This window comes from Indibacter alkaliphilus LW1 (genome assembly GCF_000295935.2).
GTDB lineage: Bacteria > Bacteroidota > Bacteroidia > Cytophagales > Cyclobacteriaceae > Indibacter > Indibacter alkaliphilus.
On the sequence record NZ_ALWO02000036.1, the window covers coordinates 115344 to 173014 of the forward strand.

At 41.1% G+C, this 57671-nt stretch carries 43 protein-coding genes (2 of these 43 cut by a window edge); 25 read left to right on the forward strand and 18 right to left on the reverse strand.

The window, feature by feature from the left end:
- A protein-coding gene (locus A33Q_RS11835; protein ID WP_009034851.1) for an APC family permease crosses the window boundary here: on the reverse strand, positions 1–1341 show its 5' portion. Its footprint begins 132 nt before the window's first position; the window shows 1341 of its 1473 coding nt (coding positions 1–1341); it begins with the start codon at positions 1339–1341; its stop codon lies off the left edge, out of view.
- Positions 1342–1658: 317 nt separating this feature from the next.
- Between A33Q_RS11835 and A33Q_RS11840 the strand changes: the two genes are divergently transcribed.
- Positions 1659–4589, forward strand: coding sequence for a DEAD/DEAH box helicase (locus A33Q_RS11840; RefSeq protein WP_009034850.1), 2931 nt, complete (start codon positions 1659–1661; stop codon positions 4587–4589).
- Between the two features lie 74 nt (positions 4590–4663).
- Positions 4664–5518: a formyltetrahydrofolate deformylase gene (purU, locus tag A33Q_RS11845; protein ID WP_009034849.1), complete on the forward strand. Its 855-nt coding sequence runs from the start codon at positions 4664–4666 to the stop codon at positions 5516–5518.
- Here the strand turns inward: purU and A33Q_RS11850 are convergent.
- Positions 5457–5879, reverse strand: a complete 423-nt coding sequence (locus A33Q_RS11850; RefSeq protein ID WP_040490416.1) for a hypothetical protein — start codon at positions 5877–5879, stop codon at positions 5457–5459. The two genes, purU and A33Q_RS11850, sit on opposite strands and share 62 nt — an antisense overlap.
- Positions 5880–5988: 109 nt before the next feature.
- Here A33Q_RS11850 and A33Q_RS11855 point away from each other — a divergent pair, with 109 nt between their 5' ends.
- On the forward strand, positions 5989–8169 hold the full coding sequence (locus A33Q_RS11855; RefSeq protein ID WP_009034847.1) for a TonB-dependent receptor: 2181 nt from the start codon (positions 5989–5991) through the stop codon (positions 8167–8169).
- 132 nt (positions 8170–8301) lie between these two features.
- Here A33Q_RS11855 and A33Q_RS11860 read toward each other — a convergent pair whose 3' ends face one another.
- On the reverse strand, positions 8302–9432 hold the full coding sequence (locus A33Q_RS11860; RefSeq protein WP_009034846.1) for an ATP-binding protein: 1131 nt from the start codon (positions 9430–9432) through the stop codon (positions 8302–8304).
- A 245-nt stretch (positions 9433–9677) separates the two neighbouring features.
- On the opposite strand from A33Q_RS11860, the gene A33Q_RS11865 reads away from it, so the two are divergent.
- Positions 9678–9905 (forward strand): type II toxin-antitoxin system ParD family antitoxin, encoded by a 228-nt coding sequence (locus tag A33Q_RS11865; RefSeq protein WP_009035030.1) that lies wholly within the window; start codon positions 9678–9680, stop codon positions 9903–9905.
- Positions 9906–10023: 118 nt separating this feature from the next.
- Here A33Q_RS11865 and arsB read toward each other — a convergent pair whose 3' ends face one another.
- The 4 genes from arsB to A33Q_RS11885 form a co-directional block, all read right to left on the reverse strand.
- Positions 10024–11052 carry an ACR3 family arsenite efflux transporter gene (gene arsB, locus A33Q_RS11870; protein WP_009035029.1) on the reverse strand — a complete coding sequence of 343 codons (1029 nt, stop codon included), beginning with the start codon at positions 11050–11052 and terminating at the stop codon, positions 10024–10026.
- A 323-nt stretch (positions 11053–11375) separates the two neighbouring features.
- On the reverse strand, positions 11376–11990 hold the full coding sequence (locus tag A33Q_RS11875) for a low molecular weight phosphatase family protein (RefSeq protein WP_009035028.1): 615 nt from the start codon (positions 11988–11990) through the stop codon (positions 11376–11378).
- 88 nt (positions 11991–12078) lie between these two features.
- Complete coding sequence (locus A33Q_RS11880; RefSeq protein ID WP_009035027.1) at positions 12079–12621, reverse strand: DUF6428 family protein; 543 nt, start codon at positions 12619–12621, stop codon at positions 12079–12081.
- A gap of 88 nt (positions 12622–12709) precedes the next feature.
- Complete coding sequence (locus A33Q_RS11885; protein ID WP_009035026.1) at positions 12710–13039, reverse strand: ArsR/SmtB family transcription factor; 330 nt, start codon at positions 13037–13039, stop codon at positions 12710–12712.
- A gap of 309 nt (positions 13040–13348) precedes the next feature.
- Here A33Q_RS11885 and A33Q_RS11890 point away from each other — a divergent pair, with 309 nt between their 5' ends.
- On the forward strand, positions 13349–14038 hold the full coding sequence (locus A33Q_RS11890; RefSeq protein WP_009035025.1) for a carbonic anhydrase: 690 nt from the start codon (positions 13349–13351) through the stop codon (positions 14036–14038).
- Here A33Q_RS11890 and A33Q_RS11895 read toward each other — a convergent pair.
- From A33Q_RS11895 to wecB, 8 genes are all read right to left on the reverse strand, one after another.
- Complete coding sequence (locus A33Q_RS11895; protein WP_009035024.1) at positions 14031–14969, reverse strand: hypothetical protein; 939 nt, start codon at positions 14967–14969, stop codon at positions 14031–14033. The genes A33Q_RS11890 and A33Q_RS11895 overlap by 8 nt on opposite strands.
- Positions 14970–15024: 55 nt before the next feature.
- Positions 15025–16533 carry an Omp85 family outer membrane protein gene (gene omp85 / locus A33Q_RS11900; RefSeq protein WP_009035023.1) on the reverse strand — a complete coding sequence of 503 codons (1509 nt, stop codon included), beginning with the start codon at positions 16531–16533 and terminating at the stop codon, positions 15025–15027.
- 25 nt (positions 16534–16558) lie between these two features.
- Positions 16559–17935, reverse strand: a complete 1377-nt coding sequence (gene mgtE, locus A33Q_RS11905) for a magnesium transporter (RefSeq protein WP_009035022.1) — start codon at positions 17933–17935, stop codon at positions 16559–16561.
- A 1-nt stretch (position 17936) separates the two neighbouring features.
- The gene (locus tag A33Q_RS11910; protein ID WP_016255177.1) at positions 17937–18653 is read right to left on the reverse strand and encodes an MgtC/SapB family protein; all 717 of its coding nucleotides are present in this window, start codon (positions 18651–18653) and stop codon (positions 17937–17939) included.
- Between the two features lie 190 nt (positions 18654–18843).
- Positions 18844–20208 (reverse strand): HAMP domain-containing sensor histidine kinase, encoded by a 1365-nt coding sequence (locus A33Q_RS11915; RefSeq protein ID WP_009035020.1) that lies wholly within the window; start codon positions 20206–20208, stop codon positions 18844–18846.
- On the reverse strand, positions 20205–20897 hold the full coding sequence (locus A33Q_RS11920) for a response regulator transcription factor (protein ID WP_009035019.1): 693 nt from the start codon (positions 20895–20897) through the stop codon (positions 20205–20207). Before A33Q_RS11920 ends, A33Q_RS11915 begins: the two co-directional genes overlap by 4 nt.
- 4 nt (positions 20898–20901) lie before the next feature.
- Complete coding sequence (locus A33Q_RS11925; RefSeq protein WP_009035018.1) at positions 20902–21378, reverse strand: cupin domain-containing protein; 477 nt, start codon at positions 21376–21378, stop codon at positions 20902–20904.
- Positions 21379–22473 carry a non-hydrolyzing UDP-N-acetylglucosamine 2-epimerase gene (wecB, locus tag A33Q_RS11930; protein ID WP_009035017.1) on the reverse strand — a complete coding sequence of 365 codons (1095 nt, stop codon included), beginning with the start codon at positions 22471–22473 and terminating at the stop codon, positions 21379–21381. It abuts the gene before it with no gap.
- A gap of 176 nt (positions 22474–22649) precedes the next feature.
- On the opposite strand from wecB, the gene A33Q_RS11935 reads away from it, so the two are divergent.
- The 3 genes from A33Q_RS11935 (at position 22650) to A33Q_RS11945 (ending at position 28861) form a co-directional block, all read left to right on the forward strand.
- On the forward strand, positions 22650–23315 hold the full coding sequence (locus A33Q_RS11935; protein WP_009035016.1) for a hypothetical protein: 666 nt from the start codon (positions 22650–22652) through the stop codon (positions 23313–23315).
- Positions 23312–25015, forward strand: a complete 1704-nt coding sequence (locus tag A33Q_RS11940) for a capsule assembly Wzi family protein (protein ID WP_009035015.1) — start codon at positions 23312–23314, stop codon at positions 25013–25015. Before A33Q_RS11935 ends, A33Q_RS11940 begins: the two co-directional genes overlap by 4 nt.
- Before the next feature lie 540 nt (positions 25016–25555).
- Positions 25556–28861 (forward strand): sensor histidine kinase, encoded by a 3306-nt coding sequence (locus A33Q_RS11945; protein ID WP_009035014.1) that lies wholly within the window; start codon positions 25556–25558, stop codon positions 28859–28861.
- Between the two features lie 85 nt (positions 28862–28946).
- On the opposite strand, the gene A33Q_RS11950 is transcribed toward A33Q_RS11945, so the two are convergent.
- Entirely contained in the window at positions 28947–30998 is a 2052-nt protein-coding gene (locus tag A33Q_RS11950; RefSeq protein WP_040490437.1) for an alpha-L-fucosidase, read from the reverse strand.
- A gap of 178 nt (positions 30999–31176) precedes the next feature.
- Between A33Q_RS11950 and A33Q_RS11955 the strand changes: the two genes are divergently transcribed.
- From A33Q_RS11955 to alr, 14 genes are all read left to right on the forward strand, one after another.
- On the forward strand, positions 31177–32388 hold the full coding sequence (locus tag A33Q_RS11955; RefSeq protein ID WP_009035012.1) for a hypothetical protein: 1212 nt from the start codon (positions 31177–31179) through the stop codon (positions 32386–32388).
- Between the two features lie 20 nt (positions 32389–32408).
- Positions 32409–33602: a serine hydrolase domain-containing protein gene (locus A33Q_RS11960; RefSeq protein ID WP_009035011.1), complete on the forward strand. Its 1194-nt coding sequence runs from the start codon at positions 32409–32411 to the stop codon at positions 33600–33602.
- A gap of 10 nt (positions 33603–33612) precedes the next feature.
- Positions 33613–38193: a T9SS type A sorting domain-containing protein gene (locus A33Q_RS11965; RefSeq protein WP_009035010.1), complete on the forward strand. Its 4581-nt coding sequence runs from the start codon at positions 33613–33615 to the stop codon at positions 38191–38193.
- Positions 38194–38274: 81 nt separating this feature from the next.
- On the forward strand, positions 38275–38733 hold the full coding sequence (locus A33Q_RS11970; RefSeq protein ID WP_009035009.1) for a hypothetical protein: 459 nt from the start codon (positions 38275–38277) through the stop codon (positions 38731–38733).
- A gap of 27 nt (positions 38734–38760) precedes the next feature.
- Complete coding sequence (locus A33Q_RS11975) at positions 38761–39933, forward strand: serine hydrolase domain-containing protein (protein WP_009035008.1); 1173 nt, start codon at positions 38761–38763, stop codon at positions 39931–39933.
- Between the two features lie 252 nt (positions 39934–40185).
- Complete coding sequence (locus A33Q_RS11980; protein WP_009035007.1) at positions 40186–40863, forward strand: porin family protein; 678 nt, start codon at positions 40186–40188, stop codon at positions 40861–40863.
- Between the two features lie 49 nt (positions 40864–40912).
- Entirely contained in the window at positions 40913–41503 is a 591-nt protein-coding gene (locus A33Q_RS11985) for an RNA polymerase sigma factor (RefSeq protein WP_009035006.1), read from the forward strand.
- A 4-nt stretch (positions 41504–41507) separates the two neighbouring features.
- Positions 41508–42248: a tetratricopeptide repeat protein gene (locus A33Q_RS11990; protein ID WP_009035005.1), complete on the forward strand. Its 741-nt coding sequence runs from the start codon at positions 41508–41510 to the stop codon at positions 42246–42248.
- Positions 42245–45436, forward strand: a complete 3192-nt coding sequence (locus A33Q_RS11995; protein ID WP_009035004.1) for a CHAT domain-containing protein — start codon at positions 42245–42247, stop codon at positions 45434–45436. The genes A33Q_RS11990 and A33Q_RS11995 overlap by 4 nt, the downstream gene beginning before the upstream one ends.
- Positions 45437–45626: 190 nt before the next feature.
- Positions 45627–47252, forward strand: a complete 1626-nt coding sequence (locus tag A33Q_RS12000) for a hypothetical protein (RefSeq protein WP_009035003.1) — start codon at positions 45627–45629, stop codon at positions 47250–47252.
- A gap of 138 nt (positions 47253–47390) precedes the next feature.
- Positions 47391–48020, forward strand: coding sequence for a fibrobacter succinogenes major paralogous domain-containing protein (locus A33Q_RS12005; protein WP_009035002.1), 630 nt, complete (start codon positions 47391–47393; stop codon positions 48018–48020).
- 131 nt (positions 48021–48151) lie between these two features.
- Complete coding sequence (locus A33Q_RS12010) at positions 48152–49336, forward strand: PorV/PorQ family protein (protein ID WP_009035001.1); 1185 nt, start codon at positions 48152–48154, stop codon at positions 49334–49336.
- A gap of 103 nt (positions 49337–49439) precedes the next feature.
- Positions 49440–52043 carry a hypothetical protein gene (locus A33Q_RS12015; RefSeq protein WP_009035000.1) on the forward strand — a complete coding sequence of 868 codons (2604 nt, stop codon included), beginning with the start codon at positions 49440–49442 and terminating at the stop codon, positions 52041–52043.
- A gap of 95 nt (positions 52044–52138) precedes the next feature.
- Positions 52139–53293 carry an alanine racemase gene (gene alr, locus A33Q_RS12020; RefSeq protein ID WP_009034999.1) on the forward strand — a complete coding sequence of 385 codons (1155 nt, stop codon included), beginning with the start codon at positions 52139–52141 and terminating at the stop codon, positions 53291–53293.
- Positions 53294–53576: 283 nt separating this feature from the next.
- Here alr and A33Q_RS12025 read toward each other — a convergent pair whose 3' ends face one another.
- A complete protein-coding gene (locus A33Q_RS12025; RefSeq protein ID WP_009034998.1) occupies positions 53577–54359 on the reverse strand; it encodes a hypothetical protein in 783 nt (260 codons plus the stop codon).
- Positions 54360–54581: 222 nt separating this feature from the next.
- Positions 54582–55721 (reverse strand): amidohydrolase, encoded by a 1140-nt coding sequence (locus A33Q_RS12030; protein WP_009034997.1) that lies wholly within the window; start codon positions 55719–55721, stop codon positions 54582–54584.
- 322 nt (positions 55722–56043) lie between these two features.
- Between A33Q_RS12030 and A33Q_RS22310 the strand changes: the two genes are divergently transcribed.
- From A33Q_RS22310 to A33Q_RS12040, 3 genes are all read left to right on the forward strand, one after another.
- Entirely contained in the window at positions 56044–56220 is a 177-nt protein-coding gene (locus A33Q_RS22310; protein WP_009034996.1) for a hypothetical protein, read from the forward strand.
- An 87-nt stretch (positions 56221–56307) separates the two neighbouring features.
- On the forward strand, positions 56308–56967 hold the full coding sequence (locus A33Q_RS12035) for a pseudouridine synthase (protein WP_009034995.1): 660 nt from the start codon (positions 56308–56310) through the stop codon (positions 56965–56967).
- 256 nt (positions 56968–57223) lie between these two features.
- Positions 57224–57671: the 5' portion of an AAA family ATPase gene (locus A33Q_RS12040; RefSeq protein WP_009034994.1), read on the forward strand. The gene runs 524 nt beyond the window's last position; only the first 448 of its 972 coding nucleotides appear in the window; the start codon lies at positions 57224–57226; its stop codon lies off the right edge, out of view.

Below are 57671 nucleotides of genomic sequence, written 5' to 3' on the forward strand. Positions count from 1 at the left end.
CTCAGCTTGGGTTTGGAGATCCTTCCAAGTGTGGATAACCAAGAAAAAGGAGAGAACCAAGGTCCCCGCCCACCCAATAGCGGTTCTCAATCTTTTGCTTTTGGCAAACTTGATTTCTTGAGTCAATTCCGGATTAACCTTCTTGATTGTCAAAAGAGTCACACACATCAAAAGAAAATTAACCATCATAGAAGTCACCATGATATCTATTCCCAGAAAAAAATCTCCTGCAAAGTGGCTTCCCAATATCCCCACACTTGCCATACAGCCACTAAGAATAATGGCCAAAAAAGGAGTCTTATATTTGCTATGGATTGTAGTAATAGATTTTGGAAAAATGCCATCTTCCGCCCATGCAAACATCAGCCTGGATACCGAGAGCAGCATTGCCGGTAGATCGTTGATCAAAGCTATAGCAGCCCCGGCTACAATCATCATCGTAAGTCCCGAAGGCAATAAATAACTCATCATTCCTGGAGCTGTAATATCTCTTTCCAAGGCTTGAGAGGCAATAAATGACCATGGAACAGCATGATATACTGCTCCTGTAAAGAGCATATAATAACCTCCAACAATGAGAATAGTCAGGTCAATAGCCAATGGAAGCTTCTTGGTAGGGTCTTTGGCCTCTCCCCCTGCCTGGGCGATGCTGTCAAAGCCTATAAAACTTGCAAACAATAGACTCCCCGCTGACAGAAATGAAAAAAGATCAAAATCCAACTCAACTCCTTCCACTGGAAGCTTTCCCTCTTTCAATAAAAATGATTGTGTAAAATCTTCTTGTGTATAATAAAAACCTGCGGCTATTACGATTCCACCCAAAATAAACATAAGCACCATCAGAGGAATAATAGTCCTTTCGTAAAGTTGAGCTCCTCGGATATTGACAAAGACAAAAAGCCAAACCAAAACCAGAGCTACACCTACCCTTACAATTCCGGTGTTAAGCATATCAGCAATCGATAACCATTCAAGTGCTATCGCTATATCTCTCAGGAATGGAATAGTGACATAAGCAACCACTCCGATAACTATGGACAGCCCAAACCATTGAGAGAAGCTGGCAACAAACCCTAGATAGGGGTTTAAACCTCTGCTGGCATATATATAGCTTCCTCCGGCCTTTGGCATGGCAGTGGCCAGAGTGCTATAAGCAAGTGCAGCCAAAACCGCTGGAATAGCCGCAAAAACAAAAGCATATAGAACATATGGACCAATTCCTGGCACATGTCTTTGAATCATAAAAGGAACCACATTGATCGATGCTCCCAACATGGAACAAACACCCGTTGCTATCAAAGCTCCAAGTCCTAGTTGCCTACTCAAAGCAGCATTACCCATTCTTATTAAATTTGGCTTGAATTTGGGAAAATCCGACAATAATTATTCAAATCAAAGCAATGAATTGGAGATCAGCATTTGAAAAATGACCGGTGGTGTCCAAATCTTGCACATTTTTACATATGGAACAAATGCTCCTTAGAAACTGTGGGCCAGAAAACAAATTGCTCTAAATAGCTTCTATTCGTGTACAGATAGGATACATACATGATGAATGCTCTTTTTTTATCTAAATTTATTCTGTATTTTTCGAACTAGTTTAATTCACAAAATTCTAATTTATCACCGGATTTGCTCCGTTGGTTGCACTTCAAAGCATGAAAGTTTCTCCAGAAAAACCATTTGAAATTATCTATGCCATATTCATTCATGAATACTTGGGATTATTATTTGAATCGTTTGTGGTTCAATTGGATGAGAAGGGGAGACTGTCATTTGCCAACCAAAATATTTCTTCCATCAATGCTCCGGAATTTGCTTCCAGATTGGATGAAAAGGATTATCAACTGATCAAGTGGATGGATGACATGCAACAGGAAGCTGTCGTCAAAAAATTCAATACCAAAAAACTCAAACCCAAGGAATTTCTGAGAAAAATTTACGATCCGAAAACAGAGAATAAATCTTTTCAGGAACTAATTGAAAAAAAACTTGAAAATCTAAGGGCAAAAATTCTTGAAAATCTACATGACAAAAGACTTTTTGAAATGGGAAATGATGGCAATCCGATCTGGAGAGAAATCAGCATTATGCCCAAAAAAGCTTCTGTCCTATTTCATTTCAGAAGAAATGAAGATAATACACACTATTTCCCCACATTAAAGTATGCCGGGGAAAGGTTGGAGTGGCAATATAAAAATGCGTACCTGATATGCCATGAACCCGCTTGGCTGGTGGTGGAAAACAAGCTTTATAGTTTCAAAAAAGATGTGGATGGTAAAAAACTACAACCATTCCTCAATAAAAAGTTTATTGTCATACCACGAAAAGTAGAAAAGCAGTACTATGAGAAATTTGTTACTCAGCTTGTTTCAGCTTTTGATGTTTACGCCAAAGGTTTCGATATCAAAGTTGTCCGGAACCAACCCAATGCTGTTCTGAGCCTGAGCGACCTTCCCTCTTCACCAAAAACAGACCTTTTTGGAAATCAGCTCTCTGAGCCTGAAGAAGACAAAATTGTATTTGACTTACAATTCCAATATGGCCAGTATGTATTTCGTGCAGAGGAAAAAAGAGAAAATAATGTTGAGCTAGAGCAAATAGAGGACAATTATATTTTTCACAAAGTAATTCGGGATCTTGAAAAGGAAAAGTCTTATGGCGATTACCTGAAAGACCTGGGCTTACCCGTTAAAACTTCCCGGTTTTCAATTGCAAAATCAAAAGCCTTCGGGTGGATCAACAATAATAGGCAAGATCTACAGGAGAAAGGTATTGTTATTCAACAGGCTGGAACACTGAAAGGAAAGAAATACTTTATTGGACATGCGCACATTTCTGTGGAAGTCAAAGAAAATATTGACTGGTTTGATGTACATGCAGTAATTAAGTTCGGTTCTTATGAAGTCCCTTTTCAAAAATTACGGAAATTGTTGCTTCAAGGAAAGTCAGAATTTGAACTTCCAAATGGAGAAATTGCCGTTATCCCAAATTCATGGTTTGTAAACTATTCAGAAATGTTTGCTTTTCTGGAAGAAAAAGAACAAGAAGAGGCTTTTTCCTTAGTACTCAAAAAGCATCATATTGCACTGGCCCAGGAACTCCAAGAGAGTAATTTATTGCAACTTACTTTAAGTAGAAAGCTGGAAAAATTACGGGATTTCAGCAAAATAGAGGATTATGATCTTCCTATAGGCTTTAAAGGAAAGCTAAGACCTTACCAGAAGGCTGGCTACAACTGGCTAAGATTTTTGGCGGAATATAAATTTGGCGGATGCCTGGCAGACGACATGGGCTTGGGTAAAACTGTGCAAACCTTAGCCATGTTAGCCCACCAGAAAGAAGTTAATCCGGGAACAACTTCTTTGCTCGTCATGCCTACTTCTTTGATTTACAACTGGGAATTGGAATCCAAAAAATTCACCCCCAGCCTGAAAATTCTGACTTATACCGGCACGCAAAGGGTCAAAAAAACAGATCGGTTTGCCAAATATGATCTGGTTTTGACTTCCTATGGTATTACAAGAATGGATATTGATATATTGAAAGGCTTTTATTTCAACTATATCATATTAGATGAATCGCAAGCCATTAAAAATCCGAGCAGTATCATTTCAAAAGCAGTAGGAGAACTGAACTGCAAACAAAAACTTATCTTGACAGGTACTCCGGTAGAAAACGGAACCATGGATCTCTGGTCACAGATGAATTTCATCAATAAAGGTCTTTTGGGCGGACAAAGCATGTTCAAAAAACAGTTCCTACAGCCTATTGAAAAACAAAATGATATGGATAAGGCTGCCAAACTCCATGCATTGATCAAGCCTTTTATCCTGAGGAGACTGAAAACCCAAGTTGCTACTGATTTGCCTGAAAAAGTCATCAATGTGAAATATTCAACGATGACAGCAGACCAAGAAAAAGCCTACGAAGAGGTGAAAGGGTACTACAGGGAAAAAATCGTTAAGGAAATGTCGATACCAGGACTGAAAAACCAACAGTTTACTTTATTGAGGGGCTTGACCCAGTTGAGACAAATTGCCAACCATCCTAAACTTGCTGATAAAAAATATGAATCCGATTCGGGTAAGTTGGAAGATGTAATCCACATGCTGCAGGCTACAGCAAGTGAAGGCCACAAAGTGTTGATTTTTAGTCAATTTGTAAGACACTTAGGCATCGTGAAAGCCCATTTGGATGAACAAAACATAAAATACGCTTATCTGGATGGTACGACAAAAGACAGACAAGCTCAAGTAAGATCCTTCCAAGAGGATGAAAGTGTGAAAATTTTTCTGATATCCTTGAAAGCAGGTGGCGTAGGCCTCAATCTGACTGCTGCTGAATATGTGTTTTTACTCGACCCATGGTGGAATCCGGCTGTAGAAGCACAAGCAATTGACAGAGCGCACAGGATAGGTCAGGAAAATAAAGTCATCATTTACAAATTCATCACCAGAAATACCGTTGAGGAAAAGATCATGGCGCTTCAAGAAAGGAAAATGGCATTGGCTGGAGAACTTATTTCTACTGAAGAAAGCTTTATGAAGAGTCTGAGTAAGGAGGATATTGAGGCTTTGTTGGATTAATTTTAACGTATTGTAAACTGAATTATCAAAGCCTGATTTTTTTGGTAGTTTTACGGGGATCAACCTATTAAATTATGAATAAGGCAATTGTAATCATTCAATGCCCGGATCAGAAAGGCATTGTTACTATGGTATCCAATTTTTTATTTACCTATCAAGGGAATATTCTTGAAGTGGACCAACATGTGGATGAAGAAATCGGTATGTTTTTCATGCGTGTATCTTGGGATCTGGATAGCTTTGGCCTGGAAAAAGACCTGATCGCAGCAGCTTTTCAAAAAGAGGTTGCAGATAGCCTTGAAATGAAGTTCGAACTACATTTCAATACACAAAAGCCCAGAATGGCTCTTTTTGTGTCAAAACTCTCCCACTGTCTTTTTGATATTCTCAGCAGGTATTATTCCGGACAATTTGATGTCGAAATTCCTCTGGTCATATCCAATCACCTGGATTTGAAAAAAGTGGTGACCGCATTTCGGATTCCATTTTACCATTTACCGATAGACAAGACCAACAAAGCTGAAGTTGAAAAACAACAGCTTGAATTATTGCAAAAACACAAGGTGGACTTTTTAGTATTGGCCCGTTACATGCAGATTTTGAGTGGGGATTTTATTAAGGAATATCCAAACAAAATCATCAATATCCACCATTCTTTCTTGCCTGCATTTGTTGGGGCCAAGCCTTATCATGCCGCTTATGAAAGAGGTGTGAAGATCATTGGAGCTACCGCACATTATGTGACAGAAGAACTGGATGCAGGCCCTATTATCGAACAGGAAGTGGCCCGGGTTAGACATCATAACTCTCCCTCTGACCTCGTTCAGATCGGTCAGGATGTGGAAAAAGTAGTGCTTTCCAAAGCCATCAAATACCACCTGGAAAGGAAAGTGTTGGCGTACAGAAATAAGACCGTGATTTTTTATTAAAAGAAAATCCTAACTTAGGAAAATGAAAAGTTTGGTTTCCTTCTTTTTGATAGGCTATGTTTTCTTTTTGGTCTGTATACCTGTCCATGCTGAACATGATTGCGACCATGTAGAGCATACAGAGCAGCATGCCTCTGAGCATGCTGAAAACCAATGCTGCCCGCCCTTTTCTTTCTGCAAGGTCTGTTCTGTTTTCATTTACCAAGTTCGTTTTCAATTTGAAGCCATCGAGCCAGACAGGATTATTTCTAATGAATTTGTGCTTGAGATGCCGGTTTTTCAAGAAACCTGTTTTTCCATCTGGCAACCCCCTCAGTTGATCTGATTTTTTTCTGAAAGTCTTTTTTACCCTGATTTTCATTGGGAAGCTTCCTAGTAAACCTAATAGAAAAGAAGGGTTTCAAAGCCATGCTTCTGAGGCTAAGCCTCCTCATTAGCCAGTACTATGTTAAATCAGATTAAGTATTTCAATGAAAAAAATATTCATGTCCTGCCTTTTGGGCTTGGGACTATACGCCTTTGCTTTTGCACAGGAAGTGAAGTTCGTCATTATGGACGAGCATGAAGGCACGGCACTGATGGGTGCGACTGCCTTGATATTGGAAAATAGAAAAGGGGCTGTTTCCGATGAAAATGGCCAATTGACAATGCCAGCTTTGCCTGATGGAAAATATACCATCAGGTTTCAGTTGATCGGTTACGAGCGTAAGCAGCTGGTGATCAACTTACCTGAAGACCTCGCAAAGATGCCAATGGACGTGCTGCTACACGAGGAACACGACCACATGGAAACGGTCACCATCACTTCCACTAGGAGTTCACGAACGATAGAGGACATTCCTACCCGTGTGGAATTCATAGCAGGGGAAGAATTGGATGAAAAAGTGAACATGAAACCTGGAGATATCCGGGTGCTTCTGAGTGAGAGTACGGGTATCCAAGTGCAGGTCACCTCCCCTACATCTGCCAACGCCTCTATCCGTATCCAAGGGTTAGATGGAAGGTACACCCAGATTTTGAAAGATGGGTTTCCGCTTTATTCAGGTGCAGCAAGTGGTTTGGGCTTATTACAGATCCCACCGCTGGACTTACAGCAAGTGGAACTGATCAAAGGCTCCGCTTCCACACTCTACGGTGGTGGAGCCATAGCCGGATTGGTAAACTTGATTTCCAAAAGACCCTCTGAAAAGGGCAACCTTGATTTTGTCTTCAACGGAACCAATGCAGGGGGATTTGATGCTTCAGGATTTTATGGTAAGCGAAATGACAAAGTGGGGACCACGCTATTTGCAGCCTACAACACCAATTCTCCCTTTGACCCATCGGACATTGGGCTGAGCGCCATCCCAAAGTTTGACCGATTTACTTTCAACCCAAAGCTATTTCTCTACCCATCCTCGCGTACTGACCTTGAGCTGGGCGTCAACATTTCGGTAGAAGACCGCATCGGTGGAAACATGGATTTCTTGAGAGGAAAGAGGGAAAATCCTCTTGCCTTTTTTGAAAGTAATCAAAGTGAGCGGATCAGTTCTCAGTTTGTACTCAATCATAGGCTCGAAGAAGGCAAAAGATTACAGGTAAAAAATAGTTACAACTACTTCGACAGAAGGCTCAGCACAAGAGATTATGATTTCAATGCAGTGCAGCACTCCACCTTTACTGAGGTCAATTATCAGTTGGATGGAACGCAATCGGACTGGGTGTTTGGAGGGAATCTATGGACAGAGGCTTTTGTAGAGCAGCCTGGCGGCAATTTCCCCATACGTGATTACACCATGAACACGCTCGGTGCCTTTGCTCAGAACAATACCAATCTCAGTGAAAAATGGGTACTGGAATCCGGGTTGCGTACAGACTATGTATTGGATTATGGCTGGGCAGTGTTGCCAAGAATTGCCTTGCTTTATCGAGCCAACATCAACTTCAGCTCCAGATTAGGTGGAGGATTGGGCTATAAGGCTCCTACGATTTTCACAGAAGAAAGTGAAAGGTTGCAATATCAGAATATCCAGCCAATCGATGCTGATTTCAATACTTTGGAGAAAAGTTATGGACTCAATTGGGACTTGAATTACAAGACTTCTCTTTTCGATGATCGGCTTTTCTTTAGTGTCAACCATTTGTTTTTCTACACATATCTCAACAATCCATTATTCTTGGAGACACTTGGAGGAAATGAATTCAGGTTTGTGAATATTGATGGCTACAGTGATACCAAGGGTACAGAAACGAATATCAAATGGGATTTGGGGGATTTCAAGTGGTTTATGGGATATACCTATACCCATGCCAGAATCAATTCAAATGGTGTTGTCAGAGAAAATCCCCTGACACCACGACATAGGATCAATTCGGTCTTGTTTTACGAAGTGCATGATCAGTGGAAAATCGGCTGGGAGTCTTACTATTTCAGTGAGCAGCAGTTGAGTGATGGGGCTGTAGGCCGACCGTATTGGATCATGGGTTTTATGGCGGAGAAGATTTGGGACAAGTTTTCGGTGTTTATCAATTTTGAGAACTTTCTTGATGCCCGTCAGACCCGTTTTGATACCATTTTCACAGGAAGCATCGATGCCCCAACTTTCAGAGAAATCTATGCACCACTGGATGGATTTGTGATCAATGGGGGAGTGAAGCTGAGGTTGAAATAAGAAAATTAGGCCGAATATTTAGATTATAATCTAAATATTCGGCCTGATTTTTAGAATACGTTTGAAATCTTAGGCATGTTTTTTTAAGAGATTTAACTTTTCCAAAGTTTTGAACTTTGGAAAAGTTCCTTTTTATAAGAGAAATTGTTCAAAATTAGATCTGTTGACCAAAACGGTTTCGTTTTCAGGGTAAGTAGTCAGAAAAGACGCTGGAAACCTGACTTTTTGCTCTTTCCATTTAAATTCGTAAGCATGGAGGATTCCATCGATTTCTTCTATGTAATCAATTTCGGCCCTATCATGTGTTCTCCAAAAATAGGAGTTGACGAACCTACCTTGATAATTATTGGTTTTCATCCTTTCTGAAATCAAGAAGTTTTCCCAGAGTGCGCCTTTATCCAAGCGCATTTCAGGTTGGGAGAAATTGCTGATCAATACGTTTCGGATCCCATTATCATAGAAATAATATTTCTTGCCCTTTTTAATTTCATTTCTCAGATTTCTGCTGAATGCCGGTAGTTTGAAAATGACAAAAGCTTTCTCTAAAAGATCTATATATTTTTCAACTGTTGCAGTATCAATGTTACCTATGGTTTGTGCGAGTTCGTGATAGCTGACTTCACTTCCAACCTGGAATGCCAAAGCTTTAAGCAATTTGTCTATATGACTTGGTTTCCTAATATTATCAACTTGTAAAACATCCTTGTAAAGGTAACTTTGGGCAATTTCTACCAATATTTCCTTTTCTCTGCCAGGATTATTAACCACATCTGGGTAGGAGCCATACACCAAGCGTGTATCCAATAGACGCTTGGCTTCCAAGATTGAGCTATTGGCTACAATTTCCTTATAACTGATGGGATAAAGATGATAGCTTTTTTTTCTTCCTGTAAGTGGTTCTGCTGTTTGATTCTGCAGTTCAAATGCCGAAGAACCTGTAGCTATGACCTGAATATCCACCTTGCTATCAAATATCAGTTTGAGTTTTTTCCCGATTTCAGGTATCTGCTGAGCTTCATCGATGATCACTAATTTATTGTTTTGACCAATCAATTGTAGAAGTTGAGTGCTAGTGGTGGCATTGTTGAAAGCTTCGAACACATCGGATTCATCTGCATTTAGCCAAGAAGTTGGCAGGTTCAACTGGCTTACCAATTCTTGCAAAAGTGTGGTTTTGCCAACTTGACGGGCACCAAAGAGAAGGATAATTTTTCCCTGAAAGCAACTTTTGATGATACTTTCCATTAGATCCCTTCTTAGCATATTCGTATATTTTAGTCACTTCGAATATAGAAGAAAAAATTTATAATCGAAAAATTAGACCTAATTTTTCGATTATGTTCTAAATATTTGGCCTAAAATTAAGAATTGAAATTTATTTCATTCAAATAAACTCAAGTTTTAAGTAAGATTTCCGACCTATGTAAAATGCTTTCTTAAACCTCCTTACGATCCATATTTTTATACAATTAATTAATTTTAATAGGTATGGATTGAAATTCGATATTATGTCTAAAAACACAAGTGTTACATTAGGAAGTCATTTTGAGGATTTTTTCAATAAACAAATCCAAAAAGGGAGATATGGATCCACCAGCGAGACTGTTCGGGCGGCTTTACGTCTTCTGGAAGAAAAAGAAGTAAAACTTGATTTACTCAGAAAGGCAATCATTGAAGGTGAAGAAAGTGGACGAGCAGAATATTCTTTAGAATCTTTTCTGGAAAAATGGATGTAATTAGCAGAATTAACAAATCTTGATTCAGGTTTCACAAAGTTTATTTCAACAATATTTCGCGAAGCAATATCTCTATTTATTTCGCTTCAGGCATATTTCGCAAAGCATAGTTCAATTTTTAATACCTCCACTTATTCGCCAAACTAACCAAATGTAGCATTACTGGGACTTCTACAAGCACACCCACGACAGTGACCAAAGCAGCTGGGCTGTCCAAGCCAAATAAAGCAATGGCAACCGCGACAGCCAACTCAAAGAAATTACTCGCTCCGATCATGGAGGCTGGTGCACAGACCGCATGTCTGAGCTTAAGTTTTTTTCCTCCAAACCAAGCAATAAAAAAGATAAAGTAAGTTTGAATAATCAAGGGTACAGCAATCAGTAAGATGATCAATGGATTATTCAGGATATTGGGACCTTGGAAGGCAAAAAGCAAGATCAAGGTCAGTAATAAGGCAATGATGCTTACCGGTTTGAATTTGGGCAGGAATTCATTTTTAAACCACTCCTCTCCATTTTTGGTAATCAGGCTTTTATTGGTAATGACCCCTGCTATCAATGGAATCACCACAAATATCACTACAGAGGCAACCAGAGTTTCATAAGGTACAGTCACATTGGTAATGCCCAATAGAAAACCTACCAATGGCACAAAGGCCACCAAAATGATCAGGTCATTGACAGAAACCTGTACCAATGTATAATTGGGATCTCCATCAGTGAGGTAAGACCAGACAAAAACCATAGCGGTACAAGGTGCCACACCCAGCAAGATCGCTCCTGCAATGTATTCACCGGCCATATCCGGTTCGATGTAAGCTGAGTACAATTGGTCAAAGAAAATCCATGCAAAAAAGGCCATGGTGAAAGGCTTGATCAGCCAATTGATTACCAATGTCCAGATCAACCCTTTTGGTGCTTTGCCGACTCCTTTGATACTTCCAAAGTCAATCTGCAACATCATGGGATAAATCATTAGCCAGATCAGAATGGCAATAGGTAGGTTGACATTGTAGATTTCCAAATCCGACAAGACCGAGATATCATCTCCTGCCAAATGACCGATCAGAATCCCCACACCTATACACAAGGCAACCCATAAGGTTAAGTATTTTTCGAAAAAGGCGATCTTCTTAGTATCAGACATTTTTTTTCAATTGATATTAAAGGAAATAGTGTAGAAATATGATTGAAATACTGATGAAATAAGGTTGAAATATTATGGAAATAGGATTGAAATACAGTAGAAATAAAGGTGATATATTGTGGAAATAAATTAGAAATAGGATTTAACTATATTCCGAAGAGCATATCCCGAATCTATATGCTCTCGGGACCTTCCCTCAAGCTTAGGTTTCTATTTATTTCTCCGAAAACATATTTCACGAAGTATATTTCTACTTTATATCGCCGTAGGCATATTTCGCAAAGCATATTTCTAATTTATTTCGCCAGCGGGGTATTTCTACTTTATTTCTTATGAATTTTTGAGAAAACGAATAGCATTTCAGAGGCAATCTGCATAGACCTTTTATCATACATTTCAGCTTCCTGATCGGTGTCGTCAAATGCTTTTGGATCTTCGTAGCGAACGGGAATTCTGGCTTCAGCGCCAGGGATAAAAGGGCAATTTTCATCAGCATGTGAACAGGTCATCACAGCGGCGAATCCATCAGGAGCATTGGCGGCATCATCATATACCTTGCTGAAAGTTATAATGGGGGCCTCGTCCTCTGAATAAAACACAAAGTATTTGGGATTGCCATCACCTTCTTTGCTGACCTTGAATCCAAATCTTTTGATCGAAGCCACCGCCCTTTCATTGAAGGCTGTGACTTCCACACCTCCTGAAAAGGAGTTGATGTCTATGCCAAAAAAGGCTGCAGCTACTTTCCCCCAGATTTGCGAAAACTGGCTTCTTCGGGAATTGTGTGTACAGATAAAATTCAGGTTGATTTCCTGATTTTGATCGGCTTTCTGCTGAACATAGTCAATCAGAACTTGAAGTACGGCTTTGCGTTCTTCGCTTATCGGCAGTGCCTGTGCCTGCTCGATGTGGGATTGGAGAGTGGGGTATAAGTTCATAGTGTATTGTACCAAGTACCAAGACTGCACCTTACTTGGTATCCCGTAATCGGGACAGGCTATGGTACTTTGTACTTCGTACAATAAATTAACAGCATCCCGATCCAGGTTCACAGCTATTTGCTGACTGAAGAGAGGCAAGTGAAACTCTTATTTTTGGTTTTTCGGAAACAGGGCCACAGCAAGCGGCAGCTTTTTCTTCAGGTGTGGAAGCCCGATCTTTGGCTTTGCAGGTGGTTTGGTCTGGCGTGAGTTGTACGATCAAGGCATTTCCAGTGTCTTTGATATTGTAGATGGGAAGTACGGCGGTAGGGAACACAGCATTGCCATATTCAAACTTGATCTCTGCATCGGGATAGGTTTCCCTCACCTTATTGACTACATCAAAGATCTTCATGGCCTTGCTGGTATCCACTGCATGGTCCGGTTCAGGAATTTCATTTTCCCAAAGTTGGATATGCACTTCTGACCATTGGTTGCGGATTCCTCCGCAGTCTACGGTATCGAAGTTCACGTTTTTGATTTCAGTAATGTGATAGTCCGTTCTAACATATTGCCCGGACTGGTATTCGAAGAAAAGGGCCTTTGCAGGGTTTTCTTGAAGGGTTTTGGTGAATTCGGTTGTTTTCATAGTTTGTATTTTTTGTACCAGGTACCAAGTATAAAGTACCAAGACTGCACCCTACTTGGTACTTGGTACATTGTACTTCGTACAATTCCTAACAGCAACCCAATATTTTTGGAAAGCCACTGAATAAGTCCTGAAATAGGTTTTGTACTTCGGTCCATCGAATGGGGTCAATACAATAGTTCACTGAAACACCTTCTATACTTCCTTTGATCAGCCCGATTTCCTTGAGTTCACGAAGGTGTTGGGAAATGGTGGCCTGCGCCAATCCCAGTTCTTGAACCAAATCTCCATTGATACATGAGTTGGCTTGGATCAGGTATTCAAGAATGGCTACTCGTGCCGGATGCGCAAAAACCTTGGCTACTTTGGCCAGTTCGTTTTGCTTTTCTGTGAAGAGATCTGTTTTGGTGACACCCATTTTATAAAGGAGGAATTAAGAAGGTAGAAGGATGAATTTTTGAAATAAGGTTGAAATACGATAGAAATAAAGTTGAAATAGAAAACGTTACACATTGCTTATTCTATTATTTAGCCAAGGCTTAACTCTATCATATTTCAACTATATTTCGCTGAAAGCATATTTTAAATTTATTTTACTTATTATTACATCGCAATATTACGATATAATGTTCAGCATTTCTAATTATTGTTAATGTTTTTGCGTGATTTTGATCACTGTATTTACCACAAAACATGTTGAGATTTGTGATAAAATGTTAGAATCAACATGATCCGAAATCTCCTTTTAGTTACCTTAGCCATATGTATATGGGCTTGCCAACCTCAATCCCCCATTCAACACCTCGAAGAAGTTCCAGCAGAAAATTTACTTGAGGTTCTTCTGAAAGGAAATGAGAGGTTTTCTGATGATCATCCCCTTCATCCAGATCAGACATTGGATCGATTAAGGGATCTTTCTGTAAGTCAGCATCCTGTGGCAGCTATAGTCAGTTGTTCGGATTCTAGAGTCCCACCTGAGTTGGTTTTTGATCAAGGTCTAGGAGATTTATTTGTAATTCGTAATGCAGGAAACATTGTTGGGGATTATGAAATAGGAAGCTTGGAATATGCCATTGAGCATTTGGAGGTGCCTCTGGTCATTATTTTGGGTCATACGAAGTGTGGTGCTATAGGCGCGTTTGTGGATCATGAGCATGACCATTCACATCATTATTCCGAGTACATCCAAAAAATCATAGATTTTATAGATGCTGAAGAGGAAGAAAAAGCACTTTCTAGAGATTTACCTGATTTTTATGAAAAAGCCATTGAAGCAAATGTACTCCATGGTATCCACGAACTCAAAAATAAAGTGCCCAATGTCAATCAATTGATTGAAGCTAAGAAATTAAGAGTGGTCGGCGCCATTTATGATGTGGATACAGGGAAAGTGTCCATTTTGGAAGAAATCAATTGATCGCCTCTATTTTATTTAGAAAGTAAAGCAAATCTTTACTTATTAGAGAAATCTGGGATTCCAATTGATCCAACATTTCCGACCTGCTTTTCAAAAGTTCAGGAGAATATTCCCCTCCATCAGAAAATAAAATAGCAACACCCTCATCATTCATATTATAGGCTTCCCATCTTTCCAAAAGCTGATCTTTTAAAGAAACCTCTTGATTATTGTTATTTTTACTATTGAAGTAATACCAAGTGGAGGGTGGGAAATAAGCAGGCCTATCTTCTGACTCATAAACATCCCTGAGAATATTTTTCGAATGCCTGATCGCAACTCTTTTATCCAATCTCAAAATGGAAAGCCCAAGAAAAACCTCGGTCAAACCTCCTGCTATTCCTATGTATTCAGGCCAATCATTTCGGGAATTGTCTGCGGCCAAAATAAACCCTGTACCTACTCCTACAATAGCTCCTGTAATGATTGCCGCCACAGTCAGGTTTCTTTCTTTCTTCCTCAGTTCTTTTTCCAAGAAAGAAGCTATTTGCTCGGCCTTTTCTTCTTCACAATCTATTGCAGACATTAGAGAGTGAAGTTCAATATCCATCTTCATGATTTTCCCAAAAATCCTTGTCTTCAGCTCCAGCTTCTCAATCCTTTCAAGATCCTCAATCAAATAGTTCTCCAAATCATCCACAACATTTAAGGCGATGGCCATATCAATGAATTTATCATCAAAGTTTTCTTGAAGTTTCATCCCGATTTTGAGAGAGTCTGCCAAAAAACTATCCTCCCCACTCTCAAAATTCAATCCCTGTAAACATTCTCCCTGAAAGGCTGTAGGTGAAGTCACCACTTTATTCCCAATACAGGAACAATTTAAAAACAGGACAAGCAAAAAAGGCTTCCCAAAAAATCCGAGCGAAAAAAAACAGCTACTTTGCTTCATATTTGACAAAGTAGCTGTTTTTCCTAGAATGGTCAAAGCTTAGGACTTGCTATTCTTAGAAAATATGGCCAAAGCCAAAGAAGAACTGACCTCCTTCTCTACTCTGGGCATAGTCTAATCTTAATATGGTGGATTGGTTCCAAGCTATTCTGCCACCTAAACCTGGAGCACCACGGAAATTGTTCAGTTGTACATCACTCAATCCTTCCCAAACGGTTCCAAAATCATAAAATGGAGTCACACCAAGTGCAAAATGCTGATTAAAGGCATTGAAATCGTGAAGCCTCGCACGCATCTCCAAGTTTACCAAACCAACTGTAGGAGCCATAAATCTAGCTTCTCTATAACCTCTCAGCGATCTACCACCTCCAAGAACCAAAATCCCTCCAGCTTCAGCCTGGGAAGACAGATCCCACATTTCGATAAAGTTAATATTAGGCCCGAAAATATGCCCAAAGGCCGCCAGCCCCGCAAAAGTCAACCTGTTACGGTCATTTTTCCACCTATGAAATGTATGGATAAACTGTCCCTGCACCATAAACTTGTTGAAGTTGAAGTCAGAACCCAACCAAGGAGCGGAATACTCGTGGGAATACTGCAAGAATACCCCTTTGGAAGGATCTGGTTCCAGGTCTCTGGTGTCGTAAATCAAAGCAGCAGCCAGCATAGAGGTGAACTTGAAACCATCAGAGAAACCGGACAAATTGAATCTGTCCCAAGTACCATCATTGATCTGTTGATTGACCAAAGTCTGTCTTTGAACCGCCTCTACTTCTGTTCCATCAGCCAAGAAAGCTTCCTCGGCAATCTGCCCTGTATAATCTTCAAAAGCTGTAAATAAAGCTTCATAGCCAAACATTAAGCGCAGCTTTCCACCCATTTCTACCCTTTCACCTAAGGCATTGAAAAGCAGTTCTCTTTGGATAAATTGATTGTAGTGAGTGTCCGTCTGAAGTCTGCCGCCATTACCGGGTACCGCGATTTTCAGATTTTCTTCGTAGTCATTTACTCTGTTGAACTGTCGGATACCACCTTCAGCACCTGCTGATTTGTCCTGAAAACTCAGGTTATTGAGCGATTCCCTACCAATTCCCCAATACTGGGCGTTTGGATCTTCCCAGACTACGGCATCTGCACGAAGTCTCCACTTGGAATTGAAAATATAGGGTACATCCAAGTTGACCGCAGCTCTTACTCGACCATTTTCAAATACAAAGAATTCTGTGTTGATGCTGTATCGATAAGGGGTGTAATAAAAGAAAGGGTCTTCTTTAGTCTTATTCTGGAAGAAAAACACATTCCCACCTATTCCAAATCCACGGATAGGATCAAATTCAAACCTGGGCAAACCCGTCACAAAGAACCCTTCCTTTTTGTTGAGTATATCTTCTCGGGAGAGTTTTTTGTCATCGGACAACTCAAAGGGCAAGCTGATGGTGTCCAGAATGGCTAAACGGTCAGTGTTTTTGTGAGCTTCTGGGTCTCTCACACCTATAGCAGCTTCTTGTGCCAATAGATGATTTGCCGATGCAAATACCAGAAATAGTAGTAGTATTCTTTTCATGACGATAGATAAGTATAAGTTGGTTTTAAAGTCCTAGTAATGTTATAGTTACAGTAAAATAAATCAGTAGACCTGTAATATCCACTACCGTGGTAATGGCTGGCGATGCTGCCACTGCCGGGTCGCCACCGAATCTTTTTACCATCAATGGCAGGCTAGCCCCTATGCAAGTTGCTGATACTACTTGCAAGGAAAGGGCAAGAGAAATAACAAAAGCCAATTGGGTCAGAGTATACTCAGAAGGTATACTAGTCTCCCAACTGAGAAACAAAACCTTTAGAAATGCTAAGACTCCGAGGCAAACCGCAAGCATGGAAGAGATTTTGAATTCTTTGAATACAATCTTAAGCCACTGCTTTGGACTGATCTGTCCAAGAGCTAATGCTCTGACTATAACTGTCGCAGCCTGAGAACCAGAATTCCCCCCAGTGTCCGCAACCATTGGCATATAAAGAGCCAGAATAATCAGGGCCTCCAGGGTAGATTCAAATTTGTGAATAATCATCCCTGAAATGATTCCCACTGCAGCAAGTGAAACTATCCAAACGACTCTTTTACGGAAATGCTGCATGCTGGAGGTATGGATGTAATCATTCTCTGAGCTTTCGCTCATAATTCCCATAAATTTTTCCATATCCTCAGTATGCTCTGCACGAATGACTTCAATGGCGTCATCTTGTGTAACTATCCCAACGAGCTGATCTGAATAATTCAAAACAGGTAGTGCCAATAAGTCATAATCTTCAATTTTTTTGGCAACTTCCTCCCTGTCTTCGTCTACGTGGGTATGAATAAAGTTTTCATGCAGGATTTCACTGATCAATTGATTGGGGGAGGCCATTATCAAATCTTTCAGTGAGACAAAGCCTACCATTTTCATTCTATGATCCACTACATATATATAGTAAATCATTTTTTTGGAAGGTGCGTCTCTTCTGACTTTGGCCATAGCAGAATCCACAGTCATGCTGGCAAGAATTGTGGCAAAGTCCGTACTCATAATCCCACCGGCAGTTTCAGGCGGATACGCACTCAGCTTGATCACATCCTCTCTGGCTACTTTGCTCAGATAAGGCAAAATTGCCGCTTGCTCTTCTTGGGACATGTGTTGATAAAGATCACAGCGGTCATCCGAAGCCATATTTTCAAAGATCGGGGCGAATCTTTTTTTACTCACCTGTTGAAAAAAGCCCAATTGCCTTACAATATCAAAATGCGAGAAGACTTTGGCCTGCTCTTCTGCTTCAAAATATTCAAAAGCTTCTAGAATACTGGCTTCCTCCAATTGTTCTAAAGCTTCAGCTACCTCTACAGAAGGCATTTTTTGAAGCGCTGGAATCAACTCTCTGATTTTTTGTTTCTCAGCGATCACAACCCAATTTTCCTTTTCCACGCTCCTCATATTATTGATCGTTTTGTTGTCCTTCTATTTCCCAAGTCACTTCCATCACCCCATATTCCAAAAGTAGTTTACCTGCCAAAGTCTCCATAATACCATCATTATTGCCATAGGAAACTATTTTTGCTTCCACATATGCGTGATCAGGATTCCCATTGTCAAAGCTCTTTAATGATTGTAGCCTGAGACTGCCGTCAGATTTGATGGTTTCTAGCATCATTATCCTAAGGTGGTTTTCTACTTTATCCAGGCATTTGATCTGAAAACTGTAGAAAAATGTTCCCTCATTGAGGTCTCCTGGTAAATCGGGAAGAGAATTGACTCTTCTTCCAATTGGCCTTAAACCCAAGTGGGCAAGCATCACAGCCCCAGCTGTAATCATCGCTTCAGGATAAAGCCCAACTCCTGACAAGGAGCCGACTGCTGCAGAACACCAGATCGTTGCAGCTGTATTCAGCCCTTGCACATTAAAGCCATCCTTCATAATCACACCTGCTCCCAAAAACCCAATACCTGTAACGATTTGGCCAGCTACTCTTGACGGATCTCCTTGGTCTCCTGTCAGGGATACGGATAACAATATAAATGCAGCAGCACCCATAGATACCAAGGTGTTGGTTCTCAGCCCTGCACTTTTTTGTCTATACTGTCTCTCAAAACCTATGGCTGCACCTAGAAAAAAAGCCAGGCTCAACCTTATTACAAATTCAAATAATGTCATATCGACCTTCATTTAGAGTTGGAATTAATTTTCGCCCAACTGGAAGGCCGGCAAAAATCAAAAACTTTTTAAACTGTCTGGGGGAATATTTTCCATAGTTTTCCTTTTGAACATTACAAAAATAAAGCATACAGCTGCTGAATGCCTTTAAGGAAGTGTTAGAAAATAATTAGAAAGTCATTAGAAAAATTTAAAGCCTGGGAATACTAATCAAAAAAGTAGAACCAATACCAGGTTTAGATTCCACGGAAATCGCTGCATTATGCAGATTCAGGATCCGCTTCACCAAGGCAAGACCAATACCGGAACCCCCTGAAACATTTTGGTTTTTACCTCTGAAAAATGGATTGAAAATTTCCTTGAGCTCTTCTTCTTCTATACCTACTCCTCCATCTTTAAAGGTAATCCGCACTTGATGCTTACCGGATGAAATACTGGATTTACAGGCTTGGTCCGGGGAATACTTACAGGCGTTCTCAATAATGTTTCTAAAAGCAATTGTCAAAAGGTAACCATTGGCAAAAATGGTAATTTCTTCTTCCTCAAAATCCCCCTCAAAATCCAAATCTACCCTGAATTCGGGATTGGAGGCCATTAATTCCTGACTGGCGTCTATCAATAGTTCGTCTACCCTCACTGATTTGAAATTAATTTCTGACCTGTCGTAACTCGCTTTGGCAAAATCCAACAGCGTGCTTGACAACTTGGCCAATTTACGCGCATCGGCTAAGGTCAGCTTGATAGCTTCTCTATATTCTTCTTTAGTTCTTTTTTTGTTTTGACTAAGCTCCAGCTCTGCAATGATGACAGATAAAGGTGTCCTCAATTCGTGTGAAATATAGGATACAAACTGCTTTTGAGCTTCAAAGGATTTTTCCAACCTTTCCAACATTTCATTGAAGGTTCTTGCCAGTACCCCTAACTCATCATTTTTTTCTGAAACATGAAGTCGCAGGTCAAGATTGGAGGCTGAAATTTTTTGAGCTTCCGAAATCATCCCTCTTACAGGAGACATAGTTTTCTTTGAAAAATACCTTCCTATCAGATAAATGATCGCCAAGCCAAATAAAAAGGAGACCAACATGGTATTCCTCAGATTTTCCAAATTCCGGTACCCATAGGCATCAAATGCCGCTGCTGTTACATAGTAAGGGTTTCCATCTACTTCAATCAACTGTCCGATAACTTGCCATTTGTCTTGGACAAAACGAATCATTTGCTTCTCACTGATTTCTGCAAGCATTTCAGGCGTTTCTTTGACAAAATCAATATCTACAGCATCATGATAAAGTAAATCCTGATTTTCATTATATATGGCTACTTCGACTTCATATAGGACTTCTTTATTTTTCCTATAAATTGTCTGCAAAGTATTTGCTTCCAATCTAGTTTCCAAAAGAAGATTTACTTTTGTCAAGGCCTCTTTTTGGAGGATTTCGTAAAACTCACTTTTCCTGTTTTGGTTAGCTGAAAAGTAAACTATGAGCATAAAACCAAGAAGAATCCCAGCAGTCAAGGCTGTAAACAAAAGGGATATCCGTTGTTGAATGCTCATTGTTGCTGTAGGATAAAACCCATTCCCGAGCGGGTATGGATCAATTTGGAATTGAATGGCTTGTCTACCTTTTTTCTGAGATAATTGATGTAAACATCAATAAAATTTGTCCCAGTATCGAAGTTTACGCCCCATACATCTCTTGAAATCTCCTCTCTGCTGAGTACTTTTTCGGGATTTCTGACCATGTATTCCAAAAGACTGTATTCTTTTGGTGTAAGACTGATTTCTACCCCTGATCGAAAAACCTTTTTCTGGTCCTTATTGATTTCCAAATCTGCATAGTGTAAAATTGGATCTTCCTGTTCTATCCGCTGTAGCCCGGCTCTCTTGAGCAGCGTCTTGATTCTTACCAGCAACTCTCTGAAATCAAAAGGCTTGACCAAGTAATCATCCGCACCTGCGTCAAAGCCTTCTACTTTATCATCAGTGGTCCCCAAGGCGGTCAACATGATTATAGGAATGTGCTTGTCCTTTTCTCTGATAGTTTTACAAAGGTCCAAACCGTTTATTTTTGGCAAAATCAGGTCTGTAATTACCAAATCAAAACCCCCACCTTCAAAAATGCGAAGCCCCATTTTGCCGTCAAAAGACTGGGTGACAGCGTAACCCTTCTCTTCAAGCCCTTTTTTTATCAGACCTGCCAATCTATCGTCATCTTCTACCAATAATATAGCTGCCTTACTCATTACCTCAGGTCAACCTTTTGATAATTTCACTATGCGAAGGCCACTTTTCAATAAGCTCTTCAAAACTTAGAAGCCTGAAATCCCTAAAATCAAAGCCAGGTGCCACAACACAGGATACCAAGCTGTAGCTGTCTTTATCATCAACAGTGGAGCCGAAAACCACACCCTGTTCAACTAACTGATATGGTTTATGCCCTACTTTGTCAGGAGGACCCACAAGAAGTTGTTCATACCCAGTTTCAGCCAGAACATGTACTGTCAAGGGACTTCCTTCATGGTAAAACCACATCTCATCACTTTTGATCTGATGAAACTTTGAAGAATTTTCAGAAGTCAAAAGAAAGTAAATGCAGGTCATCAAGCTTCTCGGCCCGTGATCAGTCGAAAACTGCCATTCAGACCTGTAAGTTTCGGCATAGAAGCCCCCCTCAGGATGGGGCTTGAGATTCAATTCCTTTACCAGTTGCCTAACCCTTTCCATTTAAGAATAAATTTGAATAATTTTTTCCACAATTCTCTCGGCTGTTTTGCCATCCCATAGCGGAATGCCTTGATAAGATTTCCAGTTCCCTTTCATCAATTTATCCAAGTAGGGAGGAAGTTTTTTGGGATCTGTACCGATTAATTCATTTGTTCCCAATTCAATTGTTTCAGCTCTTTCTGTATTGTCTCTCAGGGTAATGCAAGGCACATTCATCACTGAAGCTTCTTCGGTTATACCTCCAGAATCAGTAATAACACCTTTGGCATTTTTCACCAGGAAATTGAATTCAAGGTAACTCAAAGGCTCTGTCATGTGCAAGGATTCATAATTGATGCCTAAAGCCTGTAGGTTTTTGGCAGTACGCGGGTGAACAGGAAATATAATCGGTAAGCCTTCAGTGCCTTTTACGATAGCTTCAATCATTTCTTTGAGTTTTTCCTCTTGATCTACATTGGCAGGCCTGTGCATGGTCATCACAAAATATTGCTTTTCCTTTATCTGATCAAAGAGCTCTCCTTCCGGCTTTTGAAACCTTGGCATATTTGCCATCAAGGTGTCAATCATGGTATTGCCTACAAAATGGATTTGGCTATCGGCAAATCCCAATTTCCTGAGGTTGGCATTGGCTATTTCCGAGGTAGTAAAAAAGTGATCCGTGATGCTATCTGTTACCATACGGTTAATTTCTTCCGGCATGCTCAAATCCCCTGATCTGATTCCCCCTTCCACGTGGGCCACATCTATTACTAGTTTTTTGGCAGCAATAGAACAGGCCAAAGTAGAGGTAACATCTCCTACTACAATGACTAAATCCGGTCTGTTTTCCATCAACTCTTTCTCGAAGGCCACCATGATAGCTGCCGTCTGTTCAGCCTGCGTACCACCCCCGCCACCTAGATTGGAATCAGGCTCAGGAATATTCAATTGTTCAAAAAAATCCCCTGACATTTTCTTATCATAATGCTGTCCTGTATGGATAAGTCTGTAAGAGATTGCACTTCCTGCATCTTTTTGCTTTTGGATCGCGTGAACAATAGGAGCAATTTTCATGAAATTTGGTCTTGCTCCAGCCACTAAAGTAAGTTTGATCATAGTTGAAAATGAAAATTTTTGATGCCTGCAAGATAACCAATATTCAAGGCAAGCCAAACCACCGATCTTGACTTATCCTAAATAAAATAGGCCAAAATCAGTTGAATTTTCGTTTATTTGTCAGTTGTTATTTATAAGAAAGCCACGGTTTTCTTAGCGTAAAGTGATTGACCCTTATGCATTTTCATAAATCTGGTAATATATTTACCCTTTTATTCATTTTATCCACTTCAGTATTCTTTTTTTCCTGTGAAGACACCTTGGAAAGTCAGGAGATCGTTTATTCCAATGACTTTACAGGATTGGACTTGGCAAACTTTGAAAACGGAAAACTTTTTATTTTCAGACAAGACACCTTGTTAGGGTTTTATAATAAAGATGAAGTTTCGGTGACCCTTGAAAATCTACCCGGACACAATGTGGTCAAAGTGGAAGTTGAACTATGGATTCATGACTCCTGGGATGGCAATCCGGATGATGGGATCAGTGGACCGGATATCTGGTATATGCAGGTAGATGGGCAGGATGTCATGAGAACTACATTTTCCAACTCTCCCTGTGAATCTCTTTTTTGTCTCAAACAATCTTATCCCAACAATTATTTCCGGCAGAATGACCCGAAAAGCGGAGCCATAGAAACCAATATCCCAGGCCTATGTATTTTTGGAGCATTTCCCAGATACACCACTAAATATAGAATTACCAAATTGATCAGACATACAGCATCCAATGTAAAAATCACTTTGGGGGATGAATTGGTGCAGACCAATACCAATGACCCTGCGTGCGATGAAAGCTGGTCAATAGGAAAAATTGAAGTAACAACAATGGTAGTAATATGAGTAAGGCACATAGAGTATATCAAACGATTCCTTTCCTGGCCTTATTCCTATTTGGCTCATTCAATTTAATTGCACAAACAGTTCCTCTGAATACCCCTGTACTGGAGGAATACATGCGCAGAATGCAGCTTTTGGGCAAGCTGGGAGGCAATTCTTCTTTTGCCATCAGGCCACTCTATCCTGTGGATGCATTCAAGCGCTATAACGGAATAGACCTTGACAGTACTTTTACAGATTTTGACACCTCCTCTTTTCATAGAAAGTACGGGAAAGACGATGAAGGCACCTTGATGGCTATGCCTTACACTTACAGAACCCAATTCAACTCTGAGTATCCTTTTGGCTTGAATAATGGGGCAATGATCCCGAACAGGGGATTTCAGCATGTTTTATCAGGTGGTGTTTACCTAGAGCAAGGAGGTTTTAGCTTTCAGTTTATGCCTGAATTGCTGATCGCCCAGAACAGGGAGTTTTCCGGCTTCCCCATAGAACATCAAGCAACTATACTCTTCTACTATGAATACATGAACCGCATCGATATGCCAGAGAGGTTTGGGGAGTCAAGTTACGTGCGATTTCTTCCTGGCCAATCCAGCATCCGGTACAACTTGGAAGGGTTTTCCGTGGGAGTTTCTACAGAAAATCTCTGGTGGGGGCCCTCAAGAAGGAATTCGTTGATTTTAAGTAACAATGCTCCTGGTTTTTTGCATTTGACAGCAAATACTAGAAAGCCCATTGAGACACCTGTAGGCCACTTCGAAGGACAGATGATCGCAGGTTTTTTGAATGGTTCCCGCTTTTTGCCGCCACATGCGGATTACAATATCCAAAATAACCCAGTCCATATTCCCAAAAGAACTGTGGATGGCAGGTATCTTTCCGGAATTATTCTCAGCTACCAGCCCAAGTGGGTTCCGGGTTTATTCCTGGGCTATTCAGCTACCAATCAGCTCTACCGTGCTGACATGGACAGGTTGGGCGATTATGTTCCCTTTTTCAACGGTCAAAAAGGCTTCAATAATGTGGAAAACCCAATCAGAGATAAAAGGCAGCAGTTCAGTTCAGGATTTTTTAGATGGATCAGCCAGGAAGGGCACTTTGAGTTTTACGGAGAATTCGGCACCAATGGAAACAGCCGGAGATTGAGCGAGTTTATGATTACCCCCGAACGAAACAGAGGCTTTACCCTTGGTTTTTCGAACCTGATGCCATTGAAAAGAGAGGGCTCTTTCCTCCAAATCAGTGCTGAGATGACACAAACCGGCCAGACTATCCGTGAATCCATCCGCAACCTCGACACCTGGTACATCCATGACCATGTCAGACATGGATATACCAACAGGGGTCAAGTATTGGGAGTAGGCTATGGGCCTGCGGCCAATGTGAATTGGATAGAACTAGCTTGGGTAAAAGATTTCAATAGGATAGGCTTCCATTTTGAAAGGATTGTCTACAACAATGATTTTTACTATTTCAGGTACGAAGCATCCAAAGACTGGAGAAACAAATATGTCGACCTGGTTCCTTCCTTAGTGGCAGACTGGAGGTTTGGCAACCTTCTGGTACATGGTAATTTCCAATATGTCAATACGCTAAACTACATGTGGTTTTTGGAAAATCAACCTGATCAATACTTTGTCCCAGGCTTGGATAGGAAAAATTTTGTAGCAACTCTGGGAGTGAGTTATATTCTGAAATAGACAATATTTTGATTGGATGAGGTGCTTAGTGGATCAAGACCAAAAGCACCCTTGAATTGAGGTTACTGGCAAAGAAAATCCCGCTTCAGAGAAATCAGAATTAACAGATTCATAAATCCAACTCAGTCAAATCATTCATCAATGAATTTTTCTTCAGAATTGCTTTCTTGAAAAAATTTTCAAAAATTTTTTTATCCTTCTATTCCATTAAATTATAGCTTGAATAAATGCCATCTCTAAAAATGCATTTGAAGCCGGCTATTCAGATATATATAAAAAAATGCTTCCTGAAAATAACTTTTAGATGATGGTCCAGATTTATTTGAAAAATTAAAAAGAGAGCGGGAATTTTACTGAAGATTTTTATTACAAACCATTGATTACAAGTTACTTTTTAGAAACAAACTGTACTATTCTGTATATAGTTTGAATCAAAAATTATATATACATTGGGCAAGAAATCAGGTGAATGAGTGATCCTTTCATTGAAATTTCGCGCAATTAATAAACCCCGATCACCCCATTATAACCCAAAATAAATTGAAAATTAAATTTTTCAATAATGACATTTTCTTCCCCATATCAAGCGTGGTTTTGGGGCTATTCTTCTTTTTTTCCTATCCTGCAATAGTTCAGGGGCAAAAAATTGATCTTAAATTTCAGCGGATTTTCGAAGGCCTCACCAACAACAGAGTCTCGGCAATTCACCAAGACGATAGGGGGTTTATATGGGTTGGTACATACAGTGGACTTCACAGATATGATGGAATTGACTTTGAAGTCTATGCTACAAATACGGACAGCAGCAGCATCAATGACAATTACATAGGGTCTATCTTCGAGGACAGCAAAAACCGACTCTGGATAGGAACTGGGAATGGTATAGCGCTATACAACAGAAAAACTGATGATTTTAGAAGATTTAAACTTCAATCGCAGCTCAGTGTACAAAAAGGCGAAAGTAACCTTGTAAACACTATTTTAGAAGATGAACAGGGGACTATTTGGGCTTCCAGTACGGTATCAGGATTGTTTTACCTTGATGTAAAAAGTGAAGAATTCGTTCCTTTTTATCCTGAAAAAATTAACAGAATAAACGCTATCGCTACGGATAAAGGCAATATTCTCTGGATAGCCACTGCATACAATGGTTTGCTCAAAGTAAACACCTCCAATGGAAATACCGAACACTTTCAACACGAGCCAACTAACCCACATTCACTCAGCTCTAATGAATTGAAAACCGTCACGATAGATCGGGATGGAAACCTTTGGGCAGGTACAACTACCGAAGGTCTTAATAAGGCAGTAAAAAACACCTCGGAGCTGAGTTTTGTACGGTATCGAAATGAACCTGGAAATCCCAACAGCCTTTTCAACAATAATATCTATCGGCTTTATGTGGATAAAAATGGCAATCTCTGGACTTGTAATGAAAACGGAGGCCTGCATTTATATGATAAAGAAAATGACGCTTTTCATCGCTACATCAATGACCCAAAAAATCCCAATAGTCTAACGCATAACTCGGTTTGGAGTATTTTTCAGGACAATCTTTCAAGATATTGGGTAGGTACTGCCCAATCAGGAATCAACCTCGCCGACCCACATGGATCCAAGTTTACCCATTATTTTAAAAATACATTCAGTTCCGAAAGCTTGAACAATGACATTGTAAGAGACTTCTGGGAAGATAAAAATGAAAATATTTGGGTTGCGACTGATGGTGGGGGCTTAAACTTCTTTGATAGAAAAAGTGAAACATTCAAAGCCTTCAAAAATGATAAGGAAATCCCCTATTCTTTGGCTTCTGATGCCGTAATCAGCCTTAATGAAGATCAAGAAGGAAATCTTTGGGTAGGTACTTGGGATGGTGGCCTTAACATATTAAAAGAAGAGCAAAATGGAAAATTCATCAGTTTTCACCAATGGATCAACAACTTTACTTATCCCATCAAACATGTTTTCGATGTTCACTTTGATTCCAATTACATTTGGGTAGCAGCCTTTGAAGAAGGATTGTACAGATATGACAAGAAATCTGCTGATCTCAAGCTTTTCAGCGCCTTGGACAAAAATCCAAACTCTCTTTCCTCTAATCAAACGATAAGGATATTTGAAGACAGCCGTAAAAACCTCTGGATAGGCACTCAGTTTGGACTAAATAAGGTCTTAGCCGAGGATAAAGAAAAGGTAAAGTTCAAGGTATATCATCCCTCCGAATCTGAAGCACATAGTATACCCAGTAGCTCAATCCGTCAGATACTCGAGGACAGTAAGCAGTCCATTTGGGTTGCGACAGATAGAGGTCTTGCCAAGTATAGACCTGAAAGTGATGATTTTGTAACATACAGCGAAAATGAAGGCTTACCAACAGGCGAGATCAACTCAATTGTAGAAGATGATAAGGGGTTTTTGTGGATTGGTACTATCAAAGGGATTTCAAAGTTTGATCCTGTAAAAGAGCAGTTTGCCAATTATGATAAGTTTGACGGCCTTCAGGGCAATGAGTTTTCCAGATATTCGGTGTTGAAAACCAAGAAAGGAGAACTGCTCTTCGGAGGCTTGAATGGTTTTAATCTTTTTCATCCGGGTCAACTGGTGTCCAATCCTTATGCTCCTCCTGTTTTCCTGACTGATCTAAAAATATTCAACCAATCAGTCAATATCAAAAGCCCTGAGTCCCCTTTGAAAGTACACATTTCTTCAGCGGATACCTTGATGCTTTCCTACAAAGAGAATGTATTCACTTTTGACTTTGTAGCCTTGGATTATACAAGCCCGGAACAGGTCCAATACGCTTATATTTTGGAGGGTTTTGAAAAAGACTGGAACTATGTAGGCAAACAGCGAAATGCAACATATACCAACCTCAACCCAGGAACATATACCCTACGGGTCAAAGCAGCAAACAGTGATGGGGTATGGAATGAGGCTGGAACAAGCTTGGTTTTGATCATCACGCCTCCTTTTTGGAAAACGGCATGGTTTATTGTGCTCTGTACAATATGCGCAGTAGTTTGCTTGGTGGGATTTTTCAAATTGCGTTTGAGATCAATCCAAAATCAGAACAAACTGCTCGAAAAAACTGTGGAAGAACGCACAACAATGTTGAAGCATGCCAATGTTGAATTGAAGAAACATATCAACGAAAGAGACAAACTGTTTTCAATTATTGGACATGATCTCCGAAACCCCTTTGTTTCTATTATTGGCTATCTTGAAATACTGGAAGAGGACTTTGAAAATGATCAGAACAAGGAACAGCTTAAGAATATCAGGTATCTGTTGAATGTCTCCCGAAACACCCACAACCTCCTTGAAAACCTGTTACAGTGGGCCAGTAAAAAAAATAAAGTGTACGAAGTAAAGGCTGAGGTGATCCATGCTGACAAACTTGTGGAGATAGCTGTCAATATGGTCTCATCTCAGGCCATGTATAAAGGAATAAACTTAGTGAAATCCTGCCCGGCAGATTTGTTGGTTTATGCAGATAAAAATATGTTACTCACAGTTCTAAGAAACCTGATTTCCAATGCCATCAAGTTTTCCAAAAAGGGGTCAAAGATTGAAATTACAGTAAAAGAGGAATCAGGCAATGTGATTACTTCAGTAAGGGACTATGGAATAGGGATGGAAAAAGAGGTACTGAAAAGATTGTTCTCCAAATCTGATGTCCAAAAGCCAGGAACCTTGGGAGAATTTGGAACCGGTCTGGGCTTGGTGCTTTGCCAAGAAATGGTCCAAAAACATCACGGAAAAATTTGGGCAGAAAGTATTCCAGAGGAAGGGAGTACCTTCCACTTTTCTCTTGCCAAATATGAATTGGAGGAAGTGGCAGTCTAGTAATATAATTGTAAGCATTTAACGCTCACTTCCAGTGAAGTGCCATTTTTCCCTTTCACTTTTTTAATCCGTCGCTCAGATTAAGCTACTTGGAGATTACCCCAAGTTCTGCAAAAGCTGCAGGCTCCCTATCCACCGTCTGGATAGCTTTCAACCTGATGTATTTTGCCTTTGAAGGACTGAAACTGACGCGCTGCTCCACAGGGTTGTTTTTAATATTGGAAAATTCTCCAGAAGATACTTCTTTCCAGTTTTTTCCGTCCTGACTGACCGTTAAGCTATACCGTGAAATAATGCCTCTCATGTACCTGTTTTGCGGAGGGAGATAAGTAAAGCCTTCCAATGTCAATTCCTCACCCAAATCCACGATGAGTTCATCATTATCGCTTTGCCAAAAGGTGTCTGGGTTCTCGTCTATGGCTTTTTCCGCATCTTGGTTTTCATGGAGAACAAGCCATTCTGCCTTAGAAATCTCGATTTGAAATCTTAATACCTCACTTTTTCTTTCGCTGCTTTGATCCATTGCCAATACCTGAAGGATCAAAGGAGCATCTAAAACCAATGCCTCTTCATACCTTAAGGAAGTGCCATCAGGAGTGGTGTCATCAATGGTATAAAATATATCTACACCTTCTTCGGGAACCTCTAGTGTTATTTCCCCGGATTTTTTTCTTTTGATAACAGGCTCGGTCACGAGTTTGGGTGCATCAAAGATCCCAACTTCCATGATCAAAGGTTCTGCTTTTGCATCAAGAATATTGAACCTGACCCGCTTGACTTCTACATCATCAAAGCGCAATATTCTTTTGGCGCCTATAGTAGTCCCCTCAGCAATAAGCTTCCAACCATCACCTGCGTCTCCTTCCAAGCTAAACTTTCTCACTCTTTGGCCCAAAGGAAAATATTCGCGGATCATAAACCTATTGATCCAAGTAGCTTGGTCAAACTCAAACGTCAACTGGCTTTGGATTTTTCCATCCTCAGAAGTCCAATAAGTTTCCGGATTTTCATCAATCATCTTTTTCGCAGAAAAATCACTGCCTCTTTCATTACTGGCTTTTACCTTGGCCTTGAGGACGAGATTTTCACGGAAATCCTCCTTTATTTTCTCTGCCAACTTTAAGATTTGCTCCTCGTCTTTTTCGTGGATCAAACCTCTGCGATCTACCGGAAAATTGATCAGTAGGGAGGCATTTCTGCCGATGGATTTGTAATAAATGTCCAAAAGCTGCGCCAGGGTTTTGACCTTGTGGTCTTCATACTCATGATAATACCATCCTGGCCGGATAGATACATCCGCCTCTGCTGGTACCCAATGGGTACCGTTTTCCTGCCCTGACGCATACATGTCAGCATATTCAGGCATTCCGGCATAAACAGAATCCCGCAAAAGGTTTGACCAGGTAGTTTCGTATGCGTACCCATTTTCATTGCCTACCCACCTTACATCCGGTCCTGCATCACCGAAGATTACCGCATTGGGCTGTAACTCCCGAACAAGTTCAAAAGTATTTTCCCAATCGTAATAGGTTTTTTTGTCCACCCTTCTTGTTTCATTTGCCCCACCGTAATAACCGTCTCCCCCATTTGCTCCATCAAACCACACCTCAAAAATATCCCCGTAATTGCTCAGTAATTCAGTAAGTTGATTACGCATGTATGTAATGTACTCAGGCTTACCATAGTCAGCGTGATTTCTATCCCAAGGCGAATAATAAATGCCCATTTGTAAGCCAAACTCGTCGCAGGCTTCCCGAAGTTCTTGGATCAGATCCCCATCTCCATTTCTCCAAGGGGAGTTTTTTACAGAATGCTCTGTATAAGCCGATGGCCATAGGCAAAATCCATCATGATGCTTCGCGGTGATGATGATTCCCTTCATCCCTGCATCCTTGACTATTCTGGCCCATTGTCGTGTATCCAGTTCACTTGGATCAAACTGGGAGGGTTTTTCGTCTCCCATTCCCCATTCCATATCCGAAAAAGTATTCATATTGAAATGGACAAAGCCATAATACTCCAGCTCATGCCAGGCCAGTTGCCGCTCAGAAGGAATGGGCAAAACAGGCTCAGGGGCTGATGATTCCTTTGCTTGACAGGCAAGCAAGAGAAAAATGGGAAGCAGGTATTTTTTCATAGGAAGGGATTTTATGTGAGTATAAAGATTTTCCTTTTGGCAGAAAACACAAATGGTGCAGAACGGCAATAATGGCGCATAATTTTTCAGTGAAAGCAAAAAATGTATATCAAAATCTTTGATGACATTTTTCCATTTCCGCAATGCTAAGGTGTAAAAGACCAAAACCCTTACTGACATGAAACCATCCTTTTTGACACTTATACATTTGCTGCTCAGCTTTTCTATTTGTTTCACTTCCTGTGCCAGCCCAAATGAAAACGCTTCAAACAGCAATGATCCTAACCCATCAATGACTGAAAATGATGGGGTCCAAAAGGCTACTTCAGAAGCTAAGGAACTCCCAAATTCATCCAGCATGCAAAAAGTGGAGGTAAAAGACCAGGCCTTGAACATGACCATGATGATCCTTAAGGTACCAGCAGGCTGGGTGCTCCATCAGGATGTGGCATCCAACCCAAATGGTTCAGGATACCTGAAATTCCTTTTGGCCATGGAAAGTCCCGAAGGCGAAATCCACGGTTTTCTGCCCTTGATGATGAACTACAACGCTTATGTCATGTATGGGCAGCAAAGCGGAGTGTACTTTGATGAGTTGGTGAATTACTTGATGCACTACTGCTCAAGACCATTTTTGGAAAAATTCATCATCGGAAACAGGCAATCGGATAAGGAAGCTTTGGCTTCTGATGAGGGTAGACAATACAGGGAATTCGCCGAAAATTATACCAATATGGTCATACAGGCGGGAGCTTATGCTACAATGGACTTTGATATTATAAAAATGGATTTTACTGCTTCAAGAAAGAATGTTCCATATAAAGGTGTTCTGAAAGCAACCAAAATCGGGGTAATAGACCAAAACCCATACCTTACAAGCAAATATGGGATTGTCCTAGGTGGATTTACTCTTGCTCCGGAAAATCTTTTTGCCCAGGCAGAGAAAAGAGAGATGGACATGGACTTGCAGGTAAATCCTAAATGGGATGCCAAAAGGTCTCAGATCATCGATATGGAAACCCAGCGCATGTCTCAAGATCATCAAGCAAGGATGGCCCAGCAAAGACAGCAGTTCAATGCCCATCAGCAAAATATGGCATCCCTGAGACAGACTTTTGACCAGCAAAATCAGGCCTGGTATGAAAGGAATTTTGGAAGTGGAGGCTCCAGCTCTTATTCCGGAAATGCTTCCGTAACTGATGCAATAACGGGTTATAGCAGCTTTAGCGATCCCTATACAGGACAACAGATCAAAAAAGAAGGCCACTACAATTACTGGTACACCAATGAGTTTGGGGAGTACCATGGCACGGATGATCCCAATTTTCAGCCAGGTAATCATTACAGTGGCAATTGGACTCCGATTCAGCCTCTGAAACCCGATCATTAAGGTTAAAAAAGCTCCTAATCATGAAAACCATCAGGTATCCATTCATTCTATTTTTTTTGATCGGGCTGTTTATTCCAGGCTGTTCGGAAGAAAATGCCAACGGCCCAGACCCAAAACCAAATGTCCAAGAAGACATCATTGAAATTGACAATCAGATTAAAAATTTTATATCCAAATGGGAATATCCCGGAGCTACACTTGCCATCAGCAAAAATGGGAAGCTGGTTTACTCCAAAGCTTATGGACTGGCTGATGTGGAAGCAAATCAGAGCATGAATACCGATCACCGCATGAGAATAGCCAGCATTTCCAAGACTTTTACAGGTGTGGCTATTCTCCGGCTCGTTCAGGAAGGTAAATTGAACCTGGACGATAAGGTTTTTGGGGAAGGTGGGATCTTGGAGAATGATTTTGGAACTCAACCCTATTCTGATAGGGTAAGGAATGTTACTGTTAGGCATTTACTTCATATGACTACTGGCGGTTGGGTTTTGGCAAATGACAGAGATGCCATAGACAGTAATTCTAGTATGGACAACAAACAGTTTTTCGATTGGATGCTGGACAACACCCTGCTCAAACATAATCCTGGGACAAGGTATTGGTATATCAATACCAATTATTTCGTTGCAGCTCGTGTCATAGAAAAAGTGAGCGGAAAATCCTATTTACAATTTATGAAAGATGATTTTTTGGACCCACTTGGTATTCCCTCTGCAGTGATGGCTGGAAGAAGTCTGGAAAGCAGGCATCCAAATGAGGTCAAGTATTATGGAATAGGCAATATCAAGGGCTTTGAATATGGATTCAATATAGAAAGAAGGGATGGGGATGCAGGTTTGGTGATTTCAGCTAAAGATCTATTGAAGTTTGTCCTTTCAATCAATGGTAGACCTGACAGAAAGCAGATTCTGGAAAGACCTATTTTCGAGGAATTTATCAAGGGCTCAGGGCCAAGTCCTTTGAATAACTCCTATGGGCTTGGTATTGTAAAAAGAGTTAACGGCTTATTGTTCAATGGAGCTTTGCCTGGCACACGTACAGGTTTTCAGACCAATGATGACACAGGACTAGCTGTAGCTTTACTTTTTAATGGCTGTGTCGATTATACCAATGCCAGCCTCTGGAATAGTTTCAACCAGGAGTTCTTCGCATTGCTGAACTCTTTAGCATCAGCGAATACCAGTGTTTATAAAAATATTGATCAGTTCTAAACTTTAATCTATGCTTACTCCTGCATTTAAAACCTTTGGTATTTATTTTAAACAAAACCTTAAAACCAAGCTGCTGATTGCATTCATTTTTTGGTTGGGATCATTACTTTTTCAGTCTTCGGTTGGCCAGCAACTGATCTTTGTAGACGAACTCGAACGCCTACCTGACAGTGACCCGTCTGCTACCATCACGGCAGAGGTACTACCTGGTTCGCAGGGGAAAATCCTCTATGGTCAGATCGGAAATCAGGTGGTACGTTGGGTGGACGGAAAGCCTGAGCAGCTTGACTTGCCGGGAAGGATTTTGGAGACGAATGCGGACTTCTCCTTAATTAAAGGTGTGATCACAAATAATCAAAGGTACTATGTTTTCAAAGATGGAGAAATATCCCAATTCAATGTTCCTGAATCTTCAAGCTTCACAGATCTTCGTGTTGAATACTTTTCAGCTGATGGGTCTATTTTTATTGGAACGGCAAGAAAGAGAATTGGGGAAATTACCTCTCATTCAAGAGCTGTAAGAATCCAAAATGGCAATTGGGAAATCTTGGGCGATGATCCTGACGAATCTGTTTTTGCAAACAGCAACGTTGGTGCAGTAAGGGGTGAAAATGGTGAAATTGTTGTCGGATATTTAAATGTTGGTGGGGAGGGTAGAGGATTTCGCTATGATGATGGAGCATTCGAGTATTTTTCTAATCAAGCCCCTATTTATGCCACAGTGGCTTCCAAAAATGGAAATGCTATTGCGGGTCATATTTTAAACAGATCCATTCCAAATTATGTGGCATTCAAGTGGTATAATGGCAAACTATCTGTCCTTGAGGAATTGGAGCCAGGGACGAGGTATCACTATAGTACTTCAATAAGTAATGATGGAAATATTGTAACAGGTTACACAAGTAAGACAGGCGATGGAGTTATTGTCTTCATTCATATTGAGGGTAGAGGGATGCTTCGATTTTCAGAATTCTTAAATGATGAATATGGGATACAACTTCCTGGTGAAAGATTGATAAGCGCAGACCTATCGGAGGATCAAACGTACGTCACAGGAGAGCTGAGGTTTACAGTAAGTAACCAACGAAGCTTCATATTAATTTTGGACGAAAAAGATGACCGTCTAGTTGTCAACTCCACGGATGACCGTCCGCTCAATGTTGCTTCTGCTACGGATTGTAACACTGGCAGGAACGTGCAGGTAAACGGTAGGGATGTGCCTGAATGTACCCTTCGGGCTGCTATTCAGGCAGCCATCAACCGCCACCAAGATGGCGAAGAAAAGTCCACCGCCATTACCTTTAATATTCCTGAAGAGGGAGTAAAAACCATCAGCTTGCTCAGTCCTCTTCCTGAAATTACAGCACCCATTTTACTGGATGGTACTGGCCACCTTACTTCATTTGGGCTTCCCTTGGTAAGCTTGGATGGCTCGGGAACTTCCGGTTCCTGTCTGATCTTGAAACACAATGACATCAAAGTAAAAGGATTTGCCATCCATGGTTTTGCAGAACATGGGATCGTATTGGAAGGCTTGACGGGAATCGAACTTGAGACCTTGATCATCGGCACCAATGCCAACCGCAGCCCGGGATTGGGCAATGGTGGGGATGGTATCCAAATACTCGGTGATTCCAAAGTAAAAATAGGGGGTGCATCTAGAGGCCGTCTGCCTTTAGAGACCGAAAATTTCGGCACCAATGTGGCCATTCTCGGAAATGGGGGTAAGGGAATACTCATACACAACCCTGCCAATTCAGCGAATACCAGAAAAAAGGCTCCGGGTTATTATCAAGCTGAATGGGAAAATCGAAATCTTAGGATTGCAGAAGAGGAAAAGAACGTAGAGGTAAACAATGCCACATTTGGCATGCTCAAGTTTGAGGACATAGAAGCGTACACAGACCCCAACAGGGAGGAAGGTATTGAAATGATTGGTGCAAGAGGCATGAATATAGGAAGTAGCTCCTCCTGGGAAGGTGATGCTCCCTCTATTTCAATTTCCTCTTCCGAAATGGTTCATGTAGTTCAGATGTCTGCCAACAAAAACCGAGCTGTCATTTCTCAGCCCGACCATATCAATGTGGAAAGAGCACAATCCTCTTCCATTAAGGTTCGTGGCAGTAGGGGAATTACCATTGGATCTTATGATGAAGAAGATGACCCGATTGAAGGGGTTGGGGCAGGTTCCTACTTTTTGGATGTGGAAGATTCGGAAGATGTGGAAATACACCATGTATTGGTAGGCGCAGCAAAATCCATCAGTAATTTATCCCAGAGTCTCAACAATTCCCTTCGAAACCTTGAGGGAGGCATACGGGTGCACAATTCCCGCAAAGTCAAAATTGGGAGGCTTGGAATGACCACGGTTATAGTCAATAGTGGCGGAAAAACTGGTAGTCTGGGTGCCGGCATCCATATTTCCGGTAATCTCAGTCAAGCGATCCGGGTTGTTGCTGCCAAAGTAGGGGCCACCGACCTAGGAACATTTGGGGCGAATGAAGGTGATGGGATATTGGTGGAGGATGGGGTTGCAGATTTTGAGATAGGTGGGGAAAGTGAAGAGGAAACTGTTGTCCTTGCCGGAAACAAGGGGTATGGGCTTGTCCTGAGCAAACTGAATGAACACACAGTATTGGCAGAATACCTAACGCGGCAAATAGGAAGAGTGACTAACGTGATTACAGATGCCCTTGGAAAACCCACTTTTGGAGAAGTTATTTCCAACAAACTTGGTGCAGTCAAGGTAGATGACTCCTTCAATATCATGTTGGAGCGATTGAGTATTGGACAAACTGACGGTAACGGGATCGAAATAAAGGGAGATCTGAGCAAGGCCATCAAAATATTGAAAACAGGAATAGGTACTTTGGCTGAATATGAGCATCTACTTCCGGAGGAAATCAGGGGGCCAAAGGGTGACGGAATAGTCATTGACGGTGCCAGTAATATCGAGATTGGTGAAACTAACGGGCCTTCAGGGGTCAACATTTGGGGGAGTCTGGGAAGAGGTATTTCCATCCTGAATGCCAAAAATATACACGTTCACAAAGCCAATATTGGCGCGTTTGATCTTTCCCGAGTCACTGGTGCAGCAGCTACTGCGGCAAAAACCATAGGGAACGCCATGGGAGGAATTTATGTAGAAGCCTCCGAAAACATTGAAGTAGCCGAGTCCGAAATCAGCAATAACGGTAGCAATTCGGAAAGCCAATTTGGAGGAATCATGGTCAAAAGTGCAAATATGATCAAAATATTGGCCTCGGAGTTGGGAAACAGGCATGAGTCCGGAGAGATCCTTGGGAATGAAAAGGAAGGGATACTCTTGGAAAATGCAAGGCAGATTAAAGTACTGTCGAGCAAAATCGTTGGAAACATGGGCGGGATTTCTGCCGCATTTTCCGATTTGGAGTTGGACGGCAATACCATAGAAGCCCAAAAATCAGATGGGGTTAGGCTAGGAAATGGCATTTCGTTCCGGGGAGGACACCTAAAAATGATCCGTAATGTCGTGCAGGAAAATGAGGCTGTAGGCATTCAACTCAACGCAGTTCTGGGGGCTACCATCCGGGTAAACAACATAGTAGCGAATGCCTTGGGTGGGTTAAAATCAGGTGGAGAGAATGAACGCACCTTGGAGGAGGGGCAGGTTTTTGCCCAAGAAAACTGGTGGGGAGACGCTTCCGGGCCTGGTGGTAATGGATCGGGTTCAGGTGATCAGGTGCTGGGAAATGTGGATTATGCTGAGTGGCTCACCAGTCCCATCGGTATAGCGGTGACACCGGAAAGCCATTTGATTGGTTTGGAATCGAATGAAGAGCTGGAGCTTTCAGTGGCTTTTGCCAATCACCTGCTTACAACTGACAGGCTGAATGTTAGTATTGCGGATAGTTTGGGTTGGATACAGGGAAGTACTTCTTTTTCTGTGGATGTTTCGGATGGAGAGAAAACTTTCCAAACATTATCATTCCAACCTTCCGATAGCCAATCTTCTACCAACAAGGTCACCATCACGGCTACTTCAGAAGGCAATCCTGAGCTTGAAAGCGCATCCACTATTTATTTACTGGGGGAAAACCGTATTGTATATCTGAATAAAGATGAACTAAATGGACAAGACCATATTGACTTAGAAAGGGGGAATTTCCGAATAGGAGACGAACTTCTAATCAACAGTGGAGGTGCAAATGAAGAGAAGGTTCTGATCAAGGATTTTGGTTCGATTATCCTTGATGAACCTTTAAAATATTCTCATGCAGCAGGAGAAGGGGCTATTTTGCTTACAAGTTCCATTACTTCCATTGGTTTCGAGCCAAGGGAAAACACCCCAGCTATTTTAGGACAAAACTATCCCAATCCATTTACTGACAAAACTACCATACCAATTTCTCTTCCCTTAAGTTCCAACATCAGTTTTCAGGTATTTGATCAAATGGGCAGACTAGTAAGCACCTTGCATAAAGGGGTTCTGAAGCAAGGGAAACATTATTTTGAATGGGACGCTTCAGATCTTAGCCCCGGTATTTATTTCTACAGGATTGAGGGACTAGGTTTCATGGATACAAAAAGGATGTTTTTAAAAGGTCAGTAAAAACATCCGTCCAGGTTGATGACATCGGACAATTTTTCCAATGTATAAACAAATCTTCGGTTTAAGTAAAATTTTAATGCTATGAAAAAATCACATTACTTCTCCTTATTCAGTTTAGTCTTGGCCTTGTTGCTCTATAGCTGCCAAGAAACAGAAGAACCTGACAAGATAGATGATCTTCAATTTACAGTAGATTTCAACTTGGTACAGCCTGCTGAATTAAGATCAGATGGCTGGTATGTATCCAATCCGTATTATGAAGCCACTTTTCAGCATCGGGAAAATGTGCAACAATATGAATTTCGTACCATAAGGGAAGACGGAAGCAAATCAGATGTATTTGTCAGAAGGCCCAATCAACTTACCATACAAGACAACATCGTTCAACATAGGATAATATTAGGTTCACCGTATTTAGGTCTAGGAATTTCCGAGGCTGCCAAAAACCAGATGCTCGCAGAATTTCAGCAGATCATTGATCAAAGAGCAGGGCAATACCATAAGCTGGAGGTGACTGTAATTCCGGCTCCGGCTCCTTAATTTTTTTTGAACCTAAAACAAACTGTTATGAAAAATATCAAATACCTGATTTATCTATTTCTAGGGTTAGTAATCTTCTCCTGTACGGAAACTGAAGACGAAAACCCAACCAACCGTCCAGAGCAAGAGGATATTCTTGCCATCGACAATAGGGTTCAGGACATCATGCAAGAATTCTTATTTCCGGGACTTTCCATCGCCATTGCAGAAAATGGGAGATTGGTTTACACCAAAGCTTATGGGCTGTCAGATGTCAACACAGGTTCCCAGGTAAATATCAATAGCGAGTTTCGCTATTCCAGCTTCGCAAAGACCATTACAGGCATTGCCATCATGCAGTTGGTGGAAAAAGGCAAGCTTGCTTTGGATGACCGTGTATTTGGGGAAGGAGCAATTCTTGGGACAGAATTTGGAAATAATGCCTACTCCAACCGAATCAGAAATATCACGGTCAACCACCTGCTACATCATCTTTCCGGTGGATGGAGAAACTTTGTAGATGACCCTGTTTTTGATTCGCCTTTTAATCTTTCCCAGAATGAAATGATTTCTTGGGGCTTGGATAATGTCGCTCAAGCTACCAACCCAGGAACCACCTACCATTATTCCAATTTTGGATATGTCTTATTGGGCAGAGTAATCGAAAAGGCATCAGGGATGTCCTATGATGCCTATGTCAAATCGGAAATTTTAGACCCTGTAGGAGCAAAAAACACATACCTGGCAAATACATCTGCCAATGATAAAGGGCCTAATGAAGTATCCTATCTTGCTGATGACAGTTTGAGTCCTTACACAACATATAATATTGGAAGGGCAGATGCCACAGCTGGTTGGGTAAGTACACCAAGTGATGTGGTAAGAATACTCAGCGCTGTAGACCAGCAACCTAACCATCCTGCCTTGCTCAGCACCCAGTCCAATCAATTAAGGCGGACACCTTTGAACAATTCAGGTAACTACGGTAAAGGTGTTTATCGGTTGGCACACCCTGATCTTGGCAATGTCTATTGGCATGACGGATCTTGGCCTGGGACTCAAACCCTTTCCATTTCCATTCCAGGTAATATTGCCATCAGCGTTGCAATGAATTCAAGTTATCTGGACAACTACCAACAATCCCTTAATTTCATAGCCGGAAAGCTGTTTGAAATTGTGCAGGATGAATCCATCACTTTCCAGGATATAGACCAGTTTTGACAACATGATTTCTGAGAACCTGTAAGAGAAGGGGATTTTTTTAGTAAGTGAACACACTTCGGTAGACGGAGAAGATCAAATTGAATCAATGGGTAACTAGGGATATGGTTTGGTTTTCTCCATTTTTTTTGATGACAAATGCAGGAATTCTCGATGTAAAATAAAGAGAACAAAAAACCATTGAAAAGCTCAGTCAGCTGATTGGAGCAACACTATTCAATCAAATCAATTTAACAAATAGAAAATAAGCACATGAAAAAATTAGCAGGAATTATTGTCCTTATGGTCTTCTCACTTACGGGAAATGCACAAGTTGAAAACATTGAGTTTGGTGCTAGAGCTGGCTTAAATCTCAGCCACTTGATTATGAAAGACAACTTTGAAAGGGTACCAACCACAGCTAGGCCAAACGCAATGCTCGGTGTGTTCGCAAGAAAGTCTATTTCTGAACAATTTTCTGGTCAAGTAGAATTGCTATACGCTGGTATCAGCGGTGGGATAAAAGGTAATGAATATTCTGCTCCTGTCAATCCCAGGCATAATTTACACTATTTGCTATTACCAGTTTTGACCAGATACGCCATCAATGATAAAATCTCTCTTGAAGCCGGACCTCAGGTCGGGTACCTATTGTCGGCAAAAAGAGTTCAGAATTCATTAGGTCAATTAATCCCTGCAAATGCTATGAACCCTACAGGTGGTGGAGCCAATAATCCAAGCTCACCAACCAATTCAACTGATATCTCCGACTTCTATAAAAATGTGGACGTGGCATTTGTTTTAGGGGCATCTTATCAGATTCTTGACCCAATGTCCGGGTTTATCAGATATCAACATGGCCTAACCAATCTTTCTATCTTAGGAATAGATGGTTATGTCGATAGGAATATAGCACTTTCCATTGGTCTCACTTATTTATTTAAAAAGTAATAGACAATATGGCAAAAACATCATTTAAATTGGTCTAAAAACCAATTGGTTGTATATTTCTGCATTGAACATCGTGATGCAGCAATATACTTTTGAAAAATACAGTCAGGAAGAAATAATAGAGGGAATCAAAAATAATGATTCCAGGATGATTCAGGTATTCTATCAAAGCCAATACAAAAAGATCGAACAATACATATTGGCAAACAATGGAGATCCTGAAGACGCCAAAGATATCTACCAAGAAGCGTTTGTGGTCCTTTGGAGAAATATCAAGCTGGAGAAATTTCATCCTGAAAACGGAACCGCGATAGCGGGATACCTTTATCAGATTGCCAAAAACAAATGGCTGGATAAGTTGAGAAATGCCAAAAACAAAATTACCGTGGAACTGCAACCAAACCTTCACGAGGCTGAGGAAGAAAATGAGCTTGAAACAGAAGCTTACCATCAGTGGGTCGTCAAAGAGTTTGAAAATCTTGGCGAAACCTGCAAGGAGGTTCTGAAAAGGTTTTACTTCCAGAAAGAAAGCATGGAGCAAATAGCCTCAGCCTTTGACTGGACTTCTGCAACTGCACGCAACAACAAATACCGCTGCATTCAACAGCTGAAAGAAAAGTGGAAAACTAAAACCAAATAAGACTTTGAATAACCCAAATCATATATCACAAGAAGAGTTTGAAAGGATCGAACAGTATATTCTAGGAAGTATGTCTGCTTCTGAAGCTGATTTATTCCGGGAGGAACTGGAGCAAAGTGAGGACTTGAGAAAAAAACACGTAGAAGTCAAGGCTTTGATTTCGGCCGTGGAAGAAGGGGCTTTACGAAATAGCTTGGATAAATTCCATCAGGACATGGAAAGCGAATCATCTGGACCAGCTCCTGTCAAAAAACTCACACCTTGGTTTTGGTCTGCTGCAGCGGCCATAGCATTGGTAATAGCAGCGGCTGTATGGACACTTTATCCTCAGCCAACTAGCCATGAAAGGTTGTTTGCCCAATACTTTCAGGAAGACCCAGGTTTGATCACTGCCATGAGCTCAGAGGGACAATATGACTTTGATAGGGCAATGGTGGATTACAAGTCCGGGAATTACAGGGATGCAATACGTAGATGGGAAACAATTCTATTGGAGAAACCTGAAAATGACACCCTGCTTTATTTTATAGGCTCCTCACACCTTGCCCTGAAAGAGACGGAGGCTGCTATCTCCTACTTTGAAAAAGTGCTCTTACTGCCGGAAGGCAGGTTTACTGAAGATAATTATTGGTATCTGGGTTTGGCACACCTGGGAGAGGGAAGAATGGAAGAAGCCAAAGTCAATCTGGCAAATTCCACACATCCCCTCAAAGATCAATTGCTCAAAACTTTAGAGGAAAAATGAAAGCCTTGCTGCTGATCGTGTTGGCCTTGCTTTTGGCAGGCATGCAATCTGACAAACCCGTGGATGCACAATTGGCGGCAATTCAGGCATATTTATCAGAAGTACAAACTCAACAAGCTGAGAAGCTTTTTGAAAAATATACCCAAGAATATCTTGAGCAATCCGACTACCTAAATCTTGCTTATTTTATTCCCTATGCCGGATACATTGCACAACAAAAAGAATCCACCACTGCGGGGATAGAAGCTGCAGAAAACTGGTTGAACCTTATTAGGGAAAAAACCAATGAAGCCAGATCCTTAAGACAGGCATATCTGGAAATACACACTTATTACCTGGAAGCAGGGAAAACGCAGATGGCTTACGATGCCAATCTTAAAGCACTGGAATATACCTATCAGATGCCGGATTATAGGGGAGAAGAATGGGGCATAATCGAAAAAAACCTTGGCGTCATAGCCTCCTTGTTGGGTTCACCAGAGCTCGCCAAATCACATTCTTTGAAAGCCCATAAGGGTTTTGAGGAAGATCCTCTGACCTCTGCTGTCAGTAAATTCAACTCACTCAATGATCTTGGTGTGAGATACTGGTATGAAGCCAAATGGGATTCAGCGGAATATTTTTGGCTGGAGGGGATCAAAATGCTAGATCAGATGGAGGCCAATCCTACCAACCAATACTACCGAAAAGCCATGATCGATGGCAACCTGGCTGCAGTTTATGATGTCAAAGGCAATCCTCAGGAAAGTATCAAAAGGGTCAAATCTTCTATTGACCTGATCCAACATTTTTTGGAAAATGCCAAAGATGATCCAAAATGGAACAGAGCACATATTTCCCTCTTTTACAGCACTGCCAATCTCGCGGCCGTTTACAAAAGTGTGGGTAACTATCAAAAAGCACTTCAGCTGCATGAGTACACCCTTAGAGAAAAAGAAAAGCGCTTCGACCCCATGCACCCTGAGGTCATAGAAACTAAAATACACTTAGGACAAGCACATAATTCTCTCAAAAATTTCTCTCAGGCTGAGGGGTTCCTATTGGAGGCTTTGGAAGGAATCAGCCAAAATGAAGGTGAGTATTTCATTCAGGCAGGAGATGCCCACCATACCCTTGGTATGCTTTATGAATCCACTCAGCATATAGAAAAGGCCAAGTCACATTACCACAAAGCCAATGAATACTTTCTGAAAGGACTCAAAGACAAAGCTGACTACGTTTATCTGGGTTTTTTGGGGAATGCCTCCCGTTTTTTTTCATTGCAGGAAGAGTCCAAGACAGCATTGGAAATGGCTCAAAAAGGAGTTGATTATGTCTTCAAAACCGACGGGAAAAATACGGTCACCGGATTCAGCCAGATATTAAATTTAGGAGAAGTACATTTCAATTTAAAAGCATACCAAAGGGCCAAAGTTTTAGCCGATGAAAGTCTGGAAATCTTGGAAAGCCTGATTCGAAATACCAAGGGGAGCTTAGATTCAGTAAGGGTAGAGTTTGACAAACCACAGGCTGTATTGCTTCAGGTAAAATCAGAATATTACCTCAACCAGGACCCTTCACTGAATTTTTTGGAATCCAGCCTGGAAAAACTGATGGATGCACAACAGGTTTTGGAAAGGAGAAAAAACACACTCAACAACTCTGAAGACATCACCATACTTCAAAGCCAAAGTCAGGAACTCCTCTCTTTTATCAAAAAGATACAGTTTGAACTTTACCAAAAAACAAATGATGAGGCCTACTTGAAGTCTTTGTTGGCAGTACAGGAATCAGAAGTCTATGCCAAAATCCGTGCTCAGGTAAATCAGGCCGGTCTGGTATCTTTCAAGGATATTCCACAAAAAGTGCTGGACAGAGAAGCGCAAATAAAAGCAAATTTGAGAGATGAACTTGAAGAGGCGAGTTCATTGTCAGATTTCATAAAGCTCTCAAATGAATGGGATGATTTTCTCCAGATGCTCAGAACTGAATACCCAGACTATTATCAAACCCGCTATGCCAACATCAGCCGGCAGGAAATCCGTCTTCCATTATCCCTTCAGGCTGTAAGGTACATTTTTGTAGAAGACCACCTGTATGCCATTGTCATCAGACAGGGCAAGATGAAGCTTTATCCTCTGGATTTTCAGGCAGACTTGATCTCTAAGTTATCTGAAAACTGGCATGAGACAAAAGTAATCTGTGCCTTTAGCCATGAGTTGTACAAGCAGCTTTGGGAGCCATTTGCGAATGATTTGACAGAAGAAAGGGTGCTGATCATTCCGGATGGTATTTTGTATAACCTGAGCTTTGACATGTTGCTGACCGAAAGTACAGACAGTTTTCGGGATTTTTCCAAAAAAAGTCTCTTGGCCAAGCATGACATTTACTATCATTTTAGCCTTAGCCTGACCCAAAAGAAGCCTACTTCAAAAATTTCCTCCAATTACGTTGTTTTTGCTCCTGGATTCATCGACAATATGAAAGAAAAATATATGGCTTTTGTCCAAGACAGTTCTTTGGTAGACAAAGCCTATCTCTCATTATTGCCACAACCCTTTACTTTGAGCTTGGCGGAGAATGCGAGTAGGTCTTTTGAAGGAGAGCGCTATGTGCTTGAGGAATCCACGCCAGCTGCATTCCGGCAAAAGGCCGGCAACCATAAGATCATCCATATAGGTACACATGCAGAGTCCGATAATATCAGCCCGGCATTTTCCCGATTGATTTTTGCCAAATCCAATGGAGGAGGTTTGACAGATGAAGACAACTCACTTTATGCTTACGAAATTTACAACACAGACCTGCGGACTGAATTGGCCATCCTGACCGCTTGTGAAACAGGCAAACCCATCTATCAGCCGGGTGAAGGAATGATTTCCCTAAGCCATGCTTTTACTTATTCAGGCAGTGAGAGCCTATTGACCAGCCTATGGAAAATTGATGAAAAGGCCAGCAACCAGATCACTGAATTTTTCCTCCAACATATCAAAGATGGCCTCCCAAAAGACAGGGCACTCCGTCTGGCCAAATTACAATACCTTGAAACGGCACAGGGCAGAACTCTCTCTCCTCAGTATTGGGCAGGACTGATACTGATTGGAGACCCAGGGCCAATTGAAGGACTTAATGGCAATTACACTTGGGTGTATTGGCTTTTTGGAACGGTATTGTTGATTTCCCTTGGACTATACATGCTTAAAAGATAAGATTCCTTAATTTTTTTGATGACTTTTTTCAGTTGATTCGATGTCTCATTAAAGACTGATCATTCAGCCTTTTCTACCTGAAAAACAGATTTCAAAGTATCAGTTGGGCCACAGGTAAGCATCTCTTTATGCTTAAAAAAATCAGATAACATTTTGAATAGAACACTTATCCAACCAAAACACTAATCAGATGAAAATTCAATCTATCTTTTACGCTTTTCTTATCCTGTCTTTTTTCTTTCTGGCATGTTCAGAAAATGAGGATATCGACACGCCAAAGACTGACGATGGGATCCAGGAAAGAATCGCAACTGTGGTGTCTCCGCAAAATCAGGATATTTTTAAAGACCTTGGTCTTAACATCAACTCAGGAACCAACCCACCAAACATCGCAGGCCACTATAGAATAAAGAACAAGACATTACAGGCAACCACCCAATCGGGTGGCAATCAGGCCGGACATGTATTCCCGGATGCAGGAATTAGGTTTTTTGATCAGGTTTCTGAAAATGTCAAAATACAGGGAGTCAGGTTGATTGGTGAAGAGCTGACTGCAAACAACGCCATCATTACCGGTTCGGGAAATAATTTTTCAGTATTTGCTAAAGGAACGGCTAGAAACGGCTCCAATGCAGCCGTCTTTGATATCATCATATCAGGTACCAAAGACGGAAACAACCTCAGAAACCTTAAAATCGCCTATATCAATACCAACAACAGCAGTGGAGGAAACACCTTTGTCCCACAAGGAACAGCGCAATTGGTAACAGATGGAGGCTCTGTTTCCGAAGCCATTGAGTCCATCAGTGAAGTTTTGGAAAGTGGACCCGTAGATGATGACATTGACGAACCCTCAGGCGACGAAGGAGTCTATGTAGCCGGTTACCAAAGGTCCAGAGTGACCAACCTGAACATTGCCACTATTTGGAAAGATGGAGTCATCACAACCTTGGATAGTGAGGGCAAAAGCGGGATTGCTACGGGTATCACTTATATGGGGGAGGACATGATCATACCAGGACATTTGCGATCTACAGTTACCAGTACAGATGCTGAAGCTGTTTATTGGAAAAATGAAGAGTTGATCAAGCTGGACAACAATGGTCAGGCCTCAGAAGCATTGGCGGTATTTGTAGAAGGGAATGACCTATATTTTGCAGGAACTGTCAACAACAAAGCTGCCATCTGGAAAAACGGAACCGTTCAGGAGTTACCCACTAGAGGTACCAGATCAGAAGCCATGGGGATTTTTGTGGACAATGGGACTGTTTATGCTGTTGGTAGAGAAGTGGTGAGTGGCAGGTTTGTGGGGGTATTATGGAGAGACGGTGAACCTACCTATCTGAGTGAAGGCAGTAGAAATGTACATCTTTATGGTGTGGGGGTACTGAATGGGTCTGTCTATGTATCTGGAGCAGAAAACCACCCTGATACAGGTCCCGCAGATGCCAATAGATTGTATGCCCGCTTTTGGAAAGATGGAGAAGCTGAGTGGCTTATGGAAGGGCCAAGACTTTCCTATTCAAGAGCTGTAAAAATACACGATGGACATGTTTTTCTGATCTTTGATGAAGTGGCCGATGGATTTGGCAACAACAATCTTTATGTCATGAAGGATGGTGAACAGCAACAAATCTTCTCAGGCAAACCAGCCCAAGCTGCTGCTATTGAGGTAAAAGGAAATGATGTCTATGTCGCTGGTTATATTTCCTATGAAGCAGCATATGTCAAAAATGGGACAGAGGTAATGCTTCCTAAATCAGAACCTAGAATAGATTATGGCCAGACAGGTGCTTATGGGATTTATGTCAAATAATTCTGAAAGGAGGAGTAAATAAAACTGTAAACATTCGCAACCAATTTAAGACCCGGAGGGAAATCTTCGGGTTTTTTTATTGTGATACTTGATGACATTTAAAGGATTCTACGATGAGTAGAAAACACATCTTAATTCATGAAAAATCAATTCTTTAAAGGAGCCGCATTTCTCCTAATTCTCATTTTGAGTGCTTGCTTTTCAGAGCAAAACGATGACGACCCTTCTCCGGCAGAATTTGGATCATTTACTGATGATCGTGATGGCCAAGTTTACAGAACCATCCAAATAGGAAATCAAATTTGGATGGCAGACAATTTAAATTTTGAAACTGAATTCAGCCGTTGCTACGAAAATAATAGCCAAAACTGCGAGATTCATGGAAGACTATATAATTGGTGGGAAGCAATGGAAGCATGCCCTGATGGTTGGAAACTTCCCTCCATAGAAGATTTCACCACTTTACTTGGTGCAATAGGAGGATCGGGCAACGCAGGTGCTCTGAAGAGCAGAAATATTTGGGATTCCCCTAATCTTGGAGGCACTAATAATTCGGGGTTTTCAGCATTGCCATCCGGTAGAACTGATAACATTACACAAAACTTTAATGGATTAGGGGAATTAGTTGAGTTTTGGACGGCAACAGAAACAAGTGCAGGAACTTCAGCAAGGTACTTTACCCTATTCCATGATAGGGAGCAAGCTGCATTAGGACAAGGCAAATTCCTCACCGCTGGAGGATCATGTAGATGCATTAAAATTCAATAAAAAGACTTCATCAAATACCAAGTTGAGCTTGTGGAACTCTATCAAGCTTGTCTGATTTAAGCCCTTGAGCCACAAATCAGATTCTACAAAGAAAAAACAAATTCAAGCACTACTACTGAACTTTAAACAAAATGAAAAAGCATCTATCGGCAATCATCCTTTTTTCCTTGATTAGTATTCAAAGCTTTGGCCAAGGGTCAATCAGCTATTACACCCCTACGCATTACTATGGGCTTTTTTCTCAGGAAACTACATCTGCCAGGTCAGCAGGTATGGGAAGAACAGCTATTACCATGGATGGGATAGACAATGCATTTTACAATCCAGCTGCCATCGGCCTGACCAAGGCAAAGATATCCACCCATTTCAATTACGCTCATGGTGGGCAAGTAAGGATTAATTCCCATTACCCATTTGCTGGTGTTACCTACAGGGTCAATGATCGTCTCAACCTTGGTCTTAGTTCATTCAGGTGGACGGACCGAAACCCTATATGGACTACACAGATCGCTGGAAGGGACTTTTCTGTAGACAAAAGAGAGCAAACCATGTTTTCTGTTAATGCAGCCTATGAAGTAATAGACGGATTGTATGTAGGTGCTTCAGGATTGTATTTGTATGAAGAAGGTATCCCGGGAAGTATTACTTCCAGAGATTTTATTTTCAACTTAGGAGCTATTTATGAAAAAGAGGTGGATTGGATAAAAGTGGAAAAAATGCAGAACCAGAAAATAAGAGGGGCAGCAAGTCTTGTCAACGCAGGCATGAAAAACAGGACAGAACAGACTTATGAGGATTTACTTAATTACCGGTCTATGCTTATTCTCCTTCATCTGGGTGCATCCTATCATTTTTCTGTCCCGCTATCCAACAATTTAGTACAAGGAAAAGGTTTTTTTGATCAAAACTCCAAGCAGATGGATGTAGGTGTTCATTTACAGTTCAGAGATGAGCTTCCTGGCAAGGATCCTTTAAATACTCAGGGGTACAACAGTTCTTTTGGAGTTGGAACCGAAACTTGGTTTTTCAATACCATTGCCTTAAGAATGGGGTATTATTTTGAGAAGAGACCCAAAGATATCCGACCCGAAGGCGGCGCTTGGGTAACTACAGACGTAAAGGGCTTTACATGGGGATATGGTGCCCGTTTGCCACTTCATCAGTGGACTGAAGGACAGTTTCCATTCAATGCAGAAGTGAACTTGGTTACAGGGAGAATACTTGGAGAGGTCAGAAAGGACTATGCCCACAGACCTCCTATTGGTGAAAATAACTTTCTTTTTTCGATTGGGGTCAATCTTCAATGGGTAAAGTAAATTCGTGAAATGAGGATAGTTCAAAAATAACCGAGCTCAAGCCTGTATATTTGATGATATTTTGAAGGTTTTACGATGTAAGGATATACCAACCTTAATCATCATGAAACCGAAGATTTACCTCCTCCTGTTTTTTGCCTTTTTTCTGGCAGTAAACTCCTGCAAAGATGTGGAAGAACCTGATCTGCCACCTATCATTGACAACCCGGATCCAGATCCTGACCCAGACCCGGATCCACAACCCACCGGGTATCCCACCATGGATATCAATGTGGTTTTTCCCGAGAATGTCAGTCCCGATCTGGAAGGTGCCAGGGTGATCGGAGCATTCAAGGAGCATCCGCTTCAGGGCAGCAGTTCCAAAGTATTCGTGCCACAGGGAAAAAGCCAGTTGGCCTTTCTTCAGGACAAGGATGACAACATACTTTTACTCGGCTTTATCAATGACAAAAACAAAACCCTCAGCATTCAGTCTTCGGCAGAAGCCTTGGCTTTCTTGGGCCTTGGCGGATTTACCCTGCCTTCTTCTGTGCAGGAAAAATACCCCGATGAAGCAGCAAGCCTTCCAGGAATGGATGAATTCAAAAAGAAATTGACCGAACTATATGTAAGCGACAATAAGCTCTTTGAAACCGAAAAGTACATCCATGCTCTGGAAGACTTTGCGAGACCGATTTATGAAAAAGGAGAGGAGATAGACATCCGGGCAAGGCAGATCAACGTTGCCCCGACAGGGTACAAAAGCGGCATACAGGTTTTTGACAATGACTTCCAGTCCATACTCATCAGGAACCAATACCTGCGAGTGGCCTATGCTTATTTGTACAAACTTTCCTTTAAGGACAAAGAAGGCACAAAAACAGAATTGATCAAATCCAAAAGTTTCAATCCTTCCCAGAGTCCTGCCATATTCAGTGAAAAGGCCATAGATGCAGCGAATAAATCCGGAGGGATTATGGGTGTACTGACAGATCACCTGGCAGGAAACGGGATGGAAGTATTTATGAAAGAGACAGGCCCTATTTCCATTCCCTTAGGGGCAAATGAATCAGAAGCTGAATATGCAGTTCGGTTGGTTGGTCCCACATTTGGGAACAGCGCACAGAACAGGATGACTACCAAAGAACTGGAAAAGTATACCGAGATGGCTATACAGACATTTCTAGTGGAAGCCTTGATCCCGGCTATAGGATATTTTATCAACAACAATATCAAAATAGATGGAGACGAGGGATGGCCTTTGGAAATGATGAATTCCGCAACCACTTCGTTTATAAACGGATACCCTGAGATCGCCAAAAAGGTGGAAGAAGGACAGTATAGGGAAGCCCTGAAGGAATCATTGGAGAAGATTTTTATTGATCCTTTGCAGGATGCAGTAGCTGACAAGGCCAAAAATCAACTACTGGATATGATTTTTTCTAAATACGCCAAAGACCCTGAGTTCGGTAATCTATATGACACCAAAGACCTGCAGACCAAAAGTCGGACTGCTAAATTCTTAAAGGCTTTCGATCTTATTGAGAAAGCATTGGGCTTTTGGGATGCTGACAGATTGATGGCCCACCTGACCAATGCAAGGCCCGTAGAGCAGTTTTTGGTGACAGCAAGAGAGCATGATATCAAACTTCTTCCAAAAACAGCGTCAATCACTGCACTTTCCAATCAAGAATTTACTGTGGAGACTAAAACAGAACTCAGCGATGGACAGGCCTTTCTATACAAGTGGTCGACTTCGGGAACCTTTGGAAATATAAGGGATAATCTGGGCAACACCGGCAAAGAAATCGAAAATGGGCAGAAGACTATAACTTATCGGTCCGACAGGGCAGCTGTACCAAATGATGCCAAGGAAACCATATCAGTGCAGGTATTTGTGAAGCAAGGACCCAATGAAACCAAAATTGGAGAGGCATCCTCTACCTTGACAATCAAACCGGCAAGATTAGTACTCAAACCTGGTGGAATCACCTTGTCCGGAAAAGAAAAACAATCGGTAGCATTATATGTGGAATGGTTAAGTGGAAACCCTTTTGAACAGGAAGAGTTTTTTGAATATAGATATGAATGGTCTACACCCGGTCAATACGGCATGTTTGAGGGCAAAACTACCGCAATCACCACCCAAAGACCAAGACTTACTTATCAGGCACTTGATGAGGATGTGGAAAAAGAAGAGGAAAGTTTAAAAGTAGACATCTATATGAGGAGAAAAGATGGAGGCGATTGGTTCAAATACCATACAGCCGAAGGAAAAGTCAACATCGAAAATGATGACAATTACAAAATCCTCCATGTTCCCTTTACACCGATTACTTTTCTGCGAACGCCAAAACCTTACATAGCTCAAGGAGGGTCACAAGGTACAAGTGTTGGATACAGTGTTTGGCATACTGCTGTCTTTGATAAAGAAGAAAACCATGAATCATATACGATCAGGACCTACGGGTTCAAAAGGCAGATCGGGTGGCTTTTCACTACATTTTCATGGAATGCGAACGGCACACATGCCAACCTTCTTGCTCAATATATAAATAATTCTGATACATGGCAGGGTAGTTTTCCTGAAGATCAGATAGGGGTTTTTATTACAAGAGGGGTATTAGACTGCAATCAATGTGATTTTGGTGAGAGGCTTGCCGGAACCGTAGCCCAATTCAATTCATTCGGAGGTATGGCTGAAATCAAAATCAAACTGAAAAAATAAGTCATTAATCTTTTTGATTAAACCCGAAGGAACAATCCTTCGGGTTTTTGCCTTTTATTTAAACCGCAATCCGGAAATTTTATAACTTAACAGGCATGCAGCACACCTCTTTTATCGAAATCAGTAAATCCGCGTACAAAAAAAACATAGATTTTTTGAAGTCTGAAGTCGGTGATAAAACGGAAATCTCAATAGTCGTCAAAGGCAATGCTTATGGACATGGCATTGAAAATATTGTGCCCTTGGCAGAGGAAAATGGGATCAGGCATTTCAGCACATTCAGTTCGGATGAAGCCTTAAGGGTATACAATTCCAGCCTGCACAATTCTCAGGTGATGATCATGGGAATGCTGGAAAATTCAGACTTAGAAGAAATTCTGCTGAAGGAAATCAGTTTTTTTGCTTTTGAGTTTGACAGACTGGAAGCAGCTATAGCTATGGCCAAAAAACTAAACGTCAAAGCAAAAATTCATATAGAGGTGGAAACGGGTTTTCATAGAACTGGATTTGAATGGGATGACAGAGAATGGCTGGGTAAAATTCTTAAGGAAAACAGGGAACACTTAGAGCTAAAAGGCCTTTGCACTCACTATGCAGGAGCAGAAAGCATCAGTAATTATGTGCGTGTCCGAAAACAGATCAAAGAATATAGTAAGTTTAAAAAGTGGCTGACTGCTGAAGGAATTAAGTTTGAAAAATATCATACTGCTTGTTCTGCTGCTACACTCAGTTACCCTGAAACAATCATGGACCTGGTCAGAATAGGCATTGCTTCCTACGGGCTCTGGCCCACTATGGAAACCTACATGTATAAATTCCAAACACTTCCGGAGCAAAACAAAAATCCTCTGAAGAGATTGATTTCTTGGAAAAGTTCAGTCATGAATACCAAAACGGTCAAAATGGGTGATTTTATTGGGTATGGCTCAAGCTATATGGCACCTCGTGATATGACCATCGCTTTGGTTCCCATAGGTTATGGGCATGGGTATAGCCGTTTGTTAAGCAATCAGGGCAAGGTCTTGATCGGCGGCAAAATAGTGACTGTAGTAGGGACCGTAACCATGAACAGTATTGCTGTAGACATCACAGACTTGGAGGGAACACAAAAAGGAGACGAAGTAGTTATCATCGGAAAACAGGAAGATAATGAAATCACTGTTGCTTCTTTCGGCGAATCTACGCAGCAGGTCAATTACGAATTGCTTACACGCTTGCCTTTGGATATTCCAAGACGGGTGGTGGAGTAGAAGGAAGATTTCAGATTGTAGATTTCAGATTGAGGATTGAAAAAAGGATGAAGGACGACAGGGTGTATATAATGTTCAGGGTCTGGTGTACCGGTTACAGTTCATCCGTTCGTCAATTCATCAGTTCTTCATTTTTTGATTTAAGATTTTAGATTGTAGATTTTAGATTTGACACCATGTCGTTACCGATTTGTCATATCAATTGAGGTCGATTACTTTTCACCATTTAGGGATTAAGCTTTTTATTTCTTGATCATCCTTAATTTCTTAATGGTAATGTTTTTTAGATTCTAGGCTTTCCGAGCAAATACAGTTTATTTCCTCCTTTCCCATTTAGTTTTCCCATTTCCCAATTATACTTTTCGTCTGACATCCCCTCGGTCAATTGCTCCATGTCCTCCAAAGTATAGGTTCTTGCATTCGAAACAGCTCCATCCCAAGCTATAAACAAAGGCAGAATAGGAATCAGGTAAGTAAATACCAGCTGTTGCCAGGTCAAGGGTTTCACAGAAGGGGTAAAAATCAATGTTCCGATCAAGGCAAAAGGAATCGCCAACCACCATAAATAAATAGGAGGAGAATTGTCACTGATTTCATAAATCAAAATAGGCTGGCCGGAGGTTTTGGCATTGGATAAAATTTGGCGGGCTATCTCAGGCTTCATATGGTGCATGCTGCTTACCATGGTTCTGAGACCTTTGATTTCCGGAGAAACCTGAGTGGCATCCAATGAAGTGGTCAAATACTGGAGTCCTTTGCCTTCCTCATTATTGATTTTTTCTGCCGCTGTTTTATTGGGGTAAAGATCACTCAAAATAAGCTTTAAGCCCGGTTGACTCTCCTGAAGTTTTTTGACAATTTCTACCATAGGACCTCCATTTCCTGAGCACAAATCTAAAATTACTTTGTCTTCTGTATAGGTAAGTCCTCTTTTGATCAATGGGCCTAAAAGCCTAGCCGAACCCAGTATTCTATGAAAGGTACTGATGTACCTTGTCATCATAACTCTGATCCAATCCGGAAACCAAGCCTGATCTTCAAATTCAAAAAGTTGAATGCGCTTCATAGGTCGAATCTACTGAATTTTCCGCTGAAAACATTTGATTTTGAAGCAACTACAAAAAAATTCTTTAAAGAATCCCGCTCCATTTTACCAGACTTCAAAGAGACTCTCACCTATATAAGCTTACCCAATAATTTCACCTATTGTATCCTTTATGGATTGGACATTACATCTGACAGGTTTTTATCCATTTCCCTAACCTTGACAAGGTAGGATTATATGGTTTTAGTCTTCAAAATGTAATTTTTGAATGATCTCCCAAAACATACTTACGCCGGTATCGATCAGTCCATCCGGAAAATCAAAATTAGGCTCGTGCAATTGAGGTTGTTTGGTCCCTGATCCCAAACCAAACAGCAAGGTTTTTGTCTTTTTGGAAAAATGTCCAAAATCCTCTGACCACCTAAAAGGAATCCTGATATGCTTTACTTTCAAACCCAACTTTTTTGCTGCATCATTCCCATAATCCCATGCTTCTGGATCATTGTGGGTTGCTGCGAAGCTCTCTACAAATTCAAAACTAATCTCCAATCCATACTCTTTGGCAATTTGAGTACAAAGCTTTTCAGCATAAGCGACTAGAATATCACGTGTCTCATTTTCATAAGCCCTCAATGTAGCACACACTACAGCCTCTCCCGGAGTGGTACCAAATGCTGCTTCTCCTAACTTGGCATGGATTACTGTGACTAATGTAAATCTTTTCATGGCATCAGGAAGCTTTTCCAAGGCAACCAGGCACTTTGCCATGGCTTCGGCTGGAGAATTACCTGCTTCTGGATGAGCCGAGTGAGAGTTGCGACCCTTTAGCTTAACAATCATGCCTACTGAAGCGGCAGCAAATGCCCCTTTCTTGATCACTACCTGATTTTTCTCATAGCCAGGTAGGTTGTGAAGTGCAAATCCAACATCCGGATTATGTTTATGGAATTTTTTATCTGCTAAGACTGCCTGAGCTCCCTCTCCGATCTCCTCTGCCGGTTGAAAGAGCAAGACCACTTTCCCTTTTTTCGGCCTTTCGTTGGAAAGCTTCATTCCAAGCCCGGCAATAATCGCCATATGTCCGTCATGACCACAGGTATGGGATTTTCCTTCGATTTTGCTTTTGTGTGGAATAGCGTGATCTTCTTTGATAGGTAACCCGTCCAACTCACAACGGAACATACTGGTTTGCCCCTTTTCCTTTCCCTCGTAGATAAATGCGAGACCCGTACCTCCCAATTCCTCCACTACCTCATCAGGTTCAAATGCTTTGAAAAATTCAAGCACCCTTTTGGCGGTTTCCTTTTCTTCTCCCGATAATTCAGGGTATTGGTGCAGAGTTTTTCTAAAATCTATGAGTTGTTTGAGTTCAGACTTATTCATCAAAAAACGGTTTAAGTGGGACAGCTAATTTTATAATTACAATAGCATTTAGGATAACATTTCGAAAGTCCAGATTTGTAAACAAAGTTTGTTTTTACTTTTAATCCAACTTTGGAAAATTTTAATCTCACTTGAAGTTTTATCTAAAGACCATTGAATACTTCTACAGGACAAATCTATAACAATGATTGTTCCTATGCATACATATTCCAAGCGCATTTGGTATTGGTAGCAAATTTTTTCAACTGAGGCTCACAGACCTTATATTTTTCCAAGAACTTTTTTATATTGAAAAATGCTTACCACTAAATCCATTTGAAAAATGACAACTGAACAAAAGACAGCCATCGAAAAAGAGGTTGAAAACCTCAAAGAAGCCCTTACAGGAGATATGTTTAAGGACATGGAAACCCGTGACAGAATCCACAACCTAGAAATGCAATTGAAAGGAGTCAAACCCATGGATAGCCATTTTGACTGCATTGGCTGTGGAAGTTGATTCCAACTAAATCTGATAAAGTACAGGCTTCTGCTTTTTGTCCTTTTTTGCAAAATGCAGAGGCCTTTTCAATTTAATCATTCATTCATGCAGAGTAGGTATTTTGTAATCTATAAGCCTTTTGGCATTCTCAGCCAGTTCAGTGGTGATGCTGATACTTTAAAGGGTCTCTTTGATTTTCCAAAAAATGTGTACCCGGTTGGAAGGCTGGATAAGGACAGTGAAGGTCTTCTGCTTATCACAGATGATAAAGAACTGAATCATCACTTACTCAATCCAAGGTTTGGGCACAAAAGGACCTATTTGGTGCAGGTAGAAGGAAGCCCCAATGAAAAAGAAGTGAAAAGACTGGAAAATGGACTGGAAATCAATGTTGATGGGAAAAACTACATTACTAAAAGAGCAAATGCCAGCCTTTTGCAGCAAGCACCAGTCTTGCCCGATCGGAATCCACCGATAAGGTTTCGGAAATCCGTACCCGACACCTGGATTGAGCTGAGCTTAAAGGAAGGGAAAAACAGACAGGTCCGGAAAATGACAGCTGCAATCGGGTTTCCTACGCTAAGGTTGGTTCGGCTTGCTATGGAAAACCTCTCTGTAGCCGGTTTTGAGGTTGGTGAAGTAAGAGAATTTGCTCAAGAGGAAATTTATGCATTGCTAAAACTTGACCCTAAAAATATCTACCAACAAAATTTAACATCCGGAAAGAAATCTTTTTTACGGTCACCCGTTAAAAGAGGACGATAATCAAACCCTCCTTTTTGCCATTTATCATTTACAAAAAACGGAAATTGGGATACAGGGTAATTTGTTATAATTTAGCCAGCGTTTTAATAGAGACGAGATTTGAGGCAGGAAAATGGTACCAAGTACAATGTACCAAGAAGGGTTGGAGGGAGTATAGGGCCTCTTAAATCGTACTTCGTAAATCATAATTAGAGACAGGGAATCGAGCTTCAAAAAATATTTCCATTTATTTCAACTGTATATCAAATTTAAAAACATGCATCAGGAAAAAATCCAACAGGTAATAGAAGAGGTAAAAAAGATCGTGGTAGGGCAGGACAGAATGGTCAACAGGTTGTTGATCGGACTTTTTACCAATGGCCATATCCTTTTGGAAGGTGTGCCGGGTTTGGCCAAAACACTTACCGTCAACACACTTGCCAAAGTTCTTCACCTGGATTTTAAGAGAATACAGTTTACTCCGGATCTTTTGCCTTCGGATTTGGTGGGTACTATGATTTACAATCAGCAGGAGGCCAATTTTGAAGTGAAAAAAGGACCAATCTTCGCCAATATTATTTTGGCGGATGAGGTAAACCGGTCTCCAGCAAAGGTACAATCAGCGCTTTTGGAGGCCATGCAGGAAAAGCAAGTAACGATTGGCGAAACGACATTTCAACTCGATAGACCATTCCTTGTATTGGCTACCCAAAACCCGGTAGACC

What these genes read in the sequence shown, in the direction of transcription:
- A33Q_RS11840 (WP_009034850.1), top strand. Translation starts at nt 1,659, where the DNA reads ATGAAAGTTTCTCCAGAAAAACCATTTGAAATTATCTATGCCATATTC.
- purU (WP_009034849.1), top strand. Translation starts at nt 4,664, where the DNA reads ATGAATAAGGCAATTGTAATCATTCAATGCCCGGATCAGAAAGGCATT.
- A33Q_RS11850 (WP_040490416.1), bottom strand. Translation starts at nt 5,879, where the DNA reads ATGAAAATCAGGGTAAAAAAGACTTTCAGAAAAAAATCAGATCAACTG.
- A33Q_RS11855 (WP_009034847.1), top strand. Translation starts at nt 5,989, where the DNA reads ATGAAAAAAATATTCATGTCCTGCCTTTTGGGCTTGGGACTATACGCC.
- A33Q_RS11860 (WP_009034846.1), bottom strand. Translation starts at nt 9,432, where the DNA reads ATGCTAAGAAGGGATCTAATGGAAAGTATCATCAAAAGTTGCTTTCAG.
- A33Q_RS11865 (WP_009035030.1), top strand. Translation starts at nt 9,678, where the DNA reads ATGTCTAAAAACACAAGTGTTACATTAGGAAGTCATTTTGAGGATTTT.
- arsB (WP_009035029.1), bottom strand. Translation starts at nt 11,052, where the DNA reads ATGTCTGATACTAAGAAGATCGCCTTTTTCGAAAAATACTTAACCTTA.
- A33Q_RS11875 (WP_009035028.1), bottom strand. Translation starts at nt 11,990, where the DNA reads ATGAACTTATACCCCACTCTCCAATCCCACATCGAGCAGGCACAGGCA.
- A33Q_RS11880 (WP_009035027.1), bottom strand. Translation starts at nt 12,621, where the DNA reads ATGAAAACAACCGAATTCACCAAAACCCTTCAAGAAAACCCTGCAAAG.
- A33Q_RS11885 (WP_009035026.1), bottom strand. Translation starts at nt 13,039, where the DNA reads ATGGGTGTCACCAAAACAGATCTCTTCACAGAAAAGCAAAACGAACTG.
- A33Q_RS11890 (WP_009035025.1), top strand. Translation starts at nt 13,349, where the DNA reads ATGATCCGAAATCTCCTTTTAGTTACCTTAGCCATATGTATATGGGCT.
- A33Q_RS11895 (WP_009035024.1), bottom strand. Translation starts at nt 14,969, where the DNA reads ATGAAGCAAAGTAGCTGTTTTTTTTCGCTCGGATTTTTTGGGAAGCCT.
- omp85 (WP_009035023.1), bottom strand. Translation starts at nt 16,533, where the DNA reads ATGAAAAGAATACTACTACTATTTCTGGTATTTGCATCGGCAAATCAT.
- mgtE (WP_009035022.1), bottom strand. Translation starts at nt 17,935, where the DNA reads ATGAGGAGCGTGGAAAAGGAAAATTGGGTTGTGATCGCTGAGAAACAA.
- A33Q_RS11910 (WP_016255177.1), bottom strand. Translation starts at nt 18,653, where the DNA reads ATGACATTATTTGAATTTGTAATAAGGTTGAGCCTGGCTTTTTTTCTA.
- A33Q_RS11915 (WP_009035020.1), bottom strand. Translation starts at nt 20,208, where the DNA reads ATGAGCATTCAACAACGGATATCCCTTTTGTTTACAGCCTTGACTGCT.
- A33Q_RS11920 (WP_009035019.1), bottom strand. Translation starts at nt 20,897, where the DNA reads ATGAGTAAGGCAGCTATATTATTGGTAGAAGATGACGATAGATTGGCA.
- A33Q_RS11925 (WP_009035018.1), bottom strand. Translation starts at nt 21,378, where the DNA reads ATGGAAAGGGTTAGGCAACTGGTAAAGGAATTGAATCTCAAGCCCCAT.
- wecB (WP_009035017.1), bottom strand. Translation starts at nt 22,473, where the DNA reads ATGATCAAACTTACTTTAGTGGCTGGAGCAAGACCAAATTTCATGAAA.
- A33Q_RS11935 (WP_009035016.1), top strand. Translation starts at nt 22,650, where the DNA reads ATGCATTTTCATAAATCTGGTAATATATTTACCCTTTTATTCATTTTA.
- A33Q_RS11940 (WP_009035015.1), top strand. Translation starts at nt 23,312, where the DNA reads ATGAGTAAGGCACATAGAGTATATCAAACGATTCCTTTCCTGGCCTTA.
- A33Q_RS11950 (WP_040490437.1), bottom strand. Translation starts at nt 30,998, where the DNA reads ATGAAAAAATACCTGCTTCCCATTTTTCTCTTGCTTGCCTGTCAAGCA.
- A33Q_RS11955 (WP_009035012.1), top strand. Translation starts at nt 31,177, where the DNA reads ATGAAACCATCCTTTTTGACACTTATACATTTGCTGCTCAGCTTTTCT.
- A33Q_RS11960 (WP_009035011.1), top strand. Translation starts at nt 32,409, where the DNA reads ATGAAAACCATCAGGTATCCATTCATTCTATTTTTTTTGATCGGGCTG.
- A33Q_RS11965 (WP_009035010.1), top strand. Translation starts at nt 33,613, where the DNA reads ATGCTTACTCCTGCATTTAAAACCTTTGGTATTTATTTTAAACAAAAC.
- A33Q_RS11970 (WP_009035009.1), top strand. Translation starts at nt 38,275, where the DNA reads ATGAAAAAATCACATTACTTCTCCTTATTCAGTTTAGTCTTGGCCTTG.
- A33Q_RS11975 (WP_009035008.1), top strand. Translation starts at nt 38,761, where the DNA reads ATGAAAAATATCAAATACCTGATTTATCTATTTCTAGGGTTAGTAATC.
- A33Q_RS11980 (WP_009035007.1), top strand. Translation starts at nt 40,186, where the DNA reads ATGAAAAAATTAGCAGGAATTATTGTCCTTATGGTCTTCTCACTTACG.
- A33Q_RS11995 (WP_009035004.1), top strand. Translation starts at nt 42,245, where the DNA reads ATGAAAGCCTTGCTGCTGATCGTGTTGGCCTTGCTTTTGGCAGGCATG.
- A33Q_RS12000 (WP_009035003.1), top strand. Translation starts at nt 45,627, where the DNA reads ATGAAAATTCAATCTATCTTTTACGCTTTTCTTATCCTGTCTTTTTTC.
- A33Q_RS12005 (WP_009035002.1), top strand. Translation starts at nt 47,391, where the DNA reads ATGAAAAATCAATTCTTTAAAGGAGCCGCATTTCTCCTAATTCTCATT.
- A33Q_RS12010 (WP_009035001.1), top strand. Translation starts at nt 48,152, where the DNA reads ATGAAAAAGCATCTATCGGCAATCATCCTTTTTTCCTTGATTAGTATT.
- A33Q_RS12015 (WP_009035000.1), top strand. Translation starts at nt 49,440, where the DNA reads ATGAAACCGAAGATTTACCTCCTCCTGTTTTTTGCCTTTTTTCTGGCA.
- alr (WP_009034999.1), top strand. Translation starts at nt 52,139, where the DNA reads ATGCAGCACACCTCTTTTATCGAAATCAGTAAATCCGCGTACAAAAAA.
- A33Q_RS12025 (WP_009034998.1), bottom strand. Translation starts at nt 54,359, where the DNA reads ATGAAGCGCATTCAACTTTTTGAATTTGAAGATCAGGCTTGGTTTCCG.
- A33Q_RS12030 (WP_009034997.1), bottom strand. Translation starts at nt 55,721, where the DNA reads ATGAATAAGTCTGAACTCAAACAACTCATAGATTTTAGAAAAACTCTG.
- A33Q_RS22310 (WP_009034996.1), top strand. Translation starts at nt 56,044, where the DNA reads ATGACAACTGAACAAAAGACAGCCATCGAAAAAGAGGTTGAAAACCTC.
- A33Q_RS12035 (WP_009034995.1), top strand. Translation starts at nt 56,308, where the DNA reads ATGCAGAGTAGGTATTTTGTAATCTATAAGCCTTTTGGCATTCTCAGC.